This window comes from Ruegeria sp. R8_1, assembly GCF_017743815.1.
In the GTDB taxonomy this organism is placed as follows: Bacteria; Pseudomonadota; Alphaproteobacteria; order Rhodobacterales; family Rhodobacteraceae; genus Ruegeria; species Ruegeria lacuscaerulensis_A.
On the sequence record NZ_JAGHRL010000005.1, the window covers coordinates 346,029 to 401,868 of the forward strand.

53 protein-coding genes are annotated in these 55,840 nt (G+C 56.9%); 21 read left to right on the top strand and 32 right to left on the bottom strand.

The window, feature by feature from the left end; genetic code table 11:
* Nucleotides 1-94: 94 nt before the first annotated feature.
* A complete protein-coding gene (locus J7380_RS13745) occupies nt 95-676 on the bottom strand; it encodes a YceI family protein (protein WP_209196339.1) in 582 nt (193 codons plus the stop codon).
* A gap of 85 nt (nt 677-761) precedes the next feature.
* Here J7380_RS13745 and J7380_RS13750 point away from each other — a divergent pair, with 85 nt between their 5' ends.
* From J7380_RS13750 to J7380_RS13795, 10 genes are all read left to right on the top strand, one after another.
* Nucleotides 762-1,496 carry an endonuclease/exonuclease/phosphatase family protein gene (locus J7380_RS13750; RefSeq protein ID WP_209196340.1) on the top strand — a complete coding sequence of 245 codons (735 nt, stop codon included), beginning with the start codon at nt 762-764 and terminating at the stop codon, nt 1,494-1,496.
* Between the two features lie 75 nt (nt 1,497-1,571).
* Nucleotides 1,572-2,318, top strand: a complete 747-nt coding sequence (locus J7380_RS13755) for a CDP-alcohol phosphatidyltransferase family protein (RefSeq protein WP_247742561.1) — start codon at nt 1,572-1,574, stop codon at nt 2,316-2,318.
* Nucleotides 2,319-2,476: 158 nt separating this feature from the next.
* Nucleotides 2,477-3,928 (top strand): sulfatase-like hydrolase/transferase, encoded by a 1,452-nt coding sequence (locus tag J7380_RS13760; protein WP_348539106.1) that lies wholly within the window; start codon nt 2,477-2,479, stop codon nt 3,926-3,928.
* Nucleotides 3,925-4,827 (top strand): lysylphosphatidylglycerol synthase transmembrane domain-containing protein, encoded by a 903-nt coding sequence (locus J7380_RS13765; RefSeq protein ID WP_209196342.1) that lies wholly within the window; start codon nt 3,925-3,927, stop codon nt 4,825-4,827. The genes J7380_RS13760 and J7380_RS13765 overlap by 4 nt, the downstream gene beginning before the upstream one ends.
* On the top strand, nt 4,824-5,897 hold the full coding sequence (locus J7380_RS13770; RefSeq protein WP_247742562.1) for a glycosyltransferase family 4 protein: 1,074 nt from the start codon (nt 4,824-4,826) through the stop codon (nt 5,895-5,897). Before J7380_RS13765 ends, J7380_RS13770 begins: the two co-directional genes overlap by 4 nt.
* A gap of 12 nt (nt 5,898-5,909) precedes the next feature.
* Nucleotides 5,910-6,305 carry a 6-carboxytetrahydropterin synthase gene (locus J7380_RS13775; RefSeq protein ID WP_170355212.1) on the top strand — a complete coding sequence of 132 codons (396 nt, stop codon included), beginning with the start codon at nt 5,910-5,912 and terminating at the stop codon, nt 6,303-6,305.
* A complete protein-coding gene (locus tag J7380_RS13780; RefSeq protein WP_209196343.1) occupies nt 6,289-7,068 on the top strand; it encodes a class I SAM-dependent methyltransferase in 780 nt (259 codons plus the stop codon). Before J7380_RS13775 ends, J7380_RS13780 begins: the two co-directional genes overlap by 17 nt.
* A gap of 36 nt (nt 7,069-7,104) precedes the next feature.
* Nucleotides 7,105-7,926 carry a RibD family protein gene (locus tag J7380_RS13785; RefSeq protein WP_209196344.1) on the top strand — a complete coding sequence of 274 codons (822 nt, stop codon included), beginning with the start codon at nt 7,105-7,107 and terminating at the stop codon, nt 7,924-7,926.
* Between the two features lie 122 nt (nt 7,927-8,048).
* On the top strand, nt 8,049-8,924 hold the full coding sequence (locus J7380_RS13790; RefSeq protein ID WP_348539107.1) for a zinc-binding alcohol dehydrogenase: 876 nt from the start codon (nt 8,049-8,051) through the stop codon (nt 8,922-8,924).
* Nucleotides 8,921-9,742 carry an inositol monophosphatase family protein gene (locus J7380_RS13795; protein ID WP_209196346.1) on the top strand — a complete coding sequence of 274 codons (822 nt, stop codon included), beginning with the start codon at nt 8,921-8,923 and terminating at the stop codon, nt 9,740-9,742. Before J7380_RS13790 ends, J7380_RS13795 begins: the two co-directional genes overlap by 4 nt.
* Before the next feature lie 29 nt (nt 9,743-9,771).
* Here the strand turns inward: J7380_RS13795 and J7380_RS13800 are convergent, their stop codons facing one another.
* Nucleotides 9,772-10,671, bottom strand: a complete 900-nt coding sequence (locus J7380_RS13800; protein WP_209196347.1) for a LysR family transcriptional regulator — start codon at nt 10,669-10,671, stop codon at nt 9,772-9,774.
* A gap of 112 nt (nt 10,672-10,783) precedes the next feature.
* Here J7380_RS13800 and J7380_RS13805 point away from each other — a divergent pair, with 112 nt between their 5' ends.
* Nucleotides 10,784-11,404 (top strand): glutathione S-transferase, encoded by a 621-nt coding sequence (locus J7380_RS13805; protein WP_209196348.1) that lies wholly within the window; start codon nt 10,784-10,786, stop codon nt 11,402-11,404.
* 79 nt (nt 11,405-11,483) lie between these two features.
* A complete protein-coding gene (locus J7380_RS13810) occupies nt 11,484-13,112 on the top strand; it encodes a pyridoxamine 5'-phosphate oxidase family protein (RefSeq protein WP_209196349.1) in 1,629 nt (542 codons plus the stop codon).
* 9 nt (nt 13,113-13,121) lie between these two features.
* Here the strand turns inward: J7380_RS13810 and J7380_RS13815 are convergent, their stop codons facing one another.
* The 18 genes from J7380_RS13815 to J7380_RS13900 all read right to left on the bottom strand — a co-directional run bounded on the left by J7380_RS13815 (nt 13,122) and on the right by J7380_RS13900 (nt 31,677).
* A complete protein-coding gene (locus J7380_RS13815) occupies nt 13,122-14,030 on the bottom strand; it encodes a carbon-nitrogen hydrolase family protein (protein ID WP_209196350.1) in 909 nt (302 codons plus the stop codon).
* Between the two features lie 78 nt (nt 14,031-14,108).
* Entirely contained in the window at nt 14,109-14,522 is a 414-nt protein-coding gene (locus J7380_RS13820; protein ID WP_209196351.1) for a GFA family protein, read from the bottom strand.
* A gap of 28 nt (nt 14,523-14,550) precedes the next feature.
* Nucleotides 14,551-15,261 carry a glutathione S-transferase C-terminal domain-containing protein gene (locus tag J7380_RS13825; protein ID WP_209196352.1) on the bottom strand — a complete coding sequence of 237 codons (711 nt, stop codon included), beginning with the start codon at nt 15,259-15,261 and terminating at the stop codon, nt 14,551-14,553.
* Nucleotides 15,258-16,439: a CoA transferase gene (locus tag J7380_RS13830; protein ID WP_209196353.1), complete on the bottom strand. Its 1,182-nt coding sequence runs from the start codon at nt 16,437-16,439 to the stop codon at nt 15,258-15,260. The genes J7380_RS13825 and J7380_RS13830 overlap by 4 nt, the downstream gene beginning before the upstream one ends.
* Before the next feature lie 88 nt (nt 16,440-16,527).
* Nucleotides 16,528-17,433 (bottom strand): LysR substrate-binding domain-containing protein, encoded by a 906-nt coding sequence (locus J7380_RS13835; protein WP_209196354.1) that lies wholly within the window; start codon nt 17,431-17,433, stop codon nt 16,528-16,530.
* Nucleotides 17,434-17,836: 403 nt separating this feature from the next.
* On the bottom strand, nt 17,837-19,342 hold the full coding sequence (locus tag J7380_RS13840; RefSeq protein ID WP_209196355.1) for an enoyl-CoA hydratase-related protein: 1,506 nt from the start codon (nt 19,340-19,342) through the stop codon (nt 17,837-17,839).
* Nucleotides 19,343-19,393: 51 nt separating this feature from the next.
* On the bottom strand, nt 19,394-20,314 hold the full coding sequence (locus J7380_RS13845) for a helix-turn-helix transcriptional regulator (RefSeq protein ID WP_209196356.1): 921 nt from the start codon (nt 20,312-20,314) through the stop codon (nt 19,394-19,396).
* A gap of 64 nt (nt 20,315-20,378) precedes the next feature.
* Nucleotides 20,379-20,825, bottom strand: a complete 447-nt coding sequence (locus J7380_RS13850) for an acyl-CoA thioesterase (protein WP_209196357.1) — start codon at nt 20,823-20,825, stop codon at nt 20,379-20,381.
* Nucleotides 20,825-22,015, bottom strand: coding sequence for a benzoyl-CoA 2,3-epoxidase subunit BoxA (gene boxA, locus J7380_RS13855; RefSeq protein ID WP_209196358.1), 1,191 nt, complete (start codon nt 22,013-22,015; stop codon nt 20,825-20,827). Before boxA ends, J7380_RS13850 begins: the two co-directional genes overlap by 1 nt.
* Nucleotides 22,012-22,179: a hypothetical protein gene (locus tag J7380_RS13860; protein ID WP_209196411.1), complete on the bottom strand. Its 168-nt coding sequence runs from the start codon at nt 22,177-22,179 to the stop codon at nt 22,012-22,014. The genes boxA and J7380_RS13860 overlap by 4 nt, the downstream gene beginning before the upstream one ends.
* A 79-nt stretch (nt 22,180-22,258) precedes the next feature.
* Nucleotides 22,259-23,710 carry a benzoyl-CoA 2,3-epoxidase subunit BoxB gene (gene boxB, locus J7380_RS13865; protein ID WP_209196359.1) on the bottom strand — a complete coding sequence of 484 codons (1,452 nt, stop codon included), beginning with the start codon at nt 23,708-23,710 and terminating at the stop codon, nt 22,259-22,261.
* Between the two features lie 33 nt (nt 23,711-23,743).
* Nucleotides 23,744-25,402: a 2,3-epoxybenzoyl-CoA dihydrolase gene (gene boxC / locus J7380_RS13870; protein WP_209196360.1), complete on the bottom strand. Its 1,659-nt coding sequence runs from the start codon at nt 25,400-25,402 to the stop codon at nt 23,744-23,746.
* An 80-nt stretch (nt 25,403-25,482) separates the two neighbouring features.
* Complete coding sequence (locus J7380_RS13875; protein WP_209196361.1) at nt 25,483-25,935, bottom strand: DUF309 domain-containing protein; 453 nt, start codon at nt 25,933-25,935, stop codon at nt 25,483-25,485.
* Complete coding sequence (locus tag J7380_RS13880; protein ID WP_209196362.1) at nt 25,932-26,750, bottom strand: alpha/beta hydrolase; 819 nt, start codon at nt 26,748-26,750, stop codon at nt 25,932-25,934. Before J7380_RS13880 ends, J7380_RS13875 begins: the two co-directional genes overlap by 4 nt.
* A complete protein-coding gene (locus J7380_RS13885) occupies nt 26,747-28,285 on the bottom strand; it encodes a benzoate-CoA ligase family protein (RefSeq protein ID WP_209196363.1) in 1,539 nt (512 codons plus the stop codon). The genes J7380_RS13880 and J7380_RS13885 overlap by 4 nt, the downstream gene beginning before the upstream one ends.
* A gap of 227 nt (nt 28,286-28,512) precedes the next feature.
* Nucleotides 28,513-30,009, bottom strand: coding sequence for a TRAP transporter large permease (locus tag J7380_RS13890; protein ID WP_209196364.1), 1,497 nt, complete (start codon nt 30,007-30,009; stop codon nt 28,513-28,515).
* Nucleotides 30,006-30,566 carry a TRAP transporter small permease gene (locus J7380_RS13895; protein ID WP_209196365.1) on the bottom strand — a complete coding sequence of 187 codons (561 nt, stop codon included), beginning with the start codon at nt 30,564-30,566 and terminating at the stop codon, nt 30,006-30,008. Before J7380_RS13895 ends, J7380_RS13890 begins: the two co-directional genes overlap by 4 nt.
* Nucleotides 30,567-30,648: 82 nt before the next feature.
* Nucleotides 30,649-31,677, bottom strand: a complete 1,029-nt coding sequence (locus tag J7380_RS13900) for a TRAP transporter substrate-binding protein (protein ID WP_209196366.1) — start codon at nt 31,675-31,677, stop codon at nt 30,649-30,651.
* Nucleotides 31,678-31,926: 249 nt separating this feature from the next.
* Between J7380_RS13900 and pobA the strand changes: the two genes are divergently transcribed.
* From pobA to J7380_RS13930, 6 genes are read left to right on the top strand one after another with little or no spacing between them, the layout of a single operon-like run.
* Nucleotides 31,927-33,096 (top strand): 4-hydroxybenzoate 3-monooxygenase, encoded by a 1,170-nt coding sequence (pobA, locus tag J7380_RS13905; protein WP_209196367.1) that lies wholly within the window; start codon nt 31,927-31,929, stop codon nt 33,094-33,096.
* Nucleotides 33,097-33,098: 2 nt separating this feature from the next.
* Nucleotides 33,099-33,503 carry a 4-carboxymuconolactone decarboxylase gene (pcaC, locus tag J7380_RS13910; protein ID WP_209196368.1) on the top strand — a complete coding sequence of 135 codons (405 nt, stop codon included), beginning with the start codon at nt 33,099-33,101 and terminating at the stop codon, nt 33,501-33,503.
* Nucleotides 33,500-34,216, top strand: a complete 717-nt coding sequence (gene pcaH / locus J7380_RS13915) for a protocatechuate 3,4-dioxygenase subunit beta (protein ID WP_209196369.1) — start codon at nt 33,500-33,502, stop codon at nt 34,214-34,216. Before pcaC ends, pcaH begins: the two co-directional genes overlap by 4 nt.
* A 2-nt stretch (nt 34,217-34,218) precedes the next feature.
* Nucleotides 34,219-34,818: a protocatechuate 3,4-dioxygenase subunit alpha gene (gene pcaG / locus J7380_RS13920; protein ID WP_209196370.1), complete on the top strand. Its 600-nt coding sequence runs from the start codon at nt 34,219-34,221 to the stop codon at nt 34,816-34,818.
* Complete coding sequence (locus tag J7380_RS13925) at nt 34,811-35,662, top strand: 3-keto-5-aminohexanoate cleavage protein (protein WP_209196371.1); 852 nt, start codon at nt 34,811-34,813, stop codon at nt 35,660-35,662. Before pcaG ends, J7380_RS13925 begins: the two co-directional genes overlap by 8 nt.
* A 36-nt stretch (nt 35,663-35,698) precedes the next feature.
* Entirely contained in the window at nt 35,699-36,760 is a 1,062-nt protein-coding gene (locus J7380_RS13930) for a 3-carboxy-cis,cis-muconate cycloisomerase (protein WP_209196372.1), read from the top strand.
* Nucleotides 36,761-36,922: 162 nt separating this feature from the next.
* Here J7380_RS13930 and J7380_RS13935 read toward each other — a convergent pair whose 3' ends face one another.
* From J7380_RS13935 to ugpB, 4 genes are read right to left on the bottom strand one after another with little or no spacing between them, the layout of a single operon-like run.
* Nucleotides 36,923-37,978, bottom strand: coding sequence for a sn-glycerol-3-phosphate import ATP-binding protein UgpC (locus tag J7380_RS13935; protein WP_209196373.1), 1,056 nt, complete (start codon nt 37,976-37,978; stop codon nt 36,923-36,925).
* Between the two features lie 3 nt (nt 37,979-37,981).
* Entirely contained in the window at nt 37,982-38,818 is an 837-nt protein-coding gene (ugpE, locus tag J7380_RS13940) for a sn-glycerol-3-phosphate ABC transporter permease UgpE (protein WP_209196409.1), read from the bottom strand.
* 20 nt (nt 38,819-38,838) lie between these two features.
* Nucleotides 38,839-39,720 carry a sn-glycerol-3-phosphate ABC transporter permease UgpA gene (ugpA, locus tag J7380_RS13945; protein WP_209196374.1) on the bottom strand — a complete coding sequence of 294 codons (882 nt, stop codon included), beginning with the start codon at nt 39,718-39,720 and terminating at the stop codon, nt 38,839-38,841.
* 60 nt (nt 39,721-39,780) lie between these two features.
* Complete coding sequence (ugpB, locus tag J7380_RS13950) at nt 39,781-41,091, bottom strand: sn-glycerol-3-phosphate ABC transporter substrate-binding protein UgpB (RefSeq protein ID WP_209196375.1); 1,311 nt, start codon at nt 41,089-41,091, stop codon at nt 39,781-39,783.
* Between the two features lie 172 nt (nt 41,092-41,263).
* Between ugpB and J7380_RS13955 the strand changes: the two genes are divergently transcribed.
* Nucleotides 41,264-42,178 carry a LysR substrate-binding domain-containing protein gene (locus tag J7380_RS13955; RefSeq protein WP_209196376.1) on the top strand — a complete coding sequence of 305 codons (915 nt, stop codon included), beginning with the start codon at nt 41,264-41,266 and terminating at the stop codon, nt 42,176-42,178.
* 241 nt (nt 42,179-42,419) lie between these two features.
* Here the strand turns inward: J7380_RS13955 and ugpC are convergent, their stop codons facing one another.
* The 7 genes from ugpC to J7380_RS13990 form a co-directional block, all read right to left on the bottom strand.
* Nucleotides 42,420-43,475, bottom strand: coding sequence for a sn-glycerol-3-phosphate ABC transporter ATP-binding protein UgpC (gene ugpC, locus J7380_RS13960; protein WP_209196377.1), 1,056 nt, complete (start codon nt 43,473-43,475; stop codon nt 42,420-42,422).
* Nucleotides 43,475-44,722: a hypothetical protein gene (locus J7380_RS13965; RefSeq protein WP_348539108.1), complete on the bottom strand. Its 1,248-nt coding sequence runs from the start codon at nt 44,720-44,722 to the stop codon at nt 43,475-43,477. The genes ugpC and J7380_RS13965 overlap by 1 nt, the downstream gene beginning before the upstream one ends.
* A gap of 5 nt (nt 44,723-44,727) precedes the next feature.
* Complete coding sequence (locus J7380_RS13970; protein ID WP_209196379.1) at nt 44,728-45,936, bottom strand: carbohydrate ABC transporter permease; 1,209 nt, start codon at nt 45,934-45,936, stop codon at nt 44,728-44,730.
* The gene (locus J7380_RS13975; protein WP_209196380.1) at nt 45,936-47,168 is read right to left on the bottom strand and encodes a sugar ABC transporter permease; all 1,233 of its coding nucleotides are present in this window, start codon (nt 47,166-47,168) and stop codon (nt 45,936-45,938) included. Before J7380_RS13975 ends, J7380_RS13970 begins: the two co-directional genes overlap by 1 nt.
* Before the next feature lie 65 nt (nt 47,169-47,233).
* A complete protein-coding gene (locus J7380_RS13980; RefSeq protein WP_209196381.1) occupies nt 47,234-48,589 on the bottom strand; it encodes an extracellular solute-binding protein in 1,356 nt (451 codons plus the stop codon).
* A complete protein-coding gene (locus J7380_RS13985; RefSeq protein ID WP_247742564.1) occupies nt 48,586-49,740 on the bottom strand; it encodes a LacI family DNA-binding transcriptional regulator in 1,155 nt (384 codons plus the stop codon). The genes J7380_RS13980 and J7380_RS13985 overlap by 4 nt, the downstream gene beginning before the upstream one ends.
* A 1,067-nt stretch (nt 49,741-50,807) precedes the next feature.
* Nucleotides 50,808-52,085 (bottom strand): RepB family plasmid replication initiator protein, encoded by a 1,278-nt coding sequence (locus J7380_RS13990; RefSeq protein WP_209196382.1) that lies wholly within the window; start codon nt 52,083-52,085, stop codon nt 50,808-50,810.
* Nucleotides 52,086-52,665: 580 nt separating this feature from the next.
* Between J7380_RS13990 and J7380_RS13995 the strand changes: the two genes are divergently transcribed.
* Complete coding sequence (locus J7380_RS13995; RefSeq protein ID WP_209196383.1) at nt 52,666-54,051, top strand: AAA family ATPase; 1,386 nt, start codon at nt 52,666-52,668, stop codon at nt 54,049-54,051.
* Complete coding sequence (locus J7380_RS14000; RefSeq protein WP_209196384.1) at nt 54,044-55,111, top strand: ParB N-terminal domain-containing protein; 1,068 nt, start codon at nt 54,044-54,046, stop codon at nt 55,109-55,111. The genes J7380_RS13995 and J7380_RS14000 overlap by 8 nt, the downstream gene beginning before the upstream one ends.
* A 471-nt stretch (nt 55,112-55,582) precedes the next feature.
* Here the strand turns inward: J7380_RS14000 and J7380_RS14005 are convergent.
* The coding region (locus J7380_RS14005) for a transposase (protein ID WP_209196385.1) at nt 55,583-55,840 on the bottom strand (258 nt) is incomplete at its 5' end.

The window sequence follows — 55,840 nt, forward strand, 5'->3', positions numbered from 1 at the left end:
TAGGCACATGGACTACGCGCGCAATGGATACACCGTTCACAAACGCGCACAAAAAAATGAGACCGTTTTTAAGCTTGGTGCAGGACGAAACGCATCATTCAATCCGCATAGCTTCGGTTTCGATTTTTATGTTCACAAGGTCGCCCACAAGGCCATTCTCGACCGCGTAGGTCATGCCATAGTCGCTGCGTTTGATAGCGGCATCTATCGAAAGCCCAAGCACAAACCGTTTGTGCCCAAACGGGTAGGGTTCAGCCTTGTTCAACGTCACGTTCAGTGTCACCGGCTGGGTCACACCCAATATCGTCAGGTCTCCGGTCACTGTGCCCGCATTGTCCGTGGCGGCTGTACCAGACTCTGCGACAAAGGTGATTTCGGGGAACTCCGAGACATGCAGAAAATCCTTGTTTTTAACGTGCCCGTCACGCGCCTTGTTAAAGGTGTTGACGCTTTTGGCGTCGATCGCGACTTGAACATTCGCCAGTTCCTGCGTCTCGGTGTCATAGTCGAAAATGCCCTGCACATTGCCGAATATCCCCAGCGTGTCGGCATATCCAATGTGTTCTATGGTAAAAAACACTGTCGTATGCTCAGGGTCCAGTTCGTAGCTCGCCATTTCAGCGGCCGCTGCGATTGGAGAGGTTGCGATCAGAAAGCTTAAAGCAAAATTGCGCATGGCTGGTCCCTTGACGATTGTCGAACTACATAAAGGTGGTGATAAAACCATATAGCCCGCGCCCTGCACCGACAAAGTAAACTAAATGCGCTTAACCCGTCTGACTTGTGCCACTTGGAACATTCACCGCGCCAAGGGAGCGGACAAGCGGGTTGATCCTGATCGCATCCATCGAACCATCGCTGCTGATCTGGCCCCTCTTCGGCTGGACGTTTTAGCCTTGCAGGAGGCAGATGGCGAGTGCCGGCCACATGCGCGAATTTTGGACGTGCGCCGCATACAGGCCGACACCGGCTTGGTTTACCAGCATGATCAGCAGGCCATGCGATGGGGATCACAAAGCGGCGGATTCCTGGGAACTATTCTATTTCTTCACCCGCTACTTGAGGTGACCCACCGCGATGTTGTCGATCTTCCGGGGCATTGCCACCGCGGCGCGGTCGTGGTCGAGACCCTGCGAGACGGCGTCGATATGCGAATTCTCTCAACGCATTTATCGCTGTTCCAACCCTTGCGCGTCATACAAATGCGTATCATCGGGCAATATTTGCGGCGCCGCCCTAAGATGCAGACAATTCTTCTGGGTGACTTGAACGAATGGCGGCCGTGGGGTGGTTTGATGTTTCACAGACGTCTTGTTGGGCAAAAGCTTGCAGGACCTGCGCGGGCGACCTTTCCGTCACACCGCCCTTTGTTGCCTCTGGACCGAATTATGACCGATCGGCCTGATGCGGTCTTTGATACACAGGCTATGTCGACGCCGAATCTGCGCATGGCGTCAGACCATTTACCATTGATTGCTTCGGTCAAGGTTTCGTGATCACCTGAATAATGACGCTCGGCATTTGTTAAGAGATTAGTCAAAAGGGAAATCTACGCTAGATCACAATAGATTATGACACCGCAAACCAAAGCCCAAGCGTCACAGCGCGTGACAACCGATCGCCAGTCTCTCTGGCTGATGTCGCCCCTGACCTCCTTTTGGCTTCAGGTAGGTTTGATTGGGTGTGGGCTGACAATCCTGGCATGGTTAACCCTGCCAACCGTGTTTTGGGTTCTGCTTGCGTTCTTCGTGGCCTCGGCCCTTGCAGGGCTGGGGTTGGCAACTTCGTACCCTCACGGGGTGCTGGGCCTTTGCAATACCGTAACCTTGCTGCGCGCGGCCCTTGTGGCGTACCTTTTCGGCACGCTTTTTGTCGCCGACACTGTGTCGGGCTGGGTGATATTCTGTATCGGAACAAGTGCATTTGCGATGGACGGCCTAGACGGCTGGCTGGCCCGACGCTCTGGACTGAAATCCGATTTTGGCGCGCGGTTCGACATGGAAACCGATGCCGCCTTGGGTGCCGTGCTTGCGCTGTGGCTGATGCTATCCGGAACCACACAGGCCGAAGTTCTGATTCTTGGTTTTGCTCGCTACGCCTTTGTTATTGCCGGTTGGGCAATACCCCGATTGCAAGGAGAGCTTAGGCCATCCTTTCGTCGCAAAACCATCTGCGTGGTTCAAATCGCGGCACTTTTGATCCTGATTTGCCCGCTGGCACCACCCTTTCTGATCGCGCCGATTTCCATCAGTGCGTCAATCGCACTGAGTTACTCATTTGGCGTAGATATCCGTTGGCTGCTGAGCCGCAACTCATGAGGTTATCTTTCGCACTTGTCCTCGGCGCTCTTTTGGTCTTTTGCGCTTTGGTCCTGCCGAACCATCCCGGCACAATGAATTGGTCTGCGGTGAATCGCTGGCCGCTGGAATTGCCCGTGATCCTTTTGTTCATGATCGCGTTTGGAAGGATCCCTGGGGTGGCGTCAATTCTGGCGGCCCTTTTGGTCGCAGCCAGCCTGATGAAACTCGCTGACTACGCCACGTTCACCGCGTATAACCGCACCTTCAATCCGATCGTCGATACATTTTTGATCGAGGCAGGTTTTGGCTTGTTGCAAGACAGTGTCGGCAGGCCCTTGGCCATCGCGATGGCTGTCACAGGTGGCGCGCTGGTGGCCATCTATTTCGTATTGCTGCGTTTTGGGTTGAAAGCCTGGGGGTCTCTGTCACCCCCCGTTTGGGCGAATACGGCTGCGGTGCTTGGCATAATGATCACAGGATCCTGGGCCGTGGCGGACGCCGGGCATCACCTTAAATACTGGCGTTTTGATCAAAGCCCTCCGGGCACGGCGTGGACATCCCGGCTAGTGTTCAAGCGTGGGACCGAGATGCAGGCAACCGTTGACGATCTGGCTGTGTTCCGTCGCGAGGCGCGGGCAGATCCGATGCGCCAGGCGCAAGGTTTGCTGGATAGGCTTTCGGGCCGCGATGTTCTGCTGATCTGGATTGAAAGCTATGGCCGCGCGAGCTTTGATAATCCACTGTATTCCGATACCCACCTGCCGACGCTGCAAAGCGCCGAGACGGCCCTTACGCAAGCCGGACTGTCCGTCAAAAGCGGCTGGCTGACCTCGCCCACGGCAGGTGGCGAAAGCTGGCTGGCACATGGTGCTTTGTCGACCGGCCTTTGGACGTCGGATAACGGACGCTACAACGCAATGCTGGTCAGCAATCGAAAGTGGTTGTTTCACTATGCGCGGGATGCCGGCTATCGCACGGCGGCGATAATGCCTGCGATTACGCTGGCGTGGCCCGAAAGCGCCGTGATGGGGTTCGATCACATATTTGCAGCCGCGGACATTCCTTATCGCGGAAAACGTTTTGGCTGGGTGACTATGCCTGATCAGTTCACTCTGGCGACCTATCAGGATTTGCTACCGCCCGACCCACGGCCTGATTTCATTCAAGTTGCGCTGATCTCTTCCCACGCGCCATGGACACCGATCCCGCAGATGATCAGGGATCAGGACCTGGGCGATGGAACCGTTTTCACACCGATGGCCGAGCAAGGCCCCCCCGCGCGCGAGTTATGGCAGGATCACGATGACGTGCGGGACGCCTATCGCCGCGCGGTCGACTACAGCTTGAAAGCCGTGTTTTCGCATGTGGCAAAACTAGGTGAGCAAGCACCACTGGTTATTGTCGCAGGAGATCATCAGGCCGCAGGTTTTGTGGCCGGCAGTGACAATCGCGATGTCCCGATCCATGTAATCGGCCCCACTGATGTGCTGTCTTTGATTGACCACTGGGGGTGGACTGACGGTCTAGCGCCCGCCGCGGATGGCCCGGTGCGTCGGATGGATACGTTTCGCGATGATTTCCTCTCAGCCTTCACATCTTCGGGGCAATTGGCGGGGGAACCGAGATGAGCGGCCGCCTGTTTCGCCTGTTCGGATCACTCGCGCTGTTGGGCGTCGTCTTGTGGTGGAGCGCGGCCGGAGAGGTCTGGGAAAGACTGCGCGAAGCTCAGCCGTTCTGGATTGTGATAGCAATCCTTGCCCTGAATTGCAGCACCCTATCAATGGCACGGCGATGGCAGCTAATCGCGCGGGCATTGGAGCTGAAGATCACTTACCGCGCAGCGCTAAAGGAATATTATCTAGCCCTTCTCGCCAATTCCCTGTTACCCGGTGGCGTCGTTGGCGATGTCAGCCGTGCAATCCGAACACGCCAGCATGGCGACCTGAAACGCGCAGCGCAATCCGTCGTGGCCGAGCGGCTTATGGGTCAGGTGGCCCTTTTTGCGGTCCTGGTTGCCGGTCTTTCCGTTAGTCTGTTCTGGCCGGGTGGAATCGAATGGCCCAGCGGGACAGGATGGATGCTGGGAGCTGGCATTGCCCTGACTTTCGGAGTGTTGATCTGGCTGGCGTCGGCTCAAAAGACAGCCCGTTTTACGAAGTTCTGCCTTGTGCTGATGGTCCGCCCAGAGATTTCGGCTCATGCCATGACGGCCGCTGCTCTGTTGATCTTCGGCCTCTATGCATGCGCCCGTGCTACTGGAACGGAACTGTCGATTGAGGCAAGCGTGACAGTTCTGCCCTTGGTCCTGTGCGCCATGCTGGTGCCTTTGTCGATCGCCGGTTGGGGATGGAGAGAGGGCGCCGCCGCCGCGCTTTTTCCCATACTGGGGGCATCGCCCGAAGCTGGGATCGCGATGGGTATCTGCTATGGGGCTGTGATGCTGTTGGCCGCCCTTCCTGCGGTTGCTTTTGTTTTTATGCCCTCCGAAGCTGAGTTGAACACAAATCCCTTGGAAAACGCATCATGAGCGCCGTTTTTGCGATACCCGGAGACAAAGACCAGCGCACCGGCGGTTACATCTATGATGCGACCGTATTGGATTTGTTGAACCAAATTGGCTGCCCAACCGCGCATCTGGAACTGCCCGGCAGTTTTCCGAATGCACCTGCGCACGACATGGAAGCTGCGCTGAATGCTCTGCGGGCCGTTCCTGCCTCTACCCCGGTTATCGTGGACGGTTTGGCTCTGGGCGCCATGCCGCCCGAAGGTGTCGCCAGTATTGCCGCACCTGTGATCGCGCTTGTCCACCATCCGCTTGGGCTGGAAACCGGAACAGATCCCGCCCGCGCGCAGGATTTGATCCGCAACGAGGCCGCAGTGCTGGAACACGTCGCCCATGTCATCGTGACCAGCACCCACATCGGCCAGACACTTTGGGCCGATTTCGGTGTGTCCCCTGATCGGATCACTGTGGCAAGCCCCGGCTTCCTGCGACCCATGACTGGTTCGGCGCCTGTTTCACCACCGCTGATCCTGAGCGTTGGATTATTGTCATCGCGCAAGGGCCACGACGTCCTGGTCTCTGCTTTGGCGCAAATTGCCGACCTGCCTTGGCAGGCAGAAATTATCGGCCGCCCGCAAGACCCAAACTATACGGCAGAATTGCGATCACAGATCTCGAATGCTGAGTTAGCTAATCGTATCCAACTAAGGGGCGAGGTCGATGGTGCCGCCATCGAGGATGCGTACCGACGCGCAAGTATGTTCGCTCTGGCCACCCGTTACGAAGGCTACGGCATGGTCCTGAGCGAGGCGATGCTGCACGGTCTGCCGGTTGTTTCCTGCGCAGTCGGCGCGGTCCCCGAAACGGTTGGCCATGCCGGGCGTCTTGTGCCCGCCGATCAACCGGATGCCTTTGCAGCCGAATTGCGCACCCTGCTGGAAGACCCGGATAAGTTGGCGAAAGCTGCGCATGCTTCACTGGAACAGTCGGCAGGGTTGCCGAGCTGGCACGACACAACCCGGCATTTCGCCGATGTCATCAAACGGGTGGCCGAGTCACTTGCGCCGCCTTTCCCCTCTGGACCCACGAAATGAACTGGACTGCCTATGTTTGCTGTTGAAGTCCGCGACCATGTAATGATCGCGCATTCCCTACCCTCTCCTGTTTTTGGCCCCGCGCAAGGGATGCACGGCGCGACCTTCGTGGTGGATGCCGCGTTTTACACCGAAGATCTGGATGAAAACGGTCTGGTCGTTGATATCGGCTTGGCCACCGAGGCTCTGGCCAACACGCTTGCCCCGCTGCGCTACGCCAATCTGGACGAAGTCCCGGCGTTCAAGGGCAAGATCACCACGACCGAGTTTCTGTGTTACCACATCTGGGATCAACTCAAGGCGGTCGCAAAAACCAGCGGATTGGGCGACAATGGGCGTGTCAAACGCATTCGGGTGCAGCTGCACGAAAGCCATGTGGCGCGTGGGTGGTATGAAGCAGACATCTGAAACCAGCTTTGAACCGGATTGGCTGGATCTTCGGGAACCAGCCGATCACCGGGCCCGCGATCCAAAACTGCTCGCCAGTGCCGCAAGCTGCGTTCAAGATGGGTCCATTGTACTGGATCTGGGCAGTGGCACCGGATCAACGGCCCGGGCATTTGTTCAAGCAGGGTTCGGCAAGATGCGTTGGCGCTTTTTCGACAACGACGCGACCCTGTTGCGAATTGCAAATGACCGCCATCCCGAAGCCGAATGCGTCGTCGGCAATCTCGGTGACGTAAAAAATCTGCCGCTCGGGGGCGTCGGTCTGATCACGGCTTCGGCCTTGTTCGATCTTATGCCCGAAAGCTGGATCAATGCTCTGCTCCTCCGAGCAGCCGATGCGGGCATACCAATTTACACGGCCCTGAACTACGATGGTCAAATGAGCTGGACGCCCAACGACGAACGTGACTGTGTCGTCACTCGGGCGTTCAACCGGCACCAGACGAACGACAAAGGTTTGGGACCAGCGCTGGGGCCGTTATCCGGGTCACGGTTTGCAGAATTGAGCGAAATAGTAGGCTACACAGTTGCTTCCGCACAAAGCCCGTGGCGGTTGGGGCCGCAAGAGACCCAACTGCATGACGCAGTTTTAGACGGAATCGCGCAGGCAGCCCACGAGGCGGGCGCGAAACACGCCCTCGATTGGGGGCAAGACAGGCGGGGCGTGGTCGCGGAAACGCTTGGGATGATTGGGCACACTGACCACTTATCGGTACCGCGATGACAGTCGCTCAACTCTATACAGAATGCGGAGAAACCAATGCACGACGTTGACGTAACATCCAGGGTTTGGGACCGCATTCTTGCCGTTCGAGCAGGTCATGGTTGTTTGTGCGATCCGGATTGGACGGAAGGCGAAAAGCGGGCCATCTCTGTCTATGGAGCGTTAGCACAGCCGAACCCCTCGGGTCAGGTGATCGGGCAGATCGGGCAATCACTGGACGGACGGATTGCAACTGTTTCGGGCGATGCCAAAGACATCTCTGGTCGTGAAGGACTGGTACATTTACACCGTCTACGGGCTTTGTCGGATGCGGTTGTGATCGGCGTTAAAACTGCACTGCATGACAACCCACGCCTCACCGTTCGCCTCGTCAAAGGTCAAAATCCGGTCCGCGTGATCATTGACCCAAACGGGAGGATGCCAAACGATATCGGTCTGATGCAGGACATGAACGCCCGGTGCATAGTCATCCAATCGGTAGATGCACCGCGTCCCGACCATATCGAAGTGGTCAGGTTGCCCCGCACCCATTGGATTTCGCCGGCACAAATCCTGGGCGCCTTGCGTCAGCGCGGATTGAACCGCGTCTTGATCGAAGGTGGCGGCATCACGATTGCTCAGTTTCTTGAAGCAGGGTTACTGACCCGGCTGCATGTCGCGGTTGCACCCCTGTTGATCGGGGCGGGACCACAAGGGCTGACCACATCTCCGGTTGCGAGCCTTGCGCAGGCTTTGCGACCCAAGACAGATGTCTATGGCTTAGGTACGGATGTGCTGTTTGACTGCACCTTGGAACCCCGGCACGAAATTGGAGCCTCTTACCCTTTACCTTGCCGTACTGCAGCGCATGTGACCTGAAAACTAAATAATGAACGATGACAACCAACTCTGAACCGCCGCCAAAGGCTTTTTGGATAACCAGTGCCTCAAGCACTGAAATACGCGAAACGGACATCCTTGATGGCCCGGACCATATACAAGTGTCCACCCTGTTCTCGGGAATCAGCCGGGGCACCGAACGGCTTGTGTTTCACGGTCAGGTACCGCGCAGCGAACATGACACTATGCGTGCGCCGTTTCAGCAAGGCGATTTCACCTTCCCCGTCAAATATGGCTACTCGGCTGTTGGCACCGTTCAATCCGGACCGCGTGAGGGTGAGACTGTATTCGCGCTCTATCCCCACCAGACACGGTTCAGCATACCCTCACATGCAGCCATTTCGATCAACCCAGCAGTCCCGCCTGCCCGCGCCGTGTTGGCAGCCAATATGGAAACGGCATTGAATATCATGTGGGACGCGGGCATTTGCGCAGGCAGCAGAGTGACCATTGTTGGCGGCGGTGTTGTCGGCGCGCTGACCGGATACCTGTGCGCCAGAACGCCCGGAACCGAGGTTTGCATAGTGGACATCAACCCGGACAAGGCCGCGCTTGCCGGACAGTTGGGTTGTGCATTTGCCACCCCCGAAAACGTGCCCGAAGACGCAGACATGGTCATCCACACCTCAGCCACCTCAAGCGGATTGGCGACAGCAATAAACGCTGCCGGTGTCGAAGCAACGATTATCGAGGCCAGTTGGTATGGTGATCACCTCACGACCGTGCCGCTTGGTGCCCGATTCCATCAAAGGCGGTTGCGGATCATCAGCAGCCAAGTCGGTCGTATCCCCGCACATATGGAAGCGCGCTGGGACTACAAAAAGCGGCTAACCAAGGCGATTGACCTGTTGGCAGACCCAGTTCTGGACGCCTTGATTTCGGGTGAAACTGAATTCGAAGATCTTCCCGAGAACTACGGGTCTATTCTGGAAGACCCATCGACCCTCTGCCATAGAATACGGTATTCCAACAGATGACGTTGCCGCAGGAAGTTGCTCTTTGGCTGTCGCCCAAGGCGTCTGAACACATGCAGGCGATGGCACGGGCCGCGCTTCGCGCCGGGGCCGGGTTGCAGCAAGCCTTCAAGACTCGTGACGCGCTAAACATCGAGCAAAAATCCAAAGGCGATTTCGTATCCGACGCAGATCGCGCGGCAGAAGCTGAAATCGATCGACACCTGACTGCGATCTACCCCAAGTATGGTTGGCTCGGTGAAGAGACTGGAACGCGCGCGGGCATCGGGACGGCTTTGCGATGGGTGGTGGATCCGTTGGACGGGACGACGAATTTCCTGAAAGGTATTCCCCATTGGGCCATATCCATAGCGTTATGTGATGGCGACGATGTACTGGCTGCCTTGATCTACGATCCTCAGAAAGCCGAAATGTTCACAGCCGAACGCAGCTGCGGCGCATTTTTGAACGGGCGACAGATATCGGTCAGCGGCGAAAGTGATCTGACCGCAGCTTTGTTTGCCACTGGCGTCCCTGCAGGGGGGCGTGTGACCTATCTGGAACCTGCCCTTCAGGACCTTGAACGACTTATGCCAGAATGTGCTGGTATTCGCAGAAACGGCGCGGCAGCCCTTGATCTTGCCTATGTCGCAGCCGGGCGGCTTGAGGGATATTGGGAGCGGAACCTGGGTCCGTGGGACATTGCCTCGGGAATTCTGTTGGTACAGGAGGCCAAAGGGGTCGTGCAGCCGCTTTGGCCGGATCAAGACATCTTCTCGTCAGGCTCTTTTCTGGCAAGCAACGCAGCCTTGGCAAATACGTTCCGCAAATTCATTGTCTGAGGTGATCTTAGACAAATCCCCCCGCCTGATCACGCGCCTGCGTTTGTGATTAGGTCGTCGTTTGCAAGGTGGTCGATCAGGTGCCTGACGCGGGTCGTCATACGGCGATTTTGCGGGAAAAGAGCGGCGACGACATAAGGTGCCACACGATAAGTAGCAAACAGTTCGATCAAAGCACCTGACCTGAGAGCCTCAGCTACTGTGTAAGCAGGACATCGAGCGATCGCCACACCATCCATCGCAAGACGCGCCGAAGCTGCGGGGGCGTTGGTGCGCAACCGTCCGCTAACGGGAACCGCCACATCTTCGCCTTTGATATCGAACCGCCACAGCCCGGGCTCGGACATGTTACCGTCAAGAATGCAGTCATGTGTCGCCAGGGCGCGCGGGTCTGTCGGCGTGCCTGCGCGGCCCAGATACGCGGGGGATGCGCATACGATTAAAGGCATTTGCCCCAGTTGACGCACTTTCAGTGAACTGTCGCGCATCGGACCAATCCGGATAGCAAGGTCCAGACCCTCATCAACGATCGACACCCTGCGATCGGACAGGTTCAGGTCAATCTCGACCTCGGGGTGCTGGGTTGCGAAGGCCGCAAGAGACGGCGCAAGCCGCACCGAGCCAAAGCCGGTCGGCGCCGAAATCCGGATTACGCCGCGCAGTGATTTCTGGGCGTTTCGGACTGTTTCCTCAAGTTCGTCAAACCCATCCAGCAGCGGTTCACACATCGCCAGATACGTTGCTCCCGCATCTGTCAGGGATACGCTGCGTGTCGTACGGTTCAAAAGCTGCACACCCAATGCCTCTTCCAGATCAGCAACATATTTGCTGACCAGTCGAGATGAACGCCCCATCCGCTGCGCCGCCAACGTGAAAGAGGCATTCTTCGCCACCAGCGCGAATGCGCGCATTCGATCTATCTTGTCCATTTTATTGCGCCCTTTCAGGGCCTAATTATTCGCAAAATCTGACAATTATCATCCAACTTCGCAAGAGTTATCTGTCCGTCAGACACAGCTTATGAATGACAGGAGCCAACAGATGTCCAACGCAGTTCGTATCCACCATTTCCCGAAATCAGGTCACGCGCATCGTGCTTTGGTCTTCGCCCAGCTCGCAGGAATTGCGCATGAGGCCGTCTTTGTTGATCTGGCTGCCGGAGAGCACAAGACACCCGAATTTCTAGACATGAACCCAAACGGTCAAGTGCCGGTTTTACAAGATGGCGATGTCGTCGTATCGGATTCGAACGCAATTCTGGTCTACCTTGCGCGGAAATATGCGTCTGACTGGATGCCCAGCGATCCAGTCGGAGAAGCTGCTGTCCAGAAATGGTTGACCCTTGCCGCAGGTGAAATTGCGTTCGGGTCATGTGCCGCACGTTTGATTACAGTCTTTGGTGCTCCGTTGGATGCTGATTTTGCCGCGGCCACCGCAGCCAAGGCAATGAAAAAGCTAGAAAATGGCCTTGAGGGGCGTGATTGGCTGGTTGGCGACCGCCCGACAATTGCAGATGTAGCTGCCTATTCCTACACCGCCCACGCGCCCGAGGGGAATGTCTCGCTTGACCCTTACCCGAACGTACGGGCCTGGATCGCGCGTTTCGAGGCCCTGGATGGCTTTGAGCCGATGCCCTCCACCGCTGCGGGCCTCGTGGCCTGAACCAAACCTGCCCGAAACTTGAGTGTAAAGAGCTTCGGGCAAGGTTTCCCAGTGTCGGGAAAAAAGAAGGAGTGAACCGATGGTCGATGCAGATACCCCATTCCATGCCGGTGAACTGGCCGCACAAAAACGCGCGGGCGCGGATAATATTGCCACCATCGGAACACGCTATATACGCGACTTCATGCCCGAACAGCACCGTACGTTCTATCAGGCGCAACCGTTTCTCGTCGTCGCCTCAGGTGACTCGGACGGTCAGGTCTGGGCAACAATCATCGAAGGGCCTGATGGGTTCATCGGGTCTCCTGATCCGGAGCGCCTGACGTTGGATACACAAGTTGACCCGCTGGATCCTCTGGCACACAGCCTGCAGCAAGGGACCGATATTGGGGTCGTCGGGATCGAACTGGCCACAAGGCGCCGCAACCGTCTTAGCGGCCGGACCCGACGTTCGGACCAAGGGCTGGTCATAGACATTCGCCAAACATTCGGAAACTGCCCGCAGTACATCAATGAACGCGACTGGTGGCGCGCCCCGCGAACCGTGCCCACAGAGGCCCAAGAATCCGACCATCTCAGCCCCGGCCAAATCGCTCGCATCCGTGCCACTGACACGCTTTTCCTGGGGTCCGGTCATCACGCCCCGCAAAAGGCGGCCTCGGATGGGTACGACGCTTCGCATAGAGGCGGCGAGCCGGGGTTCGTGCGCGTGATCAGCCCAACCCGGTTGCGCATACCGGATTATTCCGGGAACAACTTTTTCAACACGATTGGAAATCTGCTGCAGGACCCTCGTGTCGGATTGTTGTTTGTCGATTTCGCAACCGGTGGACTTTTGCATCTGACCGGGCGCGCCAAGATCGACTGGGCGCCCGAAGAAGCGCGTGATCCAAACATTTTGCGCATGATCGACGTTACGATCGACGCGGTGATCGAACGGACCGAGGCACTTTCGTTACGTTGGTCAGCGGACCCTGCCCCGTCGCAAAACCTGACCGTAGTCGACAAGAAATCCGAGGCCGAGGGGATCACATCATTCCACCTCGCTCCGGCCGAAGGCAATACTCTGCCACCCTTTCAAGCCGGGCAGCATTTGCCGATCGCCCTCGAAATACCTGCGCATGATGTAAAGATACGTCGGTCTTATTCCCTGTCGGGCAAACCCGGTGAAGACACTTACCGGATCACTGTAAAGCGCGAGCCAGGTGGGACTGCATCGCAATTCTTACACGACAGCATCAAAATAGGAGACACGATCGAAGCCCGCCCTCCGGCTGGTGATTTTCTGATCCCTGATTCAACGCGCCCTTTGGTTCTGGTCAGCGTGGGTGTTGGTTTGACACCAATGATGGCCATGCTGCATCGGTTGGCGCAACAGAATACCGGACGGCAGGTATGGTTCGTGCATGGCGCACGCAACGGTCAACACCATGCACTGTCCCAAGAAACAGACCACCTGATCTCAGCGACCCGCGGCGCACGGAAACGCGTGTTTTTCAGCCAACCCGACAGCGGCGATCTGGTTGGTCGCGATTTCGACGCAGAAGGCCGTGTCACGGCCGCAGAGGTTCTGGCGCTCGATGCCGGTGCGGATGCGCTTTACATGCTTTGCGGTCCCGCCGGATTCGTGACTGATCTGAAGTCAGGTCTAGAAGCTGCCGGAATAGACGGAAGCCAAATTCACTATGAAACCTTCGGCTCCGCCTGACCGCTGCCATTAGTCCAACCGCTGTTTGCTGTGGTTGAGGCTAAGGATGTCGCGACGGCTGTAATGCCCTGCCGGGTCCAGTTTCAGATGTGCGGCGAAGACCTGATCCACATCGATCTCAGCATAGAGCGTGATCTCTTCGCCCGTGACTGGACCCGCAATCAATTTGCCACCGGGTGCCGCGATCATGCTACCGCCGTCGTTGATGACATCGCGCCCCTCGGTTACGTGTTTTCGCAAGGGGAAGCTGTCAGGAATGTCACTACTGCGCAGCAGACCCGAGACCGAAACCACATAAACCCGCCCCTCCATCGCGATAAACTGTGTGATGTGGTCGGTTACGTCCAGATCACCTGGCCATGTTGCGATATGCAACTGCTCTCCCTGCTGGTACAGCGCTTGCCGGGCCAGAGGCTGCCAGTTTTCATAGCAATTCAAACCGCCGACCCGGATGCCTTTCCAATCCTGAACGGCCAGACCATGCCCATCCCCATCGGCCCATAGCAGCCTTTCGTGAAACGTCGGCTTGAGCTTGCGATGCACATTCACCACACCCTTGTCGGGCAGGATTGTCACCAACGAGGCATAGACCGAACCGCCCGAACCAGCCCGCTCAACGATCCCGGTCATGACGGCAACGCCAAGGTCAGTTGCCTCGGCACAGATCGCAGCAATTTCGGAGCCGTCGGTCGTAATCGCGGACTTCAGATAGGCGACATGCCCGATCTTCAGCAGCTCGTCATTATGGGCCACGGTCTGGGCACGCAGCCATACGGGATAGCCGGACAAAAAAACCTCGGGGAAGACAACCAATTCGGCCCCATTGGATGCCGCATCCCGCAGCAGGGCGATCAGCTTGTCCGTACTGGCCTGTGGATCAAGAAAGACCGGAGCGGCCTGAACAGCGGCAACTTTCATAAGGCAATGTCCTGCTCGTTTTACGTATGATCCGCGCCTGATCTCATCAGGCACGGGCCGGGGTTTCAAATCAGACGTTTAGCCCGGATTGGCGGGCGCTTTGTCCATATCATCCGAAACCGGGCCCCAGGGTTGCGCAGAATTGCACCAGATCTGGATCGAGGGCTTGACCCATGAACTGTCCTGCAACGTCCCGGCCTTTACCGCCGCAAGGTCACCAAAGGCCGGCATCTCGGTCGACAGGGGCGAGCCGCAATTGCCGCAGAAATTGCGGGTCACCGGCTGCCCGGATGCTCCGTTCATCACATAGGTCCTGCGGCTGTCACCCTCGAATGCGATCGACTCGGTCGGCACCAGCACATTGGTCGAATAGGCCGAGCCGCTTTGCCGCTGGCAATCCGGACAATGGCAGACGACCATCATGGCAGGCTCATCGGCGCTGGAACTATAGGTGACCTGTCCGCACAGGCAGCTTCCTTCGATCTTGGGCATTGGTGTCTCCTTGCTGGTGGTTCTGATTTTATTGGGATTTCTCTTTTGTTGGCATCAGGTGGGCGGCCGATTGGTTGAACAGGGTTTCGTTCTGCTGTGCCGTGGCTTTGCCCGTGAACTGAGCGTTTTTGTGCAGGTTGATCGCATCACGAACGGCAGGGCGTGCCTTGATCCGTTGACGCCAGGCGGCAACGTTTGGAAAAGCATCCAGTGAAACGCCCAAAGGTTTCGCGATGAAGGCCCACGGAAAACACATCATATCTACGATCGTATAGCGGTCGAACATATACTCGCGCCCCTCAAGCCGGTTCTCTAGGACCGCCAGAGACCGTTCGAACTCGCCCTTGTATCGCTTGTGGGAATAGGGCTGATCTTTCGGCGCATAGTTCACAAAGTGGCTCAGTTGACCGCCCATCGGACCCTGATTGGCTGCCTGCCAGAACAGCCATTCGGTAAAGGCGATCCGCTCGCGTGGGGTTTCGGGGCCGAATTGGCCGCTGCGATCTGCCAGGTACAACATGATGGCGCCGCTTTCGAAAACACTCAGCGGGCCACCGTCTGCGTCATGGTCCAGAATGGCCGGCATCCTGGCGTTTGGGCTGATCGCCAGAAAGTCGGGTTGGAACTGGTCGCCACTGCGCAGGTTCATAAGAATGGTGCGATGATCCAAACCAGTTTCGGCCAGCATGATCGCAACTTTCCAACCGTTCGGTGTGGGGGAGTAATAGAAGTCAATCATGATGCATCCGCCAGAGGGTCTGGGGTCAGGCTCGCGCGAACCTCGGCAGTGTGTTCGCCCAGTTCCGGCGCGGGGCGCAAGTCGGTCGCCGGAGTACCGTGAAACACCGCCGCCGGCCGGGTCTGCCGCAGGCGACCTGCGGTCGGGTGGTCATATTCGACGAACATACCATTGGCCTCGAGCTGCGGATGTTGGCGCATCTCGCGTCGTGTCAGGACAGGGGCACAGGGGACACCCGCCTCTTCCAGTGCAGCCAACAACGTGTCACGGTCAAGGTCACGCACGATCTCTTGCGTCAAGTCCAGCCGCGCGTCCCGGTTGATGTCGCGTAGCTCGGTCGTTTTAAAGCGTTCGTCGTCGATGATATCAGGGCGACCTGTGGCATGGGCCAGAGCCTCCCAATGCTTGTTCTGCATGATCGAAATACTGAGGTATCCGCCTTTCACTTCGTAGATCAGATCATGGAAAGACTGGCTGACCTCAACCTCCATCTCATCGCCGACAAAGGTGTGGCCGTTCATGTCTGAGGCCCAGAGGAAAGCCGCCACCGTGTCCAGCATCGACAGCGTGACCTTCTGGCCCTTTCCTGTGCGTTCGCGCGCGAACAGCGCTGCGGTCACGGCTTGGCTGGCCTGAACGGCAGTCAGCTTGTCGGGCAGGATCGTGCGGACCAGACGCGGACGCTCCTCGTCCGATCCGGCCTGAACCGTGGTCAGCGCCGATAACGCCTGTATCAGCGGGTCATAGACCGGCTTATTGGCCAAAGGTCCTTCGAATCCGAACCCGGAAATGGACATATAGACCAGCCGGGGGTTCAGCGCGCTCAGTACTTCATAGCTAAGCCCAAGACGATCCACGACACCGGGGCGGAAATTCTGGATAAACACGTCGGCGTCCTGCACCAGCGTCTTGATCATGGCGATATCATCGGGATTTTTCAGATCGGCCACCACCGAGCGTTTGTTGCGGTTATTGTTCAGGTAAGAGGCCGAATGTCCCCCCCGGCGCGTCGCCACGTGACGGGTAAAGTCGCCGTCGGCGCGTTCGATCTTGATTACATCGGCTCCCTGATCGGCAAGGATCATCGTGCTCATGGGGCCGGACACAACGGCGGTCAGATCAATGACCCTAATGCCCGACAGGGGGCCGTTGCGCTGAATGTCACTGTGCTGGGCCATCGCCAAACTCCTGCAAACCTTAGTTTGAAGCTAGGTTGCGAAGGAACAGGTTTGTACTGCAAAAACCTCAGCAAGAGTTGAAAAAAATTCAATTCCTTTGCGTCAGCAACCAGTCATGGAACCGCTTGACATCGGACCGCATGGCACCATCGGGCCGCGCGACATAATAGCCGATATTATCGGCGTCGGGCAGATCAAAAGGCGCGCACAGAACGCCAGCCGAAAGCAAAGAATCCACCAGCGGTCTGCGGCCCAACGCAATACCCAAACCGTCCTGTGCCGCCTGAATCGTCAATTCATAGGTTTCAAGACTGTACCGCTGATTGGCCGCCGGAGGTTGAAACCCCCGCGCCTGGCACCAGTAATCCCATTCTGCATCCACGGTCGTATTTGCCAAAACCCGCTGGGTTTTCAAAACTTCTTCCATGGCCATACCCCTAATCGTCTGAACAAACGCAGGCGACATCACGGGCACGATGACTTCACGCATAAGCGGAGTCACAACCGTTTGAGGCCACTCGCCCATTCCCCGCCGGATTGCCAGATCAACATTTTCCCGCTCTAGATCAACCACACGTGTTGTGGTGACCAAATTGACCTCAAGATCGGGGTGGCTACGTTCAAGATCGGAAAGCCTCGGCAACAGCCAGCCGGCTGCAAAAGACGGCGTCAGAGTCAAAGATATCCGCTTGCGTCCCGGCATCGAACGGATGGCCTCGGTCGCGCGCAGTATCTCGGACATCGGCCCTTTGATCTGATCAAAAAACTGTGCGCCATCCGCGGTCAGAAACAGACGTCCCTTGCGGTTTTCGACCAACCGGACCCCCAGTTCGGATTCAAGCGACTTGACTTGGTGGCTGATAGACGACGCCGAAACTTGCAAGCGTTCCGCTGCCTTGACGGCGCTGCCGGTCAAAGCAACCTCGTAGAAGGACTTCAACCCACCAAAAGGCGGAAAATAATCATGTGGAATGCGCGGTCTGACTTTGGTCATGGCGCCATCTTAGTCCTCGTTCGGGAGATGAACAGCCAGAACAGTTCAAATCCCTTTCGCACAGTATATGACTATCTCATACAGTGTTTAGCAAACCAGAAAACGCTGTTTGGTTGATGACCTCGTAACGCCTATTCGCTCGCGTCGTATTACCTTTCCGGGCGTATCACCATGTTCCTATGCGAATGCACAGAACATCGGCACAAGTGGTGAATTCCGGCGTCTGGGGATCGACCTGAAAGACGGGCCTATTTCTCTCAGAACTGGCGAATTCAGAAAGCCCACTCCGTGCTCAAGCCGCTGTTTTGACATCTCTTCCTCAGTTCATGAGAACTCTTCTTCCAGCAATCCCGAACGTCTGATCTTTTCTAAACAGATAAGTTTAACTGTGGGTCTCTAAGTGTCACTTGGTCGGAAACAGGTCAGCCAGGCGGGCGTTGTTTTTTACGCAATATCGCAGGGAAGGGCTGGGTGCCCAAACCAAACTGTCTTCGTTCGCATAGGTATCCAGACGCGCCAAGATAGTTTCAGCCCCGATCGTATCTGCATAGAACATCAACCCACCACGCCACCGTGGGAAGCCACAGCTTCTTACGGTAACAAGATCAATACTTCGAGCCGATAAGGCAATTCCTTCGTCAAGCAGACCAACCGCTTCGTTGATCATCGCACATAGCAGCCTGTCCCTGATCTCCTCCTCAGAATAGTCACAGCGGGTGATCCCTGCGAAATGTGCCTCCTCCAATGCCAGGTCGGCCACGATCGGGTCGTCAACCTTCCCACCCCCGCCGGGATATCGATACCAGCCTGCGCCGACCTTTTTGCCCAGCTTGCCCAGCTCGAGCATCCGGTCCGCGATGGGAATATATCGGCGGTGCGGTTCGCGCGGAGCGTTTTCGCGGCGATTAGCAAGAGCGATGTCCACACCGGTCAGGTCCTGCGCTTCGTAAGGACCCATGTTAAAGCCGAATTCGACCATGGCCTCGTCCACCTCCCACGGGGTCGAGCCATCCATCAGCACCGTATCCGCCGCTTCGTGGTACCGCGCGAGAATACGATTTGCGATGTGGCTAGTGCTGGGGGCGTCCTGCCCTCGCACAGCGCGTTCGGTAAGGAAGATATGGTGCAGGGCGCGGGCTTGTGCGCCTTGCCGCAGGTCCAGAAACGCCGCGCGTTCTTGGGTCATTGCGTCCGACAAAGTGGTTGTGGCGGACAGGGCCACCAGATCAATCGCCCGTGGCGGCGCGATCTGGTGGGGCATCCGCTGCGCGACATCGGCGCGCGCGGCCGCAATCGCCGTATCATCTGCGGCGGGCCGGTCCTGCAATCCGGGCGACACAGACAGTTCCAGCGTGCCAACATCCAGATGCTGCGCAACATCCACCGGGTCCTCTGCGATACCGTCCACCAGCCCCAAGGCTTCGGCCTGTTCAGCCGGAACGGGTTTGCCGGTTGCAATCAAGTCAACCGACGCCGCAATCCCGATCAGGCGCGGCAAGCGTTGCGTGCCGCCCGCGCCGGGCACCACGCCCAGCGTTACCTCGGGCAGGCCAACCCGGACACCCGGCGCCGCGATCCGATAGCGGCAGGCCAGCGCCAGTTCACACCCACCGCCCAACGCAACCCCCGTGATCGCCGCAACCCACGGCACGTCCGAGGCCTCGATCCCATTCAAAATCTCCGGCAAATGCGGCGCAACCGGCGGCGCGTCAAACTCTCGTGCATCCGCGCCCGCAGCAAATGCGCGCTGCGATCCATGCAGCACCACCCGCGACAGACCTTTCTGTGCCTGAACCCAAGCCAACGCATCCCACAGGCCCTGCCGAACGCTGAGACCGATGGCATTCACAGGCGGGTTGTTCAGCCTGACAAAACCGACGGCCCCCTGACGCCAGACATCCACGGCCATCATCGGCTCCTTCTGCGTTATAGTTCACTTATGTGCGGATATAGGCCCGGCTCACGCATCCAACAGCTTTTGCGTCCGGATCATCGTCACCAATTCATCCAGCGACTGGTCCAACGCCCTACCCGACGTGTCCAGCATGAACCGCGCACGTGCATATAGGACTTCGCGGCTGGCCAGGATCGAGGTCAGCTGCTCCATCGCGTCGGAATTGCCCGCCATGGGCCGCTCATCACCCTGCGCGCGCACCCGGTCCATATGCTCCTGCGGCGAGGCCTTCAGCCAGATCGTATGGAAACTGGACAGCAACTTGTTAAGAGTTTCAGGCTCGGACACGATGCCACCGGCCACGGCCAGGATCACGCGGTCATAGTTTTCGATCACGCGGTCCAGCGATCCGGCCTCAAGCTTGCGATAGCCTTCCTGCCCGTAAAGGGCGAGGATCTCGTCAATCGGCATTCCGCCATGCAGGGCGATATCTTTGTTCAGCTCCAAAAACGGCGCATCCAGTTGTTCAGCCGCAAGTTTACCAAGCGTCGATTTCCCCGCACCGCGCAAGCCAATCAGACAGACGCGCTGTGCCCGTCCACCCTGATCGCTGCCCGGCGAGAGTGCCTGCAACACCTGATCACGTGTTTCGCTATCAGCTGCGGAAAATAGCTCGGCCACGCGTAGGCTTGTGGAATTCCACGGATCTTCTGCGCCAACAAACCACTCGATCCGGTGATCCAACGAATGCGCCACACGTTGCAGCAACCCGATCGAGATATTCCCCGTCCCGGATTCAAGCTGCGCCAGATAGCGCTGTGACACGCCCGAGCTTTCGGACAGAACCCGACGAGAAATGCCCTTGCGTTCACGCGCGCTGCGGACCCGTTCGCCCACCTGCACCATCAGCGCCGAGATGCTGCGTTCGATCTCGGATTCCGTGTCGATCTGGGTCGACACCCCGCTGAAGGTTGTAATTTCCGCCATGTTCCGCATTTCCAAATGTGTATAATAATGCACAATACGTTCGCCGGACCAAAAAGGAAAACGGTTATGTCCCGGTCTGCTCCGCGTCATGCAAAAACGGAGCCAATAGGTCTTGGATATCCTGCGGCGGTTGGCGTTTTTCAAACGCGTCCGCCACGATGAAGACACTGACCGTTTGGGCCGAAAAACACAGTTGGCCATCCTGCTCGCCATCGACGCGAAACGTGATGGAGGATGTGCCCAACCGGCTGGGCCACACGTGACAGGCCAGCGTGTGCCGGGGCGTGACCGGGGCTTTGAAATCCATTTCAAGCCGGACGAAGGGCGTGCCCACATTGCGGTCCAGTTCCAGCTGATACCAGCCCTGACCCAGATGCTCTTCCCACCAGGCGTTGATCGCATCCAGCGTGAACCACGGCAGGCGTCCGGTATAGGCGATGCGGGCCGGGTCGCAATCACCCCATGTCACCCGGATATCATGTCGATAGGCCGAGGCTGGCCGGGCCGACATCAATAGGTCTCCACGTGGTATCGACCCGCATCACGCATCTGATCCCGCAGCGCGGTCCAGTCCTGCCCAACACCCGAGGCGATTTCGGTCAGGGCTTGCTCAACCCCGTCCTCCATATCCCGCAGGCCGCAGATATAAACATAGCTGTTGGGGTCTTGCAGCAGATCGGCGACGATGTCCCGTTTGGCCAGCATCCGATGCTGAACATATTCCTTGTCCTGGCCCTCTTGCCGGCTGAACACCAGATGCTGATCCAGCAGCGTCTTGGGTACTTTCTGCAACGGCCCAAAATAGGGCAAACTGTCGGGCGCTCTCGCCCCGAAGAACATCGTCATGCCACCGTGAATGGTGCCCACCTTGCGCTGACGGCGCATCGTAAAGGCGCGCATCGGGGCCGAGCCGGTGCCGGTACAGATCATCAGGATACGTGCGTCGGGATCATCGGGCAGCAGGAAAGTCGACCCGAACGGGCCGGTGACATTGACCGTATCGCCCTTTTTCAGATCACAGACATAGTTCGAGCAAACGCCGCCCTCTTCGCGTTTGACGGTCAGTGAGACATTGTTGAAACCGGGCCGTTCGCCATCGCGCGGGCTGGACACGGAGTAAAGCCGTGGCAGATGCGGCTGCCCTTCGCCGGTGGTGCCGGGCGGGATGATCCCGATCGACTGACCTTCCAGAACCGGCATCGGGTGGCCCTGAAAATCCAGAATGATATGGCGCACGTCACTGTCCGAGGACGCCTCGGTCAGGCGGTAATTGCCCTGCACAATGGCTTGAACAGGTTTGCCCAAATTGTACAGGTTGATCGTGGGTTTCGAGGCCGTGGCCGGGGCTTTAGACTTGCCCCCCGCACCCTTATGGGCATCGGCCAGCAACGCGGCCATCGCATCATCCAGCGCCTCAATCCCGGTGTCGGCGTCGTCCGAGCCCAGATCCTCCTGTTCCGGCAACTCCTCCCACTCATATTGCTGCTCAAGGCTGTAAGGCTCGGTCACGACGCGCCATTCGTCGATCGAACCGGTCGGGCAGACCGGGATGCAATCCATGCAGAAGTTGCACAGATCCGCATTCACAACCACGTTGTTGTCGTCATGTTCGATGGCCTGTTCGGGGCAAGTCATCTCGCACGTGTAACAACGGATACAGATTTCCGGGTCGATCAGGTGCTGTTTGATGGGTTTATTCATGATTTATGCCGTCGCTGGATAAGGGCGGGAAGGGTCATGGCGTCGACAAGTGCCGCGCAGATGCCGGTGCAGGTGTCACAGCCAAGACAACGCCCCCGGATCACCGCGTGATTGGGCTGTATCTCGGCCTTGTCTGCGCTAAGTGCGGAGCGTTCCGCTGGCATCATCCATATCCTTCCCGCGTTGGCAGGCAAAAGTGGTGGGCAGAGAGGATTCCCGCTGCCCTTCCGATCAGGTCCAAGATCAGGCCATGTGCAGTTTCACATATTCGAAATCGCCGGGCTTGTTGTCGATCCCGACCTTCGGGGCCGAAATCCAGCCCGCATATTTGCCGGGCTCATAGCACGGTACCATCAGCGACTGGATATAGGCCCCGTCTTCCTTGGACGGCAGCCATTTGTCGACATTCGCAGCCCATTCCGCTTCCGAGATGATATCGCCTTCGGGATTGGCCTTGATCGCAGCAAAGACGCCAATCTGGCGGTGGAATGCCTCATCCGGCAAGGCCAGATTGAACTCGATCCCGGCTTTCTGAATGATCTTGTTCCAGCGACCGACGCCGCCCGAGGCGTCGCGGACATAGTCGTCGCGCAACCGCATGTTGATCGCGGTCAGCGCGGGCACATCTTGCGTCACAATTGCACCGTCGACGATGGATTTCACCGCATACGTGTCGCTTTGCAGCATGTGGTCATCGTCAATGCGGTTCTCCATATACCGGCCCTTGATACCCGCGTTGAAGGCATTGGCGGCATTGGTCGAAACCTCCTGTCCGAACAGGTCCAGCGACAGCGAATAGTGCAGGTTCAGCTTTTTCTGGATCGTCGGCAGGTCGATCACGCCCAGATCGCGGACTTTGCCGATATCGTAGGGGTCGGTCAAACCGGCCTCGTTCATCGCCTCGCAGGTGCGTTGCACGATACGGCTGACACCGGTTTCGCCCACGAACATATGGTGGGCCTCTTCGGTCAGCATGAAGCGGCATGTCCGGCTGAGCGGGTCAAACCCAGATTGCGCCAGGCTTTCCAGCTGCATCTTGCCGTCGCGGTCGGTGAAATAAGTGAACATGAAGAAGGACAGCCAATCGGGTGTTTCTTCGTTGAAGGCGCCCAACATACGGGGGGCTTCTTCGGAGCCCGAGGACCGGATCAGCAGATCATCCGCCTCTTCCCGGCCATCCTTGCCAAAGTATTTCTGCAGCAGATAAACCATCGCCCACAGGTGGCGGCCTTCTTCCACGTTGACCTGAAACAGGTTCCGCATGTCATAAAGCGATGGCGCGGTCAGACCCAAGAACCGCTGCTGTTCGACCGAGCCCGGCTCGGTATCGCCCTGAATGACAATCAAACGTTTGAGCATGTTGCGGTATTCGCCCGGCACCTCTTGCCACGCTTTTTCGCCCTTATGCTCACCCATTGGAATGATGCGCTCTTCAACCTGCGGAGCCAGCAGAACGCCCCAGCGGTATTCCGGCATTTTCACATAGTCGAACTTTGCCCAGCCTTTGGGGTCAACACTGACGGCGGTCCGCAGGTAAACCATCGAGTCCTGAAAATTCTGCGGGATCAGCTTGTTCCACCAGTCGATATAGCCGGGATGCCATTTCTCAAGCGCTTTCAGAACCTTGCGATCCTGACTCAGGCCGACATTGTTGGGGATCTGAGTGTCGTAACTTACGTTGATGACGTCTAGCATGTCTTTCTCCTGATGAAGCTCGGGGGGAACCTGTCACACACGTTCCATGTCGTATTCGCCGCGCAGCCCGGTGCCGTACCGTTGCAACGCGCCATCGGGACCCACCGCATTGGGACGGTTGAAAATCCAGTTCTGCCATGCGGTCAGGCGACCAAAGATGCGGGTTTCCATGGTTTCGGGACCGGCGAAACGCAGGTTCGCCTCCATCCCGGTCATCGCATCAGGGCTGAACGAGGCGCGCTCTTCCTCGAAGATGCGGATCTCGTCTTCCCAGTCGATGTCATCCAGGATCATCGTCACAAGACCCAGCTCGTCGGCTGCTTCGGCATCCAGCGCGGTGTTCTTATGGTCTTCCATCTGAGATGCCGCATCGGGCGTGCCGTAGAACCGGGTTTCAAGCCGGGTCAGGTCATTGCCCATAGGCAAAGGTCCGAAATTGGCATCGGTCAGAGTGACCGTCGCCAAGGGACGATTGTCGCCTTCGAACTCGTCTTCCATCATGTAGGTCCGGTCCACCGCCCACAGGATTTCGGCCAGAATACCTGTAAAGCACGAGCCATGTTCGACCAGCGCTGACATCGACCGTGATGTGACGTCGATCCGTTTCAGCAGGCGCTTCCAATATTGCAGCACCTCGTTGGCCAGCCAGTGGTCACGATTGGCCAGCAACAGCGCCTCATGCGCTTGGAACAGTTCGGGGTCGCCTTGGGTGCGGAAGACCAGCAGGCCCAGCTCCATTTCGTTCAGGCGCAGATGCAGGATGGCGTCGTCCAGTTCGCGCGCCAGCCGCAACAGATAGGCCTGATCCCCTTGCGCGGTGAACGCGGCCATGTCCTGCGGCGCGTCGGCATCCGGGCCACTGATCGTCACGGTCGCCTTGCGGGCACCCCGATCAACAGCCACCTCAATCATGCTATACGTGACCGAGCCATCCTCACCCACCGTCTTATCCAACGGGCCCAAGGCAACCCCAGTGGCATCCGGCTTGGGCATCGCGGCGGCGAATTCGAGGGCGCGCTCTTGCACGGTGGCATCGAACTTGGAGTTCGGCACGACTTCATCCACCAAACGCCAATCCAGTGCCCGCTTGCCCTTGACCCCTTCTTCGGTCGAGCAGAACACATCGGCCAGATCGCGCCGCACCTTGCGTTTATCGGTCACCCGCGTCAGCCCACCGGTGCCGGGCAGAACCGCCAGCAGAGGCACCTCGGGCAGCGCGACCGAGGAGGTGCTGTCATCGGTCAGCATGATGTGGTTGCAGGCCAGCGCCAGCTCATAGCCGCCCCCGGCGCAGGCGCCTTTGACGGCGGCAATATATTTCTGACCACTATCCTTTTCAGCAGCCTCGTATGTGTTGCGCGTCTCGTTGGTGAATTTGCAGAAATTCACCTTGTGGCTGTGCGCCGCGCCCCCGAGCATGCGGATATTTGCGCCCGCACAGAACACACGGTCTTTGCCGGATTGCATGACGACCACTTTCACCTCGGGGTGCTCAAAGCGCATCCGTTGCACGATATCGGCCAGTTCGATATCGACGCCCAGATCGTAAGAGTTCAGCTTGAGTTGATACCCCTCGAACAATCCCTGATCTTCGTCGACATCCATAAACAGGTTCGCAACCGGCCCATCATATTCCACCCGCCAATGGCGATACTGCGATGGATCAGTCTGAAAATTGATGACCTTGGTCATGTGCAACTCCTACGTTCAGTCATGCAGAATAGTGCGCTGCATGTATCGAGTAAAGGAATGAGTGCAAAATAACGCATCTTTTAGATGCAATTTTTGCTAGCTTCATCCCCTATTTCTATTTTGTTGTGCACTATGTTGCACATCTCGCCATTCAAACCCAGAACGGTCCCTCCTGCCCGGTCCACCGCCTCACGGGCCAGATCGTCGGACAAGGTCATTAGCCGCGCCATCGCGCGAGGCTGCCCCATCCGGCCTTTCAGACAGGCGTTTGCATATTGGATAACCGCCTGCACCATCAGACGTTCTGGCGAATTTGGTGGGCAGGCCAGCCAGACGGCCTCGAGCACCTCATGCGCCTCCCAAAAATACCCTTCGTTCAGAAAGGCCAAACCGCTGGTCCAAGCCGGTGTATCCTCCAAATCAGACGGCGCGACACCGGACAGGCCGGTTTTCAGCGGGTCAAACAGACCTTCGGGGTGACGCGCTGTCTGACCCGGTACATAAGCGTGCGGAGGCCAACAGTCGCCGGTCATGCCATTTCAGGCATTGCATGTTCCAACCGCTCAAGCCGGGCGGTGAACTCCGCGATGGCCGTCAGGGTTGCAGTGGGTTGGTCGAACTGCGGCGCGTGCCGGCAGTCGTCCAGTATGGCCGTTTCAACCGGCGCATAGCTGCGGGTTTCGACCTCGGTGATCTGCGCGATTGTACCGTACTGATCCTCGCGCCCCTGAATCGCAAGGGTCGGAATGCGCAGATAGTCGATGGCATCCGCCACGTTCCAGTCCTTGAAACCGGGGTCCAGCCACGCATCACACCAGCCACTGAAGGTCGCGGCGGGGTCACGGTGATACGCAGCCAACCGCCCTGCCAGATCGCCGGTATCGAACGCCTCCCGCGCGGCGGCAATCGAGGCCAGCCCCATCTCTTCGGTAAAGAAATGCGGCGCTATCAGGATCAGCCCTCGCACCCGCTGGTCCGAGACCGAACCCGCATAGATCGCTGCTATCGTCGCACCGTCAGAATGGCCCAGCAGAACCGCCCGCTGAATGCCAGCCTGATCCAGAACGGGACCCAGAACCTGCTGCGCTTCGACACTCATGTAGTCCAGCGGGCGCGGCAATTCTGCTGGATCGGATTGGCCATAGCCAGCACGGGAATAGGCCAGAACACCGAAACCGGTTGCCGCCGAAATCTCAGCCGGGAAATCCCGCCACATCGCGACGCAACCCAACCCTTCGTGCAGCATCACGATGGTCGGCGCATCCTGTGGCGCAGGGCCCCAGGTGCCGTATTCCAGTTCCGTGCCGTTCACATTCATGCGGCCCGTGCCGCCATCTTGCCAGATCATGCGGTTTCCCTCAGCTTAAAACGTTGGATTTTGCCGGTCGCAGTCTTCGGCAGATCGTCCACCACCTCGACCCAGCGCGGATATTTCCACTTGCCAATCCGGTCTTGAACAAAGTCCTTCAGATCCCCGATCGCATCCTCACTCTGCCCATCTTTCAGAACGACAAAGGCGCGGGGCTTGTCCAAGCCTTGCTCGTCGGCATGGGCCACAATCGCAGCCTCAAGGATGGCGGGGTGTTCGATCAGCGTCTGTTCAATTTCGAACGGGCTGACCCAGATGCCGGACACCTTGAACATGTCATCCGTGCGCCCGCAATAGATATAGCGACCCTCGGCTGTACGCTCATATTTGTCGCCGGTCCGGGTCCAATGCCCCTCGAAAGTCGCGCGCGACTTCTCGCGCCGGTTCCAATAGCTTTCGGCCGCGGAAGGACCACGAACCAGCAGCTCGCCCACCTCGCCGTCGCCAACCTCGTGATCAGCTTCGTCGACCAGACGCACGTCATAGCCGGGAACCGCCGTGCCCGAGGTTCCATAGACAATGTCTCCGGGCCGGTTTGAGAGGAAAATGTGCAGCATCTCGGTCGAGCCGACCCCATCCACGATCTGCGCACCCATATTTTTTTCCCACGCCTCACCGACTTCGCGGGGCAGCGCCTCACCTGCCGATGTACACAGGCGCAGATTGGGCTCACTTTGCAGATCGCCCGCTTCGAACCGCGCATTCATCGCGGCAAAGAAGGTGGGCACGCCGCAAAATAGCGTCGGCTTGTGCGCGGCGATGATCTGAAACGCCACATCCGGCGTTGGGCGGCCACCCAACAGGATTGTCGTCGCCCCTACCGACAGCGGAAAGGTCAGCCCATTGCCCAACCCATAGGCAAAGAACAGCTTGGCGACGGAAAACACCACGTCCTCTTCGTGGATACCCAGCACCTGCGCCCCGAATGTATCGGCGGTGGCCCGAAGGCTGGACTGCACATGGCGCACACCTTTCGGCAGACCCGTCGAGCCCGAGGAATAGAGCCAGAACGCGGCCTCATCACTGTCCGAGGTGACGGTTTCCACTGGCGTGGCCCCATCCATGAACGCCTCAAGGCTGGTGGTGCCATCGGGCGCGTCGCCTATGACGATCACCTGCCGCAGATTTGTATTGCCTTGGATCGCAGGTGCGACCGTATCCCACATCTCGGCCGAAACGATCAGGACCGTCGCGCGGCTATCGTTCAGGGTCGCGCCATAAACCGGTGCAGACAGCAATGTATTGATCGGAACAGGAATGGCCCCGGCCTTGATCGCACCCCAGAACAGGATAGGGAATTCGATCTGGTCCAGCACGACCATCGCCACACGTTCTTCGCGGCGCACGTCATGGCGCGCCAGCGCGCCCGCAAACCGTGCGCTTTCCTCGGCCAGGGCGCGATAGGTCAGGGTGCGTTGCTGTCCGTCGGCCTCGTGAAAGGCCACTTTGTCACCGCGCCCTTCGCGAAGGTGACGATCCACAAACCAAAGGGCTGCATTCTGGTTTTCTGACACGGGTTCCTCCTCCCCTCGACAGGCCAGCGGCTGCTTGCCGGAAAAACAATCACCCTGATGTGCCGCCCATTTCCCCTATGGGTCGCCACGTTGGGGGATCATTCGAACCGGGGTTTTAGAAAATTTCGCCCCGGCGCCTGAAATATGCGTTATAATGCACATCTCGCAGGTATGTTTGCAACAGTGTTTTTTGCGTTTGTGCATTTTCTTGCACAAATGGGCGTAGCTCAGCCAAATGGGATCAGGAACAGGGTGATCGCCGGGAACAGCACCAAAAGGACAACACGCAGGATGTCAGATCCGACAAAGAACAGCACGGCCTTGTAGGTTTCGGTCATGCGGGTTTCACGGTCCATCGTGTTGATCACAAACAGATTCATACCGACCGGAGGCGTGATCAGCCCGACCTCAACCACGATCAACACGAGGATACCGAACCAGATGGCGGTGCGCTCTTCGGCGATGCGGTCGGCCATGCCTTGGGTGACGCGGATATCGATCTCTTTCTGCAAATCGCGACTGATCTCGGCCCCCGAGGCAATCAGAGATTCGATCTCGGCGCGGATGTCTGGGGCGATGTCGGCAGTTCCGGCCAGCGCAGCGCGGGCTGCATCATGTTGCATCGCGATCAGGTCAACCAAGCCGAAATCCAGCACCGAGACGACCGGGTAGAAGATGGGAATCGTCAACAGGATCATGCTGAGGCTGTCCATCACACAACCAAGAACCAGATAAAACACAAGGATCAGAGCCAGAATTGCCCAGGGGCTAAAGCCCTGACTCAGAACGAAATTCGCCAGTTCCTGCGGCACATTCGTCAGCGCCAGAAACCCGTTGTAGAACCCCGCGCCCAGAATGATGAAAAAGATCATCGCCGTGGATTTGGCCGTGGTGGTAAAGCTGTCTTTCAGCGTCGACCAAGTCAGCCCCCCATTTGCAAGCGCGATCAGACCGGTTCCGGCAGCACCCACAGCCGCGCCTTCTGTCGGCGTGAACCACCCCGCATAAATGCCGCCGACAACGCCGCCAAAGACAACCAGCACGGGCCAGACGTCCAGCAACAACCGAAACCGTTCACGGTAGGGCACGGCGGGGCGCGTTCCGGCGCTGTCTGGGTACAGACGCACATAGACCGAGACGGCCACGACATAACCCAATGCCGCCAGAATGCCGGGAATGAATGCAGCCAGAAACAGCTTGGCGATATTCTGTTCGGTCAGGATCGCGTAGATCACCAACACGACCGATGGCGGGATCAGAATGCCCAGTGTCCCCCCTGCGGCCAGCGTGGCGGTTGAGAACCCGCCCGCATAGCCATACCGGCGCAACTCGGGCAGGGCCACGCGGCCCATCGTGGCCGCCGTTGCCAGCGACGACCCGCAGATCGCCCCGAACCCAGCGCAAGCTCCGATCGCGGCCATCGCCACACCGCCTCTGCGATGGCCCAAAAAGCCCTCGGCAGCCTTAAACAAGGCCGTCGACATCCCGCCCAGTGTGGCAAAATACCCCATCAGCAGGAACATCGGCACAATCGACAGCGAGTAGCTGGAAAAGGTCGTGTAGGTCTCGGATTTCAGGCGGCCCAGCGGAATGTTAAGATTTCCGGTGACGGTCACGATGCCGACCAGACCGGTGACGAACATGGCCAACCCGATCGGCACGCGGGCAAAAATCAACAAAAGCAGAGCGGGAAAGGACAGCAACCCGATGGCGAGATCGCTCACGGCAGGATTTCCTTTCCTGTCGCACATTCGCGGATGCGGATTCCCGCCATATAAAGACCGACGACTGCCGCCACTACGGCTGCGCACAAGCTGGCGGCATAACCCCACCAGACGGGGAATTGCAGGATAAACGTATTCTCGCCAAACCGTAGCTTCGCCATCATGCCCCCAAACAACTGCACTGCGATCAGGACCAGAACGGCAGCAAAGACCACCTCGGCCAACATGCGCAGGACACGGTCAACCCGGGGCGATAGTTTCGAGGTGAAAATATCCACGACCGCATGACCCGAATTCAACTGGCAGAGCGGCAGGAAGGCAAAGATGGCAAAGGCCACCCCGGCCTCGACGATCTCGAAATCGCCGTTGATAGGCCCGACACCCAGCCCCAGCGCCCATTCGGAAAAGCCCGGCGCAACCTGCCCGATCCACCCATGCAGCAATGTATTGAGGGACCGGCCCAGTACCGAGATACAGATCAACAAGATCAAAGCCGTCAGAACAGCGCCGCCCAGCAATGCCATGCCGCGCGCCAGCTTTTCTACCATTTGGTGCATGTCCCCTCCACCAACAGTGCCGATGCAGATTTTGGTTTCAATTCCGCGCGGCGTTCGGATTTCGCCGCGCGGAAAGTCCGGCCTAGCTGCCGTACTCGTTCATCAGCGCTTTGGCTCGATCGATCAGGGCCTGACCGTCAATGCCCTTTTCGTTCATCTCGGACAGCCAGGTGTCGTAGACAGGCTGTGCGGCCTCGGCCCAGGCGGCGGATTGTTCGGCGTCCAGAGTCACCACGTTATTGCCGCGATCCAGCGCGATTTCACGTGCGGGCTCGTCATAGGCCTGCTGGACTTCGCCTGCAAACATGGAGAACTCCAGACCCGAATTGTCGTCGATGACAGCTTTCAGATCATCTGGCAGTGCGGCGAATTTTTCCTTGTTCATGGCCAGAACGAAGGTCACGGTATACATCATCGGCCCGGTGAATTCGGTATGGTTTTCTACCAGTTCCGGCACTTTCAGCGCCTTGGTCACTTCCCACGGAATGGTCGTGCCGTCGATCACACCCTTGGAAAGCGCCTCGGGCACCGCAGGCACAGGCATACCCACCGGGGTCGCGCCCAACGTGCTGAGCAGGGCGTTTACCTGACGCGAGGCGCCACGGATTTTCATGCCGTTGAAATCATCTGGCGTCAGAACTTCTTTATTGGCGTGGATCATGCCGGGGCCGTGGACCCAGCCACCCAGAACCTTCACGTCCGAGAATTCACGCGCGGCGATGTCTTCTTCCAGCAAGGTCCAGAACGCGGCCGAAGCGGGCTTGGCGTCATTCACCAGGAAGGGCAGTTCGAACACTTCGGTGGACGGGAAGCGGCCCGGCGTATAGCCGATGACGTTCCAGGTCATGTCGATCACGCCGTCGATCACCTGATCCAGCAATTCCGGCGGCTTGCCGCCCAGTTGCATCGAAGGATAGCGGGTGATTTCGATACGTCCGCCCGAATCCTCTTCGATCTTGTCGGCCCAGACGTCGATGATTTTCGATGGAATCGTCGCCTGCGCAGGTAAGAAGCTTTGCAGGTTGAATTCATATTCGGCAGCGTTCGCCACCGTTCCCATGCCAAGGGCCAAAGCCCCCAACGCCCCGATGAGCGTGCGTTTGATCTTCATTGGTTCCTCCTCCTCTGCGCGATGCGTCGCGATGCAATTTAATGCATAACATGCATAATATCGCAACTTTTTTTGCAAACCCGCGTATCGTCAGTCCAGCGTCCCAGGTCCGATACGGGCCAGTAGCCAGTCATCGCATGGGATCATGTATGGCCCCCTTATGCTTTTATCGCAACGGTATGGCCGCATCCGTGCGTTGCGAAACCTCTTGCACAATGCAATCCTGCACAGCGGGGACAGGAGGATCAGATGCGGACGCAAGTTCTTGTGATCGGGGGCGGGCCGTCGGGTTTGCTGTTGTCACAGCTTCTGGCAACGCAGGGAATCGACAGCATCGTTCTGGAGCGCCGGACAAAGGACTATGTGCTGGGTCGCATACGCGCAGGTGTGTTGGAGAAAGGCTTTGTCGACCTGATGGATCAGGCAGGCGTCAGCGCGCGCCTGCACGCTGAGGCAATTGAACATAGCGGCACATTGATCGCGGTCGACGAGGATTGCTTCCGGGTCGACTTCCAACACCACACCGGCACCCCGGTGCTGGTTTACGGCCAGACCGAAGTGACCCGTGACCTCTATGACGCGCGTGAAGCCGCAGGTGGCGCGATGATCTTCAACACCGAAAACGTCACCATCCATGACGCCGAAACCGACGCGCCCTATGTGACCTTCACCACAGATGGGCGAGATCAGCGTATCGATGCGGATTTCGTCGCAGGCTGCGACGGATTTCACGGGGTCAGCCGCCAGACCATCCCACTGTCGGTCCGGCGCGAATACGAAAAGATCTATCCTTTTGGCTGGCTGGGCATTCTGTCCGAAACCCCGCCTGTGCATCACGAACTGATCTATGCCTCGTCCCATCGCGGCTTTGCGCTGTGCTCGATGCGCAACGAGGCGCTCAGCCGATACTACATCCAGTGTTCACTGTCCGATCACCCTGAAGACTGGACCGATGCCGCCTTTTGGGCCGAGCTGAAACGCCGCATTCCACAGGAATATGCCGACCGCCTTGTAACCGGCCCATCGATCAAAAAATCCATCGCGCCACTGCGTTCCTTCGTAACCGAGCCGATGCAGTGGGGGCGGCTATTTCTGTGCGGGGATGCCGCGCATATCGTGCCGCCGACCGGGGCCAAGGGGCTGAATACGGCGGCCTCGGACGTGCATTACCTGTTTCAAGGTTTGAGGGGCTATTACCAAGACGGGTCTGAGGCCGGGATCGACACGTATTCGCAAAACGCTCTGGCGCGGGTTTGGAAGGCCGAGCGGTTCAGCTGGTGGTTTTCAACCCTACTGCACCGCTTTCCCGACCAATCGGAATTTGACCTTAAGATGCAACGGGCCGAGATTGACTTTCTGCGCAGCAACGAAGCCGCACAAAAGGCGATGGCCGAGAACTATGTGGGGCTGCCGTATTGAAGATGACCGACGAAAAGGGGAACGTGATGGATCGCCATGCAACCGGCATGTCCGTGCGCCGCAAGGTTCTGGGCGACGCCTATGTGGATCGCGCCGAAGCGCGCAAAACCGCCTTTGACGCACCGTTTCAGGACATGATCACTGAAACCGCGTGGGGCACGCTGTGGGCGGATGACACGATCACCCCGCGCGAACGGTCTATGATCACGCTGGCGCTGCTGGCCGCGACGCGGAACTTTGACGAAATCCCCATGCATGTGCGTGCCTGCGCCAATACCGGGGCCTCGAAAGACGATATCCTTCAGGCTTTCCTGCACGCTGCCGTCTATGCAGGCGTTCCTTGCGCCAATCGGGCCATTGCCCTTGCCAAACAAACCTTTTCCGAGATGGAGGACATGGCGGAATGACCCAGCTTTTCCCACGCGACCGGGCCTGGCATCCGCAAGCCTTGGACCCCAACTACAAGACCAGCGTGACGCGGTCTCCGAAACAGCCGCTTTTGTCGCTGGAAGGAACCACAAGTGAGCTGTCCGGCCCGACCTTTGGCCATAGTGACATCGACCCGTTGGACAATGACCTTCTGCGCAATTTCGCTACAACCGGTGATCCGGTGGGTGAGCGCATTCTGCTGCATGGGCGGGTGCTTGACGAAAACGCCCGCCCGGTGCCCTATACTCTGGTCGAGATCTGGCAAGCCAATGCGGGCGGGCGGTATCGCCACAAGAAAGATACCTATCTGGCCGCCATCGACCCGAATTTCGGCGGCTGCGGGCGAACACTGACTGATGATCAGGGTTACTACCAGTTTCGCACCGTCAAACCCGGCGCTTATCCTTGGCGCAACTGGGTCAGCAGCTGGCGGCCTGCACATATTCACGTGTCAGTCTTCGGGACCAGCTTTGCGCAACGCCTGATCACGCAGCTTTACTTTGAAGGCGACCCGCTGATTGCCAAATGCCCTATCATCAACGCGATCCCCGACCCGCGCGCGATTAACCAACTGGTGGCCGCGCTGGATATCAACGCCTCTGTCCCCTTCGACTGTCTTGCCTATAAGTTCGACATCGTGCTGCGCGGGCAGCGGTCGACCTATTTCGAAAACCGGCCCGAGGGGAACTGACTATGGTGCAAAAGCTGGACTATCTCAAGGAAACACCCTCACAGACTGCGGGGCCCTATGTGCATATCGGGCTGGCCCCCGGAGACGCCGGGTTCGACATCTACCGGCACGAGTTGGGCCGTGACATCGCGGGGCCGGACGCAGCGGGATCGAAGATCACCGTGCGCGGCGTGGTGCACGATGGAATCGGCGCGCCCGTCAAGGATGTACTGATCGAAACATGGCAGGCGAATAACAATGGCGTTTATCCCGATCAGGGCTCTGTTGATCCGGGCTTTCGTGGCTGGGGCCGTGTGATACCGGATTTCGAGACGGGCGAATGGGCGTTCGACACGATCAAACCGGGCGCCGTGACTGACCAAACCGGCGCAGTAATGGCACCACATATCAACTTGTGGCTCGTTGCACGTGGGATCAATCTGGGCCTCAACACCCGGCTTTATTTCCCCGATGAAATGGCGGCAAATGCGTCGGACCCGGTGCTGAATCTGATCGAGCAGCCCGTGCGCAGGCAAACTCTGATCGCGGAACAGGTGGAAGGCGGCTACCGGTTCGACATCCACCTGCAAGGCCCCTCTGAAACGGTGTTTTTCGATGTCTGACCCTGTCTCACAAACCCCCTGCATCATCTGTGTGGCGATCACCGGATCGGTGCCGACCAAGGCCGACAACCCAGCCGTTCCCATCAGCGTGCCGGAGCAGATCGAAAGCACGCACGAAGCGTTCGAGGCCGGAGCCTCTATCGCTCATTGCCATGTGCGCGACGCCGAGGGCAAACCCACCTCGGACCCCGACTTGTTTGCAGCGCTGAAGGAAGGGATCGAAACGCACTGCCCCGGCATGATAGTGCAGCTTTCCACCGGGGGGCGGTCCGGCGCGGGCAAAGCGCGCGGGGGCATGTTGCCGCTGGCCCCGGATATGGCTTCGCTTTCGGTGGGGTCGAACAATTTCCCGACGCGCGTTTATGAAAACCCGCCCGATCTGGTGAACTGGCTGGCCAGCGAGATGGTGACATACGGCGTTAAACCCGAGATCGAGGCCTTTGATCTGTCGCATATCCTGCAAGCCGCCCGGATGCACCGCGAGGGGCAATTGCCCGATACACCCTATGTCCAATTTGTCATGGGGGTCCGCAATGCGATGCCGGTGGATCGAGATGTATTCGACTTCTACGTCAAAACCGTGCACCGCCTGTTCGGAGACGTCCCGTGGTGCGCCGCCGGGATCGGGGCCGGGCAGATCAAACTGAACGAATGGTCCATCGCGGCGGGCGGGCATGTGCGCACGGGGCTGGAGGACAATGTGCGTCTGGATCGCGACACGCTTGCCCCGTCCAACGCAGCCCTGGTGCAGCGGGCCGTTGACCTGTGTCATGCCCATGAACGCCCGGTTGCCAATGTCGATCAGGCCCGCGCCATTCTGGGCCTGCGCCCGGCTGCGGCCTAACGCCAGTCCGGACGGCCCAAAATAAGGACGACAAAGATGACCGATCTGTTCTCGCACCCTTGGTTTTCCGGCCTGTTTGGCGATCCCGAGGCGCAAGAGATGTGGTCGGCGGAGCGGTCGCTCGCCCATATGCTGGCCTTCGAGGCCGCCTATTCGCGCGGATTGGGCGCAACCGGCAAAATCCCCGCCGACCAAGCGGACGCTGCGGCCGCATGGATTGAACAAACCGCGCCCGGCATTGAGACCTTGCGCGCGGGTACCATGGCGGATGGGCTGCCTGTTCCGGCGCTGGTTCAGGCCCTGAGGTCGGATGCAGGACCACTAGCACCAGCCATTCACACCGGAACGACCTCGCAGGACGTAATGGACACGGCCTTGGCGTTGACCTTGCGCGAAACCACGGACCTGCTGCAAGAGCGCCTGTTGCGGCTGTCGGTCCTGCTGGGCAATCTCAGCGAACAATTTGGCGAACGCAAAATCATGGGGCGCACACGGATGCAGGCTGCCCTGCCCGTCACAGTCGGCCACCGGATCGAAACCTGGCGCGATCCGCTGCGGGCCTATCACCAAAGCCTGTCCGACCTGCGCCATCGCGTGGAATGCGTACAACTGGCCGGACCTGTTGGCGATGGTCAGACGATCGGGCCTGCGCAACGCGACTTGGCGAAGCATATCGCCGATGCCCTAGGGCTGCATGTGGCGGATCAAAGCTGGCACACCGCCCGCGACAGACTGGTCGAGTATGCCGATCTGCTGTCGCGCATCTCGGGGTCGCTGGGGAAGATGGGGCAGGATATCTGCCTGATGGCCCAACAGGGCGTGGATGAGATCACTCTGTCCGGTGGCGGGGCATCTTCGGCCATGCCACATAAACAGAACCCCATTCTGGCCGAACTTCTGGTGACTCTGGCACGGTTCAACGCAACGCAGGTGTCAGGAATGCATCACGCATTGGTGCATGAACAGGAACGATCAGGCAGCGCTTGGGCGTTGGAATGGATGATCTTACCGACTATGGCGCAGACCACGGCTCGGTCACTCACTGCGGCGACCACATTGTGCACTCAGATCGTTTCCGTTGGTGCCGCGTCCGCCTGACCCCGCTCTGCTTTTTGACTTGATCCCTGCACCGCTTGGATTCAACCATCAGAACTAATTTGGGGGGACCTAGCAAAGTTGCGACCGCTCCACTCCATTGTTTCGACAAGCTCCTAAAACTATGTTTTGGAGGCGATGGCCTTTGCAAAACATAGGCATCGATCAGCTGTCCAATCGTCTTCCGGTCTTACTGTCGAAAAAATGCATATGCTCCGGTGCAACCGAAAAGCGGATACTCGGATGGCGGCCTTCGATTGGGTGGACACCCGGCAGGCTGACGGTGATCATCGCGCCAGAACCCGCAAGATGGCCGTGCAACAACGTGTTCGCTCCCAAGGGCTCTGCCATCTGAACCGCTGTCTCGAACGGGCCGTTTTCATCTACGATCAGATGTTCTGGTCGAATCCCAAGTTTCAAAGCAGTATTGGGACCTTGTGACGGGCCAATTTCGGATGCACCGACCCGGATCAACCCATTCTCACGCTGCGCATCGAAAACGTTCATTGCAGGACTTCCTATGAATTGCGCAGCAAACAACGTTTTAGGGGTCTCGTAAACTTCTAACGGGGTGCCAATCTGTTCGGCCACGCCCCCGTTCATGACAATCATCCGATCGGCCATCGTCATCGCTTCGACCTGATCATGGGTCACATAAAGAGACGTGATCCCTAACTTTTCCTGAAGCTCACGAATTTCGAGACGCATTTGAACGCGCAGCTTGGCATCGAGGTTCGAGAGCGGCTCGTCAAACAGAAAAACAGCCGGTTCGCGAACTATAGCCCGTCCCATCGCAACCCGCTGACGTTGACCCCCCGACAGTTGTCTTGGCTTACGATCCAGCAACGGCTCCAATTGCAACAGCTTGGCCGCCTCGGTGACTTTCTGGTCGATCTGTGCCTTGGGCAAGCGGGCAATTTTCAGGCCGTACCCCATGTTCTGACGCACGGACATGTGTGGATAGAGCGCATAGTTCTGGAACACCATCGCAATGTCGCGGTCCATCGGCTCTTTTTCATTTGCACGCTCGCCACCGATCCGTATTTCGCCAGAGGTGACGGTCTCTAACCCGGCCACCATGCGCAAAAGCGTTGATTTTCCGCAGCCTGACGGGCCGACGATGACAATGAATTCTCCGTCTTCGATTTCCATGTCGATGCCGTGGATCACGTCCGTCGGGCCAAAGCTTTTCTTGACGTCTTGCAGGGTAACAGTTGCCATTTCTTATTTCTCGCTATCGACAAGGCCGCGGACAAACAGCTTTTGCATGGACACAACGACGATGACCGGCGGTATCATCGCCAGAATGGATGTGGCCATGATCGTCGGCCAATGGGCAAAATCATCGCCAGATGGGAACATCTGCTTGATGCCCATCACGATGGTGTTCATTTCGGGATCAGTGGTGATCAGCAGAGGCCACAGGTATTGGTTCCAGCCGTAGATAAACAGGATCACAAACAAAGCGGCGATGTTGGTGCGGCTCATGGGCACGACAATATCAATGAAAAACCGCATCGGGCGGGCACCATCGACACGCGCGGCCTCGGCCAATTCATCGGGAATGGTCAGAAAGAACTGACGGAACAGGAAGGTCGCGGTGGCCGAAGCGATCAGCGGGAAGATCAGCCCGGAATAACTGTTTAGCATACCAAACCCGGCGACGACCTCAAACGTTGGTACGATCCGCACCTCGACCGGCAGCATAAGGGTGATGAAAATCATCCAGAAAAAGGTCTGACGACCGGGAAAACGGAAATAGACAATCGCAAAAGCCGACAGCAGCGAGATGATGATCTTGCCCACGGCAATGCCGATGGCCATCACCAGACTGTTGAACAGCATCGTTGCCACGGGCACGTTGACACCTGAAAACAGCGCCGCCTTGTAGTTCACCCAGAACTGGTCCCCCGGCATCACCGGCATGGGGGGCGACACGATATCGGCCTGCGTGACAGTCGAGGCGACAAAGGCCAGCCAGATGGGAAAGAAAATGATCAGCACGCCTACGATCATGAACGCATGGGTCAGCCATATCCCCGCGCCGCGTTTCTCGACCATTCCGTGTTGTTGGGCGGCCATTAGTAGTGCACCCTCTTTTCCACGTATTTGAACTGGATGACGGTCAGCAGGCCAACCACGACCAACAGGATGACCGACTGGGCCGAGGATGATCCCAGATCCTGCCCCACGAACCCGTCGGAAAAGACCTTGTAGACCAGAATGGTCGTGGCTTGTTGTGGACCGCCCCCGGTGATCGTGTGGATGACCCCGAAGGTTTCAAAGAATGCGTAGACAACATTTACCACCAACAAGAAGAAGGCCGTTGGTGATAAAAGGGGCAATACGATGGTGAAAAACCGGCGCCAAAACCCGGCACCATCTATCGCTGCCGCCTCTATCACCGATCTTGGCACAGATTGCAGCGCCGCAAAGAAGAACAGGAAGTTATAGCTGATGCGCCCCCAGGCGGAGGCGACGACAACCAGCCCCATGGCTTCGGTTCCATTCAGTACGTGGTTCCAGTCATAGCCAAACTGGCCCAGATACCACGAGATAACGCCGACGCGGGTGTTGAACATGAACAGCCACAACACCCCGGCCACAGCTGGCGCGACCGCATAAGGCCAAATAAGCAGCGTCCTGTAAACGCCGGATCCTTTGATCAAGCGATCCGCGATCACTGCCAGAAACAGTGCAGGTATCATCGAGCACAAGGTGACTAGCGTCGAAAACACCGCCGTTGTCACGAATGAGGCGCGATAAAACTTGTCGCTAAGCAGGAATTCGAAATTGCCCAACCCAACGAATTGCGAGGACAACCCGAAAGGATCCGGAATAAACAAAGACTGCCATACGGCCTGTCCGGCGGGATAAAAGAAAAAAACGGCCGAGATGATGACCTGCGGCGCAATCAATGCAATTGGCAAAAGCCAGCCGCGAAAAGTGACGCGTTTTTCCAATTTGTCAGCCCACCAGCAGTTTAGAATGCGGGCTCTGACGAGCCCGCATGTGCCAAGAGTTTAGCGATTTGCCGATTCAAAACGGCGCAGCAACGCATCACCACGTTCTTTCGCACTATCCATCGCTTCCTGGGCGGTCTTTTCGCCGGACCATATGGCCTCGAGTTCTTCGTCGATGATGCCACGGATTTGATCGAAAGACCCAAGACGCAGACCCTTGGAATTTGCGGTCGGCTCTTTCGCAGTCATTTGAATCACGGCAATGTCGGTGCCAGGGTTTTCTTCGTAGAACCCGGCGTTGCGCGTCTCGACACCGGCTTCGGCGGTGATCGGCAGATAACCGGTATTCTGGTGCCAATCGGCCTGAACACCCGAGGTCGACAAGAAGCTTAGGAATTCGCCAACGCCTTTATACGCGTCGTCCTCATGGCCTTCCATCACCCAAAGCGAAGCACCGCCGATGATCGTATTCTGCGGCTCGCTGATCACGCCAGACCAATAGGGCAAGGGGCGCACGTCAAAGTCGAACTGGGCTTCGGCCTTGATACCTGCGTAACCCGCCGAGCTTTCGGTGAACAAAGCGCATTCGCCAGACCGGAAATTCGCACCGCCTTCGTTGCGGCGACCGGTATAGATGAATTTGCCATCCTTTGCCCAATCTCCCATCGCAGTTAGATGCGCGACCTGCGTGGGTCCGTTCAGCATCAACTCGGTGTCCAGACCGGCAAACCCATTGTCCTTCGAGGCGAACGGGACGTCGTGATAAGCAGATAGGTTCTCAAGGTGAATCCAGCTTTGCCACGCAGTGACCAGGGGACAGTCTTCACCCCCGGCTTTCAGCTGATCAAGGGCAGCGCCCACGTTTTCCCAAGTGGACAGGTCTGTATCGGGGTCGACACCGGCCGCCTCGAAAGCATCGCGATTGACCCACAACACTGGCGTGGACGAGTTGAAGGGTAAGGACAGCATGTCGCCGTCCGTCGTGGTGTAATAGCCTTTGACAGCGCCAATATAGGCGTCCGGATCAAAGGACGCACCACTTTCGGCCATGACCTCGAACACCGGCTTGATTGCCCCTTCAGCAGACATCATCGTGGCGGTACCAACCTCGAACACCATTAGGATGTGAGGTTGTTCACCAGCGCGGAACGCCGCAATCCCCGCGTTCAGTGTTTCTGAATAATTGCCCTTGTGGCTTTCTATGACCACGAATTCATCCTGGCTGGCGTTGAATTCTTCGACCTGGGCCTTCACCAGTTCACCCAACCGACCCGTGAAGGCGTGCCAGAATTGAACTTCGGTCTGCGCCATTGCAGCCACCGGAGACAAAGCAGTTGTTACGGCTAGAGCGCCGAGAAAATTCTTTTTCATGATTCCTCCCATGCATCAGGCTCGATGCTTCGTTGAATACCGACCGCAATGCGAAACCGGTACACCTGACGATTTCACGACGTTAACCGCACAAGATCATAATTCAAGTCTGATCTGATGGATAAAAAAATAACACAGTGTTATGGAGGGCTACTCATCACCGGAATTAGCAATGAGCCAAATACTTAGAATACGACAACTAGAAGCTTTAGTCGCGGTGACAACCAATGGATCTGTCACAGCAGCCGCTGTTGATTTGGGAGTTAGCCAACCAGCTGTTAGCCGACTGCTTTCGGATCTTGAAAAGTCGTTAGGTTTTCAGCTTTTTGACCGGCGCGAAGGCCGGTTGGTGCCCACACAGGAGGCGCGCTACCTCTTGCCGAGCGTAGAGCGTGTTCTTGAATTGATGAATCAGATATCCGACGTCAGTCAGGATATCACTCAGCGCAAGGCGGGGCATATACGAGTTGCCTGCCTCCCCGGTTTTGCCACCAGCCATCTTCCAGATGTAGTCGCAGGATTTTTGAAAGACCGTCCCGGGGTAACCTTAACGATTGAGCCAGACAGACCCGAACGCATCCTCGAGTGGATGATCGGCGAACAGTATGATTTTGGGATAACAGACAGTTTTAACGGCCACCCCGCAGTTGAAAGCAATAACGTAGATGTTCGAACGGTCTGCGTGTTCCCAACCGGTCACGAACTACAAAACCTGACTGAAATCACTCCAGCCGATCTTGCAGACAGCAAGATAATTCACACTCGGCGTGACAGTGATTTTTTCTTAAGACTCTCCAAATTGTTTCAAAACGCTAATGTTACACTGAATTCTCATATCGAAGTCAGACAGTTTACAGCGGCCTGCGAACTTGCCTTAAAAGGCGCAGGTGTGTCCGTTGTCAGTGAACTGGATGCTGTGCAGTACACTCCGCGAGGTTTAACATTTCGACCCTTTGCACCAGCACTGCCACATACGCTTTCTCTGGTGCGGCCGATTCTGAAACAACCTTCATTGGTGACGCTGGAATTCATAGAAGAATTCAAAGAAAGTCTGGCGCCGTTTTCAACCCAACGGGTCGATCAATAGCCCCAGAGGGAATGCAGCAACAAGTCGCCATCTGAACCGCAAAAACTATTCTTGTTCTAGCTTTCTAACCGCATCCCAATGCCGGACGGAACTGCGTTTGCGAACCTCTTTGCAAGTGGCAGGGCCACGGCCTGTTCGGTGGCTGTATACGGCTTGTTAAGGCATGCGATACTGGGTCGCAAAGCCTTGCGCGGCAGCGTTTCCGCCCGACCAGACTAAACCTTGAAAGGTTATCCCCCTTTTAATTTGCGCTGATCGCCTGCCCTGACGCATCGAAGAACTGCAGTTTCTCAGGCGCGAAAAGAAGGCCAACCTGCATTCCCGCCTTGATCTTTGTATCCCCACCAAGGCGAACGGTCACCTTCTCGTCAAATCCGCAGTCGACGATAACAAACATGTCGGCCCCAAGGTATTCGACAACCTCGACCACGCCATCACTATTCCCCGAACCAGATTCAACAACGCTGATATGTTCAGGACGGATACCCAACCGGGTCGCGTCACCTGTTCGGTCAAATGGGCCAATGCCGCCGTTTTCCAGACGAAACCGGTCCCCCGCCACAGAGCAAGGCAAAACGTTCATCTTTGGGCTGCCAATGAACTGCGCGACAAAAAGGTTGGCGGGGCTTTCGTACAACTCGCGCGGACTGCCCACCTGCGCGATCTTGCCGAATTCCAGCACCACGATGCGATCCGCCAGAGTCATCGCTTCGACCTGATCATGGGTTACATAGATCATGGTTCGGTTCAGACTTTGGTGCAGTTTCGCGATCTCATAGCGCATTTCGACACGCAGAGCTGCATCAAGGTTGGACAAGGGCTCGTCGAACAGGAACGCAGTGGGGTCGCGCACGATAGACCGGCCGATCGCGACACGCTGTCGTTGGCCGCCGGAAAGATCCTTGGGGCGGCGCTCCAGATATGGGTCCAATTTGAGAACCTCGGCAGCCTTTCCCACACGTTCAGCTATGTCAGGTTTCGACACGCCCGCAACTTTCAACGAAAAACCCATGTTTTCAGCCACGGTAAGATGAGGGTATAGCGCATAGGACTGAAACACCATCGTCAGCCCCCTCTTGGAGGGCGGGTGGTCGGTTACGTCATCGCCATCGATCAGAAGCGATCCGCGCGAGATATCCTCGAGCCCACCGATCATCCGCAGCAAAGTGGACTTGCCACAACCAGACGGCCCCACGAAAACGACAAACTCACCGTCTTGGATGTCCAGGTCGATGCCCTTGATCACCTGAACTTCGCCGAACCATTTCTCGACGGCTTTAAGCTGGATACTCCCCATCAGTTCTTCCCCGCCCAATGCAGCCAAACCGCAGCCGTCCAAGTGAAAGAATTGCCTCCTGCCGGACCTCCGGTAAGAGGGTCGAAATACTCGGCAAATCCATGGCCCGCGATCAGCCGGGCTGTTTTCAGACGCAAGGCTTCGGCTTCAACCCCATGGCCCATCTCGGCCAGTCCGAAACCTGTCAGCATGTTCATGAATGCCCATGTCGGGCCGCGCCAGTAGCGGCGTTCGTCAAACTTGGGCATTTGCGGGTCATAGCTTGGAATAGGGTGTGGGACAGTAGTCAGAACCGTCTTGACCCGCTCAAGCATCCGGCCAGAGTCAATGCCCGCATACCAACACAAGTAGCTGGCGTTCGAGACGCTGTCCGCCCATTCACCGGTATGCGCATCGCGCGAGTCAAACGCACCAAGCGCGTCATTCCAAAGCGAACGTGCTCCGGTATCAAGTATGTCCACATCCTCACTGAGCCCTTCCGCCTCTAACCCCAGATCCTTGCTGATAGCCAACAGATCGCGGGCGGCGCGCAAGGTTGTGAAACTCATGGTTGGATCGGCCACACGGAATGGATTCAATGCCAGCAGTTTCTCCTGATCCCAGCCAACCTCGCGCCCGATGTTCACCAGTTTGATGTAACGGTCGTAATCGTATTTCGTCGGTCGGTCCGCGCTGTTCACGTGGCTGGTGTCACGGCGCTGATATTCACCCACATCCGAGGCATCAATCGCCGCCATCGTATTGTCCCAGTCCGGGGCGTTATCCCGCCCGGCCTCCCAAGGGTGGGTGGTGCAGACTGCACCGTGATCATCCAGACGCCATTTCATGATCCAGCGGTGCCAGGCCAGCATCTTCGGGAACAAGGTGCGCATCCGTTCGGTTCCTGCGGCGGGGTCCATCTCTAGCACACGCCCGGCCATTGTGGCGGCCAATGGCGGTTGGATAATGCCTGAAGACGGGATAGGCCCGGTACCGCCCCAAACGTCGGGCCCCGGAAAATAACCCGGATCGGGTTTGTGAAACAGGATATGGGGAACCATGCCATCCGCCCATTGGCCCGAGAACAGCGTTTCAAGCTCGGTCCAGGCGCGGTTGATGTCGAACTCAGCAAAACCCAGCGCGGCAATCGCGCTGTCCCAGTTCCACTGATAGGGGTAAAGGCCGCTGGTGGGGATGGTATAGCCACCGCGATCATTGGCGATCAGAATGTTGCGGGCCGATTCACTTGGGGTCGTATAGTAGTTCATGTCAGTCATCCTTTGACCGAGCCTGCCGTCAGGCCCTTGGTCATGAAACGTTCAAGCCCCAGAAACAGGGCCATGATCGGAACGGTGGCAATCACCGCACCGGCCATCAGATGTTGGCGTGGAATTTCCGAGGAATTCAGCATCGTGACACCTCGGGTCAGGGTGAATTTCGACGGGTCGTCCAGCAGCATGAAGGCCAGCAGGAATTCGTTCCAGGCGATCATGAAGACGTAAAGCGAGACCGAAGCCAGTGCCGGCAGGCTAAGCGGCAAGGTGATCTTCCAGATCACGGCCAGCCGCGACAGGCCGTCCATCAGACCCGCCTCTTCGACCTCGGTCGGCAGGCCGCGGAAATAGCCCTGCAGCATGTATAGGGCGACCGGGATCGTCGTGACCGGGTAGATCATAACGATGCCCAGGATCGAATTGCGCAGGCCCGTCAGCGAGAAGGCAATATAGATCGGCAGCGCCAGTACGATCATCGGCACCATGTAGATAAGCAGGATTGAGCGCGAGAAGGCCTTTTGGCCTTTGAACCGGAACCGCGCAACCGCATAGGCACCCGGCACGCTGAAGGCCAGCGTGATGAACACCGTCAGGACCGAGACATAGAAGGATGTCCACAGGTAGGTGCCGAAATTGAAGTCGCGGAACAGCTCGGCATAGCTGCGGAACAACGCACTGCCCTGCGACAGGTCGACCGAGAAATCCAAAGGGTTCTGCAATAGCGCCTGTTGCGATTTCAGGCTGGTCATGACCATGACGTAGAAAGGGATGACAACAATGGCGGTGAAAAAGATATAGCCAAAGCCGGTGCAGAACCGGATCACGGCATCTTCGAATTCGTGCCGTGTGAGTTCCCCAAACGGTGTGTCCCGCAATATCGCGGTAAGTGACAGGTGCGTCACGACCGCCATGGCAAGAACGGTCACCAACAACGCCTGCAGGGACGTTTCAGAGCCGATCAGAACGGGACCAAAGCGCGTCAGGGCCGACAGTCCTAGCATGGTCGACAGACCAAGCCGCGCCATAGCGTGTCGTTCGGGGTAACGCACATAGATCAACCCGGCTACAGCGCCCCAAAGAAGGCAGAGCAAAACCTGCGGTCGAAACGCCGCCCCTGTCGAGAAGGACATGGTAATGGCGACGGTGGTCGCAATCACAACCAGCCAGAGCGCGCCCAAAGCTGGACCACTCAAATAGCCTTTACGCATCACAAGCCCTCCTCTCGGCTGATGAAACGGAAGAAGACAAAGCTGAAGGCGATCAGACACATCAGGATCACCACGGCCACCGCTGCCCCTGCCCCGATGTTGGAAATCGCAAAGGCCTGTTCATAGACGTTGACGGTCAGCGTACGAGTCCCCGCGTTGCCGCCCGTCAGCAGGAAAATGTCGTCGAACTTGTTGAACGTCCAGATAAAGCGCAGCAGGAACAGCACCGAGAGGATGCCCAGCAGTTGCGGGATGCTGAGCAGCCAAAACTTCTGAAACGGTGACGCCCCATCCATATCTGCCGCTTCATACATGCTAGAGTCGATGGATTGCATTCGCGCCAGAATGAACAGGAAGGACAGCGGAAAATAGCGCCAGATCTCGAACACTGTCACCATAATCAGGGCCAGAGGACGTTCGCCGAAGAAATTGATCGGCTCACTGCTCAGCCCCATTTGCACAAGCAGCGCATTGGCAGAGCCTGAGAACGGATCAAACAGCGTAACCCAAGTAAAGGCCACGGCAATGACCGGGGCCACGTAGGGGAACAGGTAAAGACCCCGTATGATCCCCTGCCCTTTGAAACTTTTGTTCAGCAACAGGGCTGCGAACAATCCCATCACCAGCGCCCCGATCGTGCCGAACACAGTGTAGAACAGCGTGACCCACAAAACGCCCCAGAACTCATCCCCGTCAAAAACGCGGGCGAAGTTTTCGAGGCTGAACTCGAAATTGGTCAGAACGCTTGGGCCACTTCCAGTTACTCTGGGTTCGGACCCTTCGATCAGATCTTCGAAAGTGTCCGGGTCGCCCTCCACTGTGACCGGAATGCGAACACGTTCGCGATAGCCACCTTCGAGGGTGCCGAAATCGCAGAACAAATCCTGCCCGTCCAGCACGCAAGGGGCCAGAACCTCGCCTGCGGTCACGCCATCCGGCAAAACGTCGGTTAAGGTGACACCCGTGACAGCAATATCCTGACTGGAGTTTCGCACACGGTATTCAATCCGCAAATCATCACCTGATCCGCGCAAGCTCTCGCGCACAACGGGTGCAGGCGGTCGCAGATCGGACAAGGTGAACGGCTTGAAACTGATCCAGAAGATCGCCAGCAAGGGCAGGATCACGACAAGCGATACGCTGATTACGGTCGGGGAAAGCAACGCCCAGGCCAGACGCGCCTCGCGTTTGGCTAGCGCCCCGGTTCCGGTCGGTGGGGTGGCCGAAGACATAAGGGACCTCAGAGGTTTAGGTGTAGCGGCGCGCACGCCGCTACAAGTGCCGGTCAAGCAGGAGTTTACTGGACCTTGGCAAGCTCATCATTCATCGCGGCCACGGCAGCCGCGGCGTCGATTTCATCATCGATATACTGGCGCACAACCCGGTTGATGGCCTGACTGTTGATCATCTTGGAGGCCAGCGAAAGCTGCCCTTCGGCCACTCCCCAACGCTGCGCCACATCCAATCCGCCGACAATCTCATCGATCATCGCCTGATCATAAAGATCACCCAGCGGCGCCTTGCGGTCGACGCCTACAGGCAATTCTGCCCAGGCTTCGGCAAAAGCGGTCGGGTTTTCGGCGTTACCCCGACGAACCGGGAACTTGCCCTCGGGCGCGATGGATAAGGTTTGGGTGTACCCGTCATCCATAGCGAATTTCACAAACTCCATCGCCGCGTCCGTGTCGGCGTCATTGGTGATCCCAAAATACCGAATATCGCCCCAAGCTGCCCCATCCGGGTTGGAGGGGCCCGAGAAATTGGTGACAATCCCTGTTTTCGACGCCAGATCGCGCGAGGTCGGGTCATCGTTGATTGTTGGCGGCGCGCTATCGCGCAGACCTGCCAGCTCGTCCAGAATGAAGGGCGACCAGATGATCATCGCGGCTTTGCCATCAAAATACAGCTCGCGCGATTGCTTCCAGAACAGCTCACCCGGAGGCGACGCTTTTGAAATCGCCTTGTAGAAGTCCAAGACCTCAGTTGTCTTCGCTTCGTCCAGAGGCTGGAACCCATCCGGGCCGACCGGGCTGACACCATTGGCAAGGAACACGTGCTCCAGCACCTGGCTCATGAAGTTCTCGTCCACCTTTGTTGCGGCAACAAAACCATACATCTCGGGCGGGTTGTGCAGCTTGTCCAGCGCGGCCAAGACATTTGCATAAGAACTGGGCGCCTCAAGTCCGGCTTCGTCAAACAAATCCTTGCGATAGACGATCATCTGCGTCCAGCCATCCACCGGCACCGACGCGGTTTCGCCATTGAACGCCGCCATCGCCAAAGCCCCCGGAGCGAATGTGCCAGCACCCAGTTCTTCGATCACCTCGGTCGCGGCTTCGGTGTCCAGAATACCAGCCTCGGCCCAAGGCAGAGCGTATTGCAAAGTGTGATAGACCACGTCCGGCAGGTCCCCGGCGGCAAATGCGGCAGTAGCACGCGTTCCAAGATCGCTTTCGGTGACCGGGATAACCTCGACTGTGGTGCCGGTTTCGACTTTGAACTGATCGGCCATCTCTTGTTGCTTGGCCAGACGCTCGGGTTGTTCCTCTGTGGTCCAGAACCGGATCGTGTCCGCTTGGGCCGACAACGCCGTCAGCGCACAGGCGAGCGACGTTCCAAGCAACAGCCGGGACGCTTTGGATTTCAGTCTCATGTTAGATCTCCCCGTTTTTGGTTTGTTAGATATTGTCGTTTCTGCGCCAGTTCTTCTGGCGTCAGTCTGGGCGGGCCGTCCGAACCACCCTTAACAAGGGTGGCATCAACCAGTTCTTGTAATGTCGAGGGCTCAGCCCCTTGGATTTGCTGGATCAACAAGGTTGCCAACCGTTGCCCTGCCTTGCGCGAATCCACCGAGAAGGTTGTAAGCGCCGGGCGGGCGTATTGGCATTCCGGTACGCCGTCATAGCCAATCACCGAAATATCGCGCCCAATTTCGAAACCCTGATCCTGCGCATCCGCGCAGAACCCCAGAGCGGCCAGATCGGTCGCAAACACAATCGCTGTCGGAGGACATTCCAGAGCCATCAGCGCCCGCCCCTGCGACGCACCGTCTTCGCGCGTGCGTGCGCCCTCACGGATTAGATCCGTGTCCAAGGGCAGGCCAGCAGCCTGCATACCCTCGGCATAGCCGTCACGGCGCAGATGCGCGTAGTTGAACTTGGGGTCGCTTCCAACAAAGCCGATACGCGAATGCCCAAATTCGTTCAGCCGCAAAACGGCGTTGCGCATTGCACTTTCCCCCGCAATGTCGAACCACGAGGTTTCGTCCCACTTGTTCGGCTGCCCATAGCCGGTGCGCCCATAAAGGATATGCGGAACGTCGAGGCTACGCAGCAAACCGATGCGCGCATCCTTCACCGCTGTTCGTGGTAGAATGAAACCGTCTGCCTTGCGCTCCTGGTAAAGTCGGCTGAGCACTTTCAGCGTGTCTTTCTCGGATGTGGCCGTAGAGATGGTCATGGTCCAGTCGAGACTGCTCGCCGCTTGGCAGGCTCCGGCCAGAAAATCCTGCAGGAAGGGATTGTGCTGATCTGGCTCTTCGCTGTTCAGAACCATCGCAATAGCCCGAACCTGCCCGGTTCGGATCGCCTGCGCGTGACTGAGCGGTCGATACCCCAAGGCCCGCGCGGCCTTTTCAACCCGAGCACGCGTGACCGGAGAAATATCGGAATACCCGTTGAGCGCCCGCGAAACCGTGCTCTTGGACAAGCCAAGATGTGCGGCCAACTCGTCCAGCTTAACTCGGCCGGACACAGTCATCTGGCTGGAATGGTTGCTTAGCGGATATGAAAGATTCGTAGTCATTAAGGCCACTTCAATGTTCCGAAACCGGTTTCGGCAACAAAAAAGTTAAAAAAAGTGCAAACTGTCTATTTTTTGGAAGTTTTGAGGATTGTTTTGGCAATTCTTGCAGCGCGCGAGAGACCAGTGAACTTATAGGCGTTCACATCCACTAAAGAACCATCAAAAGTAGTGCGTTTGTTAGCGCTAGAACCAATGCGCCCTTTTGAAAGCTTGAGGCCACACTAATTATCTGCGCAGTTCAGACATTATTCAAACGCGCGAACAAGTTGGTAGTGCCACTATCAAGCATGTTTAAGAAAGCGGGACACTTTGCAAATATCCATTAGCTTCGCGCTTGCTTTGTTAAAGTATCTTCTTTGAAGCTACCCGACAGAAACACCTACCTTCACGGCAAGATCCGAAATACTCAGGGAAGCTGCGATAAGTATCACCGGAATCTGTTGCAGACTTTTGGCTATTGACGGCGTCAGATGCCGCGGATGAATGAATTTCAGTAAAACCTGCCGAAGACCAGCTCTTGGTTTTCTTCAAAGGCTCGCATAGTCCAAAGGGCGTGATCCTTTTTACGACAGTTTTCTGTATCCGAAGCTGAATTTCTTACCAGGAACTGGAAGACATCATGGCCGGCTGCGGTGTCTCAGTGGTCCACACGACGCCGAACTGATTGGCTACTCGGTATTTTGGCGTAATCGCCAGGACAGTTCCGTGGCTCAAAACTTGGCAACAAAGCCAGCGAAAACGGGTTTGTTTTGGAGTCATAGGGCTCTTTTAAAACAGCAAGTCAGCAATAGTCGCTTCGTACTATGTGCTCATTTTTTTAACTTTTTGCGCATTACCTTTTGGCAAACCAAACGAAAAGTTATCGTCGCGCATCCCAATTCTTCCCAGTAAACTTCAATTGGCATCTTGGTCAGCCAACGTTGTGCAATTACATATGTTCTCGACGTTAGGAGAAACTTCTTTGCTGAAGATATGCGGGCAATGAACAAATTGTGGTTCTAGTGTCGTGCGAACGTCAAATTGCTCAAAACAATACTGCAAAAACTATTGAGAGACCAAAGATCCCATTATGCGTCTTTCGAAACCGGCACGAACGATTCAGGCTCAAGATCTTCCCAAAACTCAAAAATCTTAGAGGCATTCAACCCGGACCGCCACCCATGTGTCCGGAAGTGCTCTCGATCAAGTTCATTTTCCAACCCTGCCATGAACAGACGCTTATCAGCATCTCTTTGCGTGGGGTTTCGCCGCGAAACCAACTTCTCAACAATAGCGAACATACGAGAACGTTCGGAACGTTCAGCAGCTCTTTTTGCGTATGCCTGATCCTCCTCATACTTTTCCAGGCGCCGCAGCCGAGCAGCCTCTTTGGCTTCGGGCGAAGGTTCAACGTCGTTCTTGGGTGAATTTGATTGGTAATCGTCTCGTAGAGCCGCTGAAAGATACCCCAGCGCAGATTTCACACTCCCCTGCCCGCTTACATATTCAAGTTTCTGTTGTACGTAGTCTTCACCGTGCTCCGCGATCCACTGACGAGCTAACCGGTCGGACACCCCTTGCTTCAGCAACTTTTTATAAACCGGCAAATTTCGAACCCCATCACTGTCGTCAATCTGGAACATTGCCTTTTGGGGGTTACCTTTAATCCTGAACCTAATATCGGTGACGGTACGACCCTTCTTTTGAAAATCCGCCTCAACCAGAATATCCGAGCTCTTGTTTACCTCTGCCACAGCTGGCTTGATAATCTTTGCGTTCAGATGCTTGAAACTACTGTAGTAGTCGCTTCCATCAACGCCCATCAATTTCCTAAAAACATCCAACGACCACCATCCAGTCGAACCGGTTCTGACAAACCTGTAACAGTTTTCATAAAGCGCCAGTCCATGACCAGAACTGAAGTTCTTCTGAATTTGCACGTTAATCAAAGCGTAAATCTTGGGGTCATAGAGTTTTTGAGCCAGGGCTGGTGAATAGGCATATTCACAGACACCGCCCTTCAGCTTAGCAAAACTTAAAAGAGACGAAACTCCCCACTCTTGACGACCCTTTTCATCAAGCATGTCCCATTCGGCTACAGTTTCAGCCAAAGCTCGAAGGCTTGATCGCAAAGTATCAAAATCATTTGAATTGTACCCAACCATCATCGCTAGTGTTCGCGCATCAATCGTGTGGGTTGTCGCAGACGTCAATGCATCATAGGCGTTGAGCAAAAGTACATTCGACAACTTACGCTGCAACAGCGTCAACTTACCGCTGATATGTATAGCAGCGACGTTCTTTTTGACTGCTTCACGGCGCAACGCACCCGAGAGACGGTCGAGGTTCAATTTCGTTTCTGGCATGATTCTGCCTGACTGCTCTTTATTGTGACATTTGACACGAAAGGTACCTCCGGAGCAAACAATTTTGGGTGCCTAAATACGGGATGACCCTTATCCTGCAGACGGGTACCCAAAGACTTTCCCTCCGAACTTATCCACAGAAACCTCTGTATACTGACCACACTTCCGTAACCACAGGCCAGCGCCCATACATTTTTCGCTTTTATCAGAGCCTAAAAGGCGGGTTTCGACACATCCTGCGAATCGGGCCCTTTCCCACCGAATTCTGTTACCAATCGACCTGCATACGGGTACCTTTGATACCGAAGAATGGTCCCTTAACACCCGTAAGCAGGTACCCAATACACAGTATCCCGTTGTTTTTAAACGTTTCTCTAATGGCAAAGATTCTAAATACCTAAAAATAAATAAACGATTTATTGCGTTGTTCCATTCATTTTTTTATTCAGAACAGACCTCCAGGGCGCTCTATCCATGTTTTTTGTGGAAAACCCCGACTCACAGGATAGCGCCTACGTAAAATGTTCGCTAAGTTTGGCGATATACGCTCTAATAGCGAACATACTGTGAGGCACACAAAATGAGCAAACCCACGCAACCTCCCCTGCCCCCATACTTTAACTTAGATCCAGCGCAAGCGGCAGGGAAACTTCCAGACCCTATTGGAACCACGCGGTTTGCCAAGGCGGCGACCTTTTGCGCTAAGGGGAGGGAAGACCTGGCACTAAGAGGTTACGCCCCAGACGGAGAAAAACGCCTTCGTCGTTTTTCTATTTGGGAAATAACAAAGTACCTAATTCCGGTAGCTCCTGCGCATCTAAGACGTGTATTGAAGGCCAATCCGGAACTTCCGCAAGGAGAAGGTGAGGCCGGCTCCAAATGGTTTACTCTTGAAGAAGTTATAAGTCTTAGAAACCATTTTGCGGCAGGCGGAGTTAGTACGAAAGAATACCTGCCTTATCGTCCGGAAGGAATGCCTGCGAAAGTTGTGGCTGTCGCAAATTTCAAAGGAGGCGTTGGTAAAACGTCCACCGCTGCGCATTTGGCAATGTCCGCTGCCTTAGACGGCTACAAGGTGCTGGTTGTCGACTTGGACAGTCAAGGATCCATGACCTCTATCTTGGGCGGACGCGTAGCAGATGAGTGGCAAACAGTTTTCCCTTTGATAGCTAAGGATTACGCGCGCGCGGTACAGGAAGAGAACCGTGTGCGAAGCGCCGCAGGACAGCCAGAAATAGCCTTGGATGAAACTCTAGAAGAGGCGATGAAAACCTCGCCAAAAGACGTAATTCAAAAAACACATTGGCCAAACATTGACCTAATCGGAGCGCAGTTGAACCTCTACTGGGCCGAGTTTCAGATACCCGTGTGGAGAATGGGACTTCGGAGTTGGCCGTTGTGGGATGGCTTGACAAATTTCCTAGAGGACGAGGGGGTTCTGAATGACTACGATATTGTCTTTCTCGACACCCCTCCTGCACTTGGGTACCTTACAATCAACGCTCTTGCAGCCGCGGACATTCTTTTGGTGCCGTTGGGGGCCTCGTTCCTTGAGTTTGATTCAACGGGCAGATTCTTCGATATGCTCTATACAACGTTCGCCAGTATAGAGGACGGAGAGAATGCGGCATTGAGGGCCGCAGGTCTACCGGAATTGAAATTTGAGTGGGACGTTGTTCGGGCCATCATAACTAGATTTGACGCCAGCCAGCAAACAGACATGGCGAATGTTATCCAAGCCTATTTTGGTGACTTTATGAATGCTTACCGTCAGGATTTTACTGCACTTGTGGGGCAGGCGGGCGAGCAAGTTAACGGCATCTACGAGGCGGACTATAGGGACTTCAATCGGGAAACCTACGTCAGAGGGCGGGAAACGTTTGATCGCACATACGCAGAATTCAAGGAAGTCCTGATCGGTTGCTGGTGGCGTGATGCAAATATGGGAGGTGAGAGCAATGGCTAAACGCAGAAGACTGACGGTGCCAGATACTAAGGATCTCAAAGAGATCGAGGAAGGTTTCGCCGCGAAACCATCGCTGAACCCATTTGAGGGTTCGGGTGTTACGCCCCCAATAGCGCAAGTTGCTGCAGAAGCTGCCATGCTAAACGGTATGACGTCCGTCACTGATCGGGCAGCTTTGGCGAAAGATCAAGGCGACGCGTCCAGATGGCGCGCAGCACAAGACGCTGGACTAGTCGCCGAAGAGCTGCCTATCGAAGCAATTGATCCAGACTTCATTCGTCGCGACCGTATGGTCGAGGACGAAGAGGCGATGGCCGAGTTGCTAGAATCGCTTCGGGAAAACGGATTGAGAACGCCAATTGAGGTGACGCGAAGCGGCGAAGGTTATGGGTTGATTTCCGGCTTTCGACGACTGGTGGCCTTCCGCCGTCTATCTCAAGCGGATCCGAGGTTTGCCAAAATCCCGGCTTTTGTGCGCCAAGCTGGAACGGGGCAGGGAGCCTACGTTTCGATGGTCGAAGAGAATGAGCTGAGAGCAAATCTTAGCCCATACGAACGAGGTCGAATTGCCGTGTTGGCTGCGGGGCAGGGAGTTTTTTCCTCGACCGAGGAGGCGGTGGATGTTTTGTTTGCAGCAGCTTCTAAAGCCAAGCGCTCGAAAGTCCGAAGTTTTGCCCTCGTGCACGAAGCATTGGGGGATGTATTGAGGTATCCTATTGATTTAACAGAGAAAATAGGATTATCTCTTGCGGCTGCATTGCGTTCGGGCGCTCAGCCAGAGCTTCGGAATGCCCTGGTTGCTTCTGAGCCGAGTGATGCGAAGTCAGAATGGGCTGTTCTAAACGCAGCACTAAAATCATTGAACCAACCCGGCAAAAACAAGTCGCGGGGAGGTAGGCCTCAGCAAGTGCAAAAACTGACTTCTGTCGCGTTGTCCGGTGGAGGCAACGTGGTCGGCGAATTGACGGCCAACGAAGTGCGTATCCGCATTCAGATTGAAGACGTTTCAGTCGAGGAAGCTCAGGCGTTGCTTGAAAAGATTGCTAGTAGTCTGATCTAGGTCACGTTCCATTCTGTAAGCCTCGGGTTCGAAGGTAGGCTGTGCTCTGTCTTCGTTGAGAGAGAACAGAGCGCAGCTTCTTCAACTGGCGTGAAGTGATCAAACTCAGCTGGTCCGCAAAGCTGGGCGTGAAGTGTCAACGTTTAAGTGGCGAAGAGATTTGAAGGTAAGCTGGTCGTCTGCCGAGAAAAAAGTTTTCGAGTAGCCATACCGGAAATAACAAAACCGGAAGCTAAATGGTCCTGTGGTCTGATCGGAGTTGCTCGGAAGTCTACGATCCATGTCTGTTGTCTGAGTCGCAAGCAAGAGCCGTACTACGGACTATGATGCGTACCTGCTGAGGTGAAAAGCAGGGCTATTGATTACTACACGTATTTCAGCAGACAGAAAAACTTAACAGGAAAAGGTTGCTAGTTGTGGTGAACCAAAAAACAGCTAGGGCTAAAGAACCTAGGCTCTGGACTCATTGATTTACAGCCAGAATAGGACTGTAGCCGCGAGCGTGATTGCAGAGAGGAAGACCTTGGGGCATCTGTCATAGCGGGTAGCTACACGCCGCCAGTCCTTCAGGCGCCCGAACATAATCTCGATCCTATTGCGTCGTTTGTAGCGCCGCTTGTCGTATCGGACAGGCGTGTCGCGCGATTTTCGACCTGGGATGCAGGGCGTTATTCCCCTGTCATTAATGGCTTCGCGGAACCAGTCCGCGTCGTAGCCGCGATCTCCCAG

Excerpts from the sequence above, each read along its gene's own strand:
- J7380_RS13835 (WP_209196354.1), bottom strand. The coding sequence starts at position 17,433 with ATGACCAAAGTCAGACCGCGCATTCCACATGATTATTTTCCGCCTTTT.
- boxB (WP_209196359.1), bottom strand. The coding sequence starts at position 23,710 with ATGCTAGACGTCATCAACGTAAGTTACGACACTCAGATCCCCAACAAT.
- J7380_RS13805 (WP_209196348.1), top strand. The coding sequence starts at position 10,784 with ATGTCCAACGCAGTTCGTATCCACCATTTCCCGAAATCAGGTCACGCG.
- J7380_RS13840 (WP_209196355.1), bottom strand. The coding sequence starts at position 19,342 with ATGGCCGTGGATGTCTGGCGTCAGGGGGCCGTCGGTTTTGTCAGGCTG.
- J7380_RS13975 (WP_209196380.1), bottom strand. The coding sequence starts at position 47,168 with ATGTCTTCGGCCACCCCACCGACCGGAACCGGGGCGCTAGCCAAACGC.
- J7380_RS13895 (WP_209196365.1), bottom strand. The coding sequence starts at position 30,566 with ATGCACCAAATGGTAGAAAAGCTGGCGCGCGGCATGGCATTGCTGGGC.
- ugpC (WP_209196377.1), bottom strand. The coding sequence starts at position 43,475 with ATGGGGAGTATCCAGCTTAAAGCCGTCGAGAAATGGTTCGGCGAAGTT.
- J7380_RS13990 (WP_209196382.1), bottom strand. The coding sequence starts at position 52,085 with ATGCCAGAAACGAAATTGAACCTCGACCGTCTCTCGGGTGCGTTGCGC.
- boxC (WP_209196360.1), bottom strand. The coding sequence starts at position 25,402 with ATGACCAAGGTCATCAATTTTCAGACTGATCCATCGCAGTATCGCCAT.
- J7380_RS13850 (WP_209196357.1), bottom strand. The coding sequence starts at position 20,825 with ATGTCGGCCCGGCCAGCCTCGGCCTATCGACATGATATCCGGGTGACA.
- J7380_RS13995 (WP_209196383.1), top strand. The coding sequence starts at position 52,666 with ATGAGCAAACCCACGCAACCTCCCCTGCCCCCATACTTTAACTTAGAT.
- J7380_RS13800 (WP_209196347.1), bottom strand. The coding sequence starts at position 10,671 with ATGGACAAGATAGATCGAATGCGCGCATTCGCGCTGGTGGCGAAGAAT.
- J7380_RS13755 (WP_247742561.1), top strand. The coding sequence starts at position 1,572 with ATGACACCGCAAACCAAAGCCCAAGCGTCACAGCGCGTGACAACCGAT.
- J7380_RS13745 (WP_209196339.1), bottom strand. The coding sequence starts at position 676 with ATGCGCAATTTTGCTTTAAGCTTTCTGATCGCAACCTCTCCAATCGCA.
- J7380_RS13830 (WP_209196353.1), bottom strand. The coding sequence starts at position 16,439 with ATGGCCCAGCACAGTGACATTCAGCGCAACGGCCCCCTGTCGGGCATT.
- J7380_RS13985 (WP_247742564.1), bottom strand. The coding sequence starts at position 49,740 with ATGACTACGAATCTTTCATATCCGCTAAGCAACCATTCCAGCCAGATG.
- J7380_RS13875 (WP_209196361.1), bottom strand. The coding sequence starts at position 25,935 with ATGACCGGCGACTGTTGGCCTCCGCACGCTTATGTACCGGGTCAGACA.
- J7380_RS13780 (WP_209196343.1), top strand. The coding sequence starts at position 6,289 with ATGAAGCAGACATCTGAAACCAGCTTTGAACCGGATTGGCTGGATCTT.
- J7380_RS13825 (WP_209196352.1), bottom strand. The coding sequence starts at position 15,261 with ATGATTGACTTCTATTACTCCCCCACACCGAACGGTTGGAAAGTTGCG.
- J7380_RS13955 (WP_209196376.1), top strand. The coding sequence starts at position 41,264 with ATGAGCCAAATACTTAGAATACGACAACTAGAAGCTTTAGTCGCGGTG.
- pobA (WP_209196367.1), top strand. The coding sequence starts at position 31,927 with ATGCGGACGCAAGTTCTTGTGATCGGGGGCGGGCCGTCGGGTTTGCTG.
- J7380_RS13750 (WP_209196340.1), top strand. The coding sequence starts at position 762 with ATGCGCTTAACCCGTCTGACTTGTGCCACTTGGAACATTCACCGCGCC.
- ugpB (WP_209196375.1), bottom strand. The coding sequence starts at position 41,091 with ATGAAAAAGAATTTTCTCGGCGCTCTAGCCGTAACAACTGCTTTGTCT.
- J7380_RS13765 (WP_209196342.1), top strand. The coding sequence starts at position 3,925 with ATGAGCGGCCGCCTGTTTCGCCTGTTCGGATCACTCGCGCTGTTGGGC.
- J7380_RS13965 (WP_348539108.1), bottom strand. The coding sequence starts at position 44,722 with ATGAACTACTATACGACCCCAAGTGAATCGGCCCGCAACATTCTGATC.
- J7380_RS13820 (WP_209196351.1), bottom strand. The coding sequence starts at position 14,522 with ATGCCCAAGATCGAAGGAAGCTGCCTGTGCGGACAGGTCACCTATAGT.
- J7380_RS13860 (WP_209196411.1), bottom strand. The coding sequence starts at position 22,179 with ATGCCAGCGGAACGCTCCGCACTTAGCGCAGACAAGGCCGAGATACAG.
- pcaG (WP_209196370.1), top strand. The coding sequence starts at position 34,219 with ATGGTGCAAAAGCTGGACTATCTCAAGGAAACACCCTCACAGACTGCG.
- J7380_RS13980 (WP_209196381.1), bottom strand. The coding sequence starts at position 48,589 with ATGAGACTGAAATCCAAAGCGTCCCGGCTGTTGCTTGGAACGTCGCTC.
- pcaC (WP_209196368.1), top strand. The coding sequence starts at position 33,099 with ATGACCGACGAAAAGGGGAACGTGATGGATCGCCATGCAACCGGCATG.
- J7380_RS13925 (WP_209196371.1), top strand. The coding sequence starts at position 34,811 with ATGTCTGACCCTGTCTCACAAACCCCCTGCATCATCTGTGTGGCGATC.
- pcaH (WP_209196369.1), top strand. The coding sequence starts at position 33,500 with ATGACCCAGCTTTTCCCACGCGACCGGGCCTGGCATCCGCAAGCCTTG.
- J7380_RS13770 (WP_247742562.1), top strand. The coding sequence starts at position 4,824 with ATGAGCGCCGTTTTTGCGATACCCGGAGACAAAGACCAGCGCACCGGC.
- J7380_RS13970 (WP_209196379.1), bottom strand. The coding sequence starts at position 45,936 with ATGCGTAAAGGCTATTTGAGTGGTCCAGCTTTGGGCGCGCTCTGGCTG.
- J7380_RS13775 (WP_170355212.1), top strand. The coding sequence starts at position 5,910 with ATGTTTGCTGTTGAAGTCCGCGACCATGTAATGATCGCGCATTCCCTA.
- J7380_RS13930 (WP_209196372.1), top strand. The coding sequence starts at position 35,699 with ATGACCGATCTGTTCTCGCACCCTTGGTTTTCCGGCCTGTTTGGCGAT.
- J7380_RS13900 (WP_209196366.1), bottom strand. The coding sequence starts at position 31,677 with ATGAAGATCAAACGCACGCTCATCGGGGCGTTGGGGGCTTTGGCCCTT.
- J7380_RS14000 (WP_209196384.1), top strand. The coding sequence starts at position 54,044 with ATGGCTAAACGCAGAAGACTGACGGTGCCAGATACTAAGGATCTCAAA.
- J7380_RS13880 (WP_209196362.1), bottom strand. The coding sequence starts at position 26,750 with ATGATCTGGCAAGATGGCGGCACGGGCCGCATGAATGTGAACGGCACG.
- boxA (WP_209196358.1), bottom strand. The coding sequence starts at position 22,015 with ATGAATAAACCCATCAAACAGCACCTGATCGACCCGGAAATCTGTATC.
- J7380_RS13815 (WP_209196350.1), bottom strand. The coding sequence starts at position 14,030 with ATGAAAGTTGCCGCTGTTCAGGCCGCTCCGGTCTTTCTTGATCCACAG.
- J7380_RS13810 (WP_209196349.1), top strand. The coding sequence starts at position 11,484 with ATGGTCGATGCAGATACCCCATTCCATGCCGGTGAACTGGCCGCACAA.
- J7380_RS13845 (WP_209196356.1), bottom strand. The coding sequence starts at position 20,314 with ATGGCGGAAATTACAACCTTCAGCGGGGTGTCGACCCAGATCGACACG.
- ugpE (WP_209196409.1), bottom strand. The coding sequence starts at position 38,818 with ATGGTCGAGAAACGCGGCGCGGGGATATGGCTGACCCATGCGTTCATG.
- J7380_RS13795 (WP_209196346.1), top strand. The coding sequence starts at position 8,921 with ATGACGTTGCCGCAGGAAGTTGCTCTTTGGCTGTCGCCCAAGGCGTCT.
- J7380_RS13785 (WP_209196344.1), top strand. The coding sequence starts at position 7,105 with ATGCACGACGTTGACGTAACATCCAGGGTTTGGGACCGCATTCTTGCC.
- J7380_RS13935 (WP_209196373.1), bottom strand. The coding sequence starts at position 37,978 with ATGGCAACTGTTACCCTGCAAGACGTCAAGAAAAGCTTTGGCCCGACG.